Genomic DNA, 54,579 nt, shown 5'->3' with positions numbered 1-54,579 from the left:
GCGTGGTGTCCACCCGGCGCAGCGCCAGCGTCACCAGCTCGGTGCCGGAGGCGCGGATCGCCTGCTCCAGCACGTGCAGGTTGGCCGCGCCGCCGGTGCCGAGGACGAGCCGGGAGCCGAACGCGACCCCACCGATCTCCAGCGTGGACATCCGCTCACCCGCCCTGGGTGGCGCTGAGCACCTCGACGCGGTCGCCGTCGCGCAGCACGCTCGCCGGCCAGCCGCCGCGCGGCACCACCTCGCCGTTCACCGCGACCGCGAGCCCGCGCTCCCGGTCGGTGACGGTGCGGACCACCTCGGCGACGGTGACGCCCTCGGGCAGCGTCCGGCCGGTGCCGTTGACGATCAGTTCCACGTGCGCTCCTTCCCGAAGCGGTCCGGGGTGAATGGGGCGAGCGCGGGGTCCGGCTCGCCGGTGACGACCAGTTCGGTGACCAGGTCGGCGGTGACCGGGGTGAGCACGATGCCGTGCCGGTGGTGCCCGGTCGCGGCGAGCACGCCCGGCTGCCCGGGCAGCGGCCCGATGATCGGCGCGTTGTCAGGCGTACCGGGGCGCAGCCCCGCGACGGCCTCCACCAGCTCGTACTCGACCAGTTCCGGCACCAGCTCGGCGGCGGCGCGCAGCAGCGTCAGCACGCCACCGGCGGTGACCTCGGTGTCCGCGCGCTCCTCGACTGTCGCCCCGACGACGACCTCGCCGCTGTCCCGGGGCACCAGGTAGACCGACTCGCTGTCCGCGTACCCCCGGATCACGTGCCGGAAGCCCGGCGGACCGCCACCGGGCGCGCGCAGCCGCAGCACCTGGCCCTTCACCGGCCGGACCGGCAGGCCGGTCAGCGCCGCCGCGCCGCAGCCGGCCGCTACCACAGTGATCCGTGCGTCCACCTCGGACAACGCGCCGACCCGGGCCGGGCGCAGCTCCACGCCGGCGCGCTCCGCGGCCGTCCGCAACGCGGCGACCAGCCGCCGCGGGTCGACCTGGTGGTCGCCGGGGGCCACCGCGCCGCCGCGCACACGCGGCGCCAGCGCCGGCTCGCGGTCGCGCAGCTCCGAAGGACGCAGCGGCGTGATCGGCAGCCCCAACCCCTGTTGGTACGACCACAGCCGCCCCGCCTCGGCCAGGTCGTCGGCGGTGAGCCCGACGACGAGCGTGCCCTCGGTGCGGTGGCCGATGTCGACGCCGCTCGCCCCGGCCAGCTCGGCCGCGAAGCCGGGCCAGCGGGCGGCGGACTCGACGAGCAGCGCGGTCAGCTCGTGCTCACCGAAGTACGCCTCGGCGACCGGCGACAGCATCCCGGCGGCCACCGAGGAGGCACCCGACCCGGGCCGGTCGTCGTGCACCACCACGCGCAGTCCGCGTTGCGCGCACCGCCACGCGATCGCGAGTCCCACCGGGCCGGCGCCCACCACCGCCACGTCGGCCGGGCTCATCGCGTCAGCGCCCGCATCAGCTCGGCGGTGGCCTGCCCCGGGTCGGCGGCCAGGCTGAGCGCGCCGACCACCGCCACCCCGTACGCCCCGGCAGCCCGCAGCGCCGGGACGCCCGCGGCGGTCACCCCACCGATCGCGATCACCGGCACGCTCACCGCCTCGGCGACCGCGCGTACCCCGTCGGGGCCGATCGGGTCCGGCAGGCCCACCTTGGTGGTGGTGACGTGGCACGGGCCCACGCCCAGGTAGGTCGCGCCCGCGTCCACCACCGCGCGGGCGCGCACCGGCTCCCGGGCGGTCGCGCCGAGCACCGCGTCCGGGCCGAGCACCCGGCGCGCGGCGGCCACCGGCAGGTCGTCCGCGCCGACGTGGCCACCGGCGGCGTCCACCGCGAGCGCCACGTGCAGCCGATCGTTGACCAGGCAGCGCGCCCCGTACGGCCGGCACGCCTCGGTCACGCGGCACGCCAGCTCGTACGCCTCCCGGTCGGTGGCGTCGTCCTCCACGCGCACCTGTACGACGAGTTCGGCGCCCGCCACGGGCAGGGCGGCACGCAGCACGGCGAGCGGGTCACGCCCCGGCCGGGTGTCGGTGATGAGATGCAGTCGTCCCAGGGACAGCACGGCAACGCTCCTCCCTGCGCCGGCATTACCCGGATCAGGTTCGACGGTCGGGGGCTCCCAGCCCCCCTCTCAGCCCGGTCCGCACCGGGCTCCCGTGGGTCACTTGCGGCCTACCGTACGACGCCTCCCGCCCGTACGGAAGCCCGGGGGAGGTTTTTCCCAGGAACCGTTCACATGCCGTACCGGGGCAACGGGTGACCGTCTCGTCACGACACGCTGCCGGGATGTCCGTTCCCGCCCATGTCCCGCGCCGCCTGGCGATCCTGCCGTTCCGGGGCAGCCGAGCCGTCTCCGAAGGGCTGCTCACCTGGACGATGCTGCGCGGTCCGACGTGGATCCGGCTGCTCCCGGACGTGTACGTGCACCGGGACGGACACCGCGCCGACGAGCACCGGATGTGGTGCGAGGCGGTGGCGTTGCGCCTGCCGCCGGGTGCCGTGCTGGCGGGACGCAGCGCCGCCTGGTTGTTCGGCGCGGACGTGCTCACCCGCGACGCGCCGGTCACAGTCCTGCTGCCGACTGCCGCTCGGCTGCGACCGCACCCACGTTTGCGGGTGGTCCGGTCGCCGCTGCCGGAGCGGGACCGCACCCTCGCCGGCGGGCTGCCGGTCACCACGCCGCTGCGTACCGCGTTCGACCTGGGTCGACAGGGCTCGCTTGCCGAGGCGCTGGTCGCCGTCGACGCGCTGCTGCGTCGCCGGGTCGTGAAGCTGCCCGTCCTGCGGGCCTACGCCGCCGACCGGCCGGGCTGGCCGGGCGCTCCGCTGTTGCGCGAGGTGCTGGCGATGGCCGAGCCGTTGAGCGAGTCCCCCATGGAGACACGGCTACGGCTGCTCCTCCTCGACGCCGGCCTCGGCCCGCTCACCGCCCAGCACGAGGTGCGTGCCGGCGGGCGCTTCGTGGCCCGGGTGGACCTGGCCTGGCCGGCACTCCGCCTCGCGGTCGAGTACGACGGCGACCACCACCGGCAGCGGGCGCACTTCCGGCGGGACGTCGCACGCCTGAACGCGCTCCGCTCGGCCGGGTGGCTCGTGCTCCGGTTCACCGCCGACGACGTGCTACGCCGTCCCGACGCGACTGTCGCCCTGGTGCGCCAGGCCCTGGCAGAACGTCGTGCCACCGCAGCAGGCCACTGATCCGTGCCCGCCCGCCGGGTTGCCGGGTTGCCCGAACACCACGGGCGTCGGCCCGCTCGCAGACACCCATGGCGTTCCACTCATCGTCAGAATCAGCCGCTGGTGGAACGCCATGGGTGTCTCAAGGCCCTCTTGACACCCATGACGTTCCACTCGTCGTGAGCGCTGCCTCTGGGTGGAACGTGATGGGTGCCTGACGCGCGGGCAAGCCCCGACGAGCGAGCGCACGCCCGACGCGCGGGCGGACCGAACGCGCGGGCGGGCGTGTCGGTACCGGCAGGGGCGGTCAGAGGATGGCGTCCAGGGCATCCAGGTCCTCGTCGCTGGGCTGCCAGGTGCCGGCTTCGGCGTTGGCCTTCACCTGCTCGGGAGTGGTCGCGCCGGCGATCACCGAGGTGACCGCGGGACGGGCCGCCAGTCCACCGATGGCGACCTGGAGCATGCTGATCCCGCGCTCGGCCGCGTACGCCTCGATCGCCTCGATGACGTCCCAGCGGGCGGCGGCCAGCCGCTCGGCGTACCGGCCGCCTCCGGCCAGGCGGCTGCCCGCCGGGGGTGCCTCGCCCCGCTTGTACTTGCCGGTGAGCAGCCCGTTGGCGAGCGGGAAGAACGGCAGCATGCCCAGGCCGAACCGCTCGCAGGCCGGGATCACCTCGTCCTCCACCCCGCGCTCCACCAGCGAGTAGTGGTTCTGCGCGGAGATGAACCGGGTACGCCCCTGCGACGACGCGGTCCAGTCGGCGTCGGCGATCTGCCACCCGGCGAAGTTGGAGTTGCCCAGGTAGCGCACCTTGCCGGCGGTCACCAGGTCGTCCAGCGCGGCGAGCGTCTCGTCGATCGGGGTGCCCGGGTCGGGCTCGTGCATCTGGTACAGGTCGATGTGGTCGGTGCCGAGCCGGCGCAGCGACGCCTCGACGGCGCGGGCGATGTAGCGGCGGGCGCCCCGGGCGCCGTGGTCCGGCCCGTTCGCGCCGTTCATGTCCATGCCGAACTTGGTGGCCACCACCACGTCGTCGCGGCGGCCCTTGAGCGCCTGGCCGAGCAGTTCCTCGGAGGCGCCCTGCGGCTCACCGTAGATGTCGGCGGTGTCGAAGAAGTTGATCCCGGCGTCGAGCGCGGCGTCCACCACCGCACGGGTGCCGTCGAGGTCGAGTTTGCGGCCGAAGTTGTTGCAGCCGATACCGACCACTGACACCACGAGCCCGGAGTCGCCCAGCCGGCGATAGGTCATCTCACTCACGAGATCCACCCTATGCCCGCTCCCCGGGGGCCACCCGGGGAGCGGCTCAGCCCACGTCCCAGACCGGCTCCGGCGTCTCCACCACGTCGCCGTCGCCGCGGAACAGCACGAACCGGTCGAAGGTGCGGGTGAACCACCGGTCGTGGGTGACCGCGACCACTGTCCCCTCGAACGCGGTCAGCCCGGCCTCCAGCGCCTCGGCCGAGGCCAGGTCGAGGTTGTCGGTGGGCTCGTCGAGCAGCAGCAGCGTCGCTCCCGACAGCTCCAGCAGCAGCACCAGGAACCGGGCCTGCTGCCCGCCGGAGAGCGTGCCGAACCGCTGGTCGCCCTGGCCGGCCAGCTCGTACCGGGACAGCGCCGCCATGGCCGCGTGCCGGTCCATGCCGGCCCGGTGGTCGTCGCCGCGCCACAGCACCTCGACGAGCGTCTTGGCCATCAGTTCCGGCCGGTCGTGGGTCTGCGAGAAGTGCCCCGGCCGGACCCGGGCGCCGAGCCGGACCACGCCGCCGTGCGCGACGGGCGCGAGCGCGCCGGCGCCGTCGACGGGGGTGTTACCCGGCTCCGGGTCGGTGCCGCCCCGGGCCAGCAGCCGCAGGAAGTGCGACTTGCCGGTGCCGTTCGCGCCGAGCACCGCGACCCGATCGCCGTACCAGAGTTCCAGGTCGAACGGGTACGTCAGGCCGTCCAGCTCCAACTGCTCGGCGATCACCGCGCGCTTGCCGTCCGCCCGCCGGTCAGGCGCATCCGGATGTCCTGGTCCTTCGGGGGTACGGGCGGCGGCCCGGCCTCCTCGAACTTGCGCAACCGGGTCTGCGCGGCCTGGTAGCGGGAGGCCATCCCGTCGTTGTACGCGGCCTTCTGCTTGTACATCAGCATCAGCTCGCGCAGCTTCTGGTGCTCCTCGTCCCAGCGTTTGCGCAGCTCGTCGAGGCGGGCGTGCCGGGCCACCCGGGCGTCGTGCCAGCTCGCGAAGCCGCCCGGGTGCACCCAGGCGCTGCCGCCCTCCACCGCGACGACCCGGTCGGCGGTCTGCGCCAGCAGCTCCCGGTCGTGCGAGACGTAGAGCACCGACTTGCCCGACTCGCGCAGCCGCGCCTCCAGCCAGCGCTTGCCGGGTACGTCGAGGAAGTTGTCCGGTTCGTCGAGCAGCAGCACCTCGTCCGGGCCGCGCAGCAGCAACTCCAGCGCGAAGCGCTTCTGCTGGCCGCCCGACAGCGTCCGCACCGGCCGGTCGCGGGCGCTGTCCCAGGGCAGGTCCAGCACGATCGTGGCGACCGTGTCGAAGAGCACCTCGGCGTCGTACCCGCCGGTCTCGCCCCAGGCGGCGAGCGCTTCGGCGTACGCGAGCTGGGCCTTGGCGGCGGTGGAGCTGTACTTGCCGCGGACCTCGGCCGCCCGCATGGCCGCCTCGGTCTCGGTGAGCCGCCGCCCGGCGTCGCGCAGCGCCGGCGGTGCCAGCGACAGGGCCAGGTCGGCGAGCGTGGACTCGTCGCCGATCATGCCGATGAACTGCCGCATCACGCCCAGCCCACCGGAGCGGGCGACCGCACCGGTCTTCACCGGCAGGTCACCGGCGACCATCCGCAGCAGCGTGGTCTTGCCGGCGCCGTTCGGGCCGACGAGCGCCACCTTGGCGCCCTCACCGACCCGGAACGACACGTCGCCGAACAGCTCACGGCCGTCCGGGAGGATGTGCCCGACTCCTGCCACGTCCACGTATCCCACGCGGGCATCCTGCCCGAGCCGGGGCGGTGGACGACACCGGATTACCGGGTGACCCGCAGCACCCGGTAGCCCTTCTGGCTGGCGTGCCGCTCGACCGACCAGCCCTGCTCGACCAGCCAGCGGTGCAGCGAGTCGCCGCCGAGGTGCCGGGCCACGACGAGCCAGGCGACGCCGTCCGGCGCGAGCCGGGGCAGCCAGCGCAGCAGCAGGGCGTGCAGCTCCGCCTTGCCGATGTGGATCGGCGGGTTGGACCAGATCTGGGCGAAGGTGACGTCGTCCGGCAGCTCGTCGGGCGCGACGGCGCGTACCCGGTCGGCAGCGCCGATCCGGGCCGCGTTGGCGGTGGTGAGGGCGCGGGCGCGCTCGTTGACGTCCACCGCCCAGACGGTGGCCTTCGGCGCGACGGTGGCCAGCACGCAGGTGATCGGGCCGAAGCCGCAACCGATGTCGAGCAGCGCGCCGGTGACGCCGGCGGCCGGCAGTTCGGCCTTGCGCAGCAGCACTGCGGTGCCCGGGTCGAGCCGGTCGGCGGAGAAGACGCCGCCGGCCGAGGCGAGCGTGTAGTCGCGCCCGGCGACTGTGAACTCGACCTCGCGAGGGCGGGTCGGGGTCGAGGGCTCAGCGGTGAAGTAGTGGTCGCCGGTCACGCCCGCATTCTCGCACCGGGCCGGAGCTGTTCCGGCGACGGTGTCATGGGCGGGGTCGCACGCCACTCCGCCAGAATTTCGCGATATTACCCCTGAAAGGGACAATCACCCCTACTCTATGCCACATGGTGTACCGGTACGAGTCCGATGAGGACGCCTTCCTGGAGTACCCGAAGCCCGGGTCGGCCCCGAACGGGCCCGCAGCCGCGACGCCCCCGCCCGCGGGACCGTCACGCTCCCGCTTCCCCACGCCGTCGCTGCCCCGGCCTCCGCGCCCCACCGCGCAACCCGCGCTGCCGCCGCCCGCTGCGGCCGAGCAGCAGGCGCTGCCACCGGCCGGACCCGACGAGCAGGCGGTGGACGACGCCCGCGCCCCGGTTCCGGCGCCCCCGGCCCCGGCGCCGACACCGGGACGGCCCGCGCCACCACGGGAGCCCTCCCCGGTGCCGCAGCCCGCGCCACCCGTGCCGGCACCGGTACCGGCGGCGGCGAACCGGCCGACAGTGCCGATCCCGGCCAGCCCGACCGCCCGCGCCGCCGACGTCTCCGAGCTGCCCCGGACCCGGCGCGCCGAGCGCCGCGGCGGCGGCCGGTTCTGGCAGACGCTCGTCGGCGGCGCCGCCGTGCTGCTCCTGCTCTCGCTCACCGGGCTGGCCGTCGCGGCCCTGCTCGACGAACGCACCGCCACACCGCCGGCCGGCCAGCCGACCCCGCAGCCGACGGAGTCGAGCACCCCGTCCGGCGGCACCGACCTCGACTCCCGGGACACCGACCAGGCGGCGCTCACCGTCAAGGAGGTCTTCCCGGCCAAGGACCTGGTGATCACCGACGGGAAGCCGGCCTACCGGGTGCTCAAGACCCAGGCCAGCACGAAGTGCCAGGTCGCGGCCACCGGCGAGATCGCCGACCTGCTGACCCGGCTCGGCTGCAACCAGGTCGTGCGGGGCACGCTCCGCTCCCCCGACGGCGACCACCTGGTCACCGCCGGTCTGTTCAACCTCACCGACGTGGCCACCGCCCAGCGGGTACGCGACCGCATCCGGCCGCTGCTCGACGGGCGCCAGGGACGGTTCCGTGGCATGGCGGCGGGCGACGGCACCGAGTCGGTGGAGAAGGCCGCCGCCCGGGTCGCCTGGCAGGTACGCGGACACTACGTCGCTTTCTGCCTGGTCACCCGCGCCGACGGGGAACGCATCCCGAGCGACGACGCGACCGCCCGCGAGATCATGTACGACCTGGTCGAGCTGCACCTCAACCGGGCCGTACTGGACCGTCGTGCGGCCGCCGGAACAGCCGGGCAGCCCGACGCGGACTCGGCCGAGGACAGCGCCGGTCAGCGGGGCACGGACTGAGCCGGGCTCAGCCCCCGGCCACCGGAACCCGCAACCGGCGGGTCTCCTCGGCGCGGCGGGCGTACTCGGCCGGGTCCGCCGGGTAGCCCACCTCGACCAGGGCGAGACCGTGCGCGGGCGCCACTGTCACCTCGCTGGAGCGCTCACGCCGGGTCAGCAGGCCGGCCGGCCACTGGACCGGCCGCCGCCCGTCGCCCGCGACCAGCATCGCCCCGACCAGGCTGCGCACCATGTTCTGGCAGAACGCGTCGGCCTGCACGGTGGCGACCAGGATCCCGTCCGGGTCGCGCCGCCAGTCCAGCCGGGTCACCTCACGCAACGTGGTCGCGTTCTCCTTGCGCCGGCAGTACGCGGCGAAGTCGTGCTCACCCACCAGCCCGGCGGCGGAGGCGTTGAGCGCCGCCAGGTCCAGCGGCTTCGGCCAGGCCAGGGTGTCCCGGCGACGCAGCGGCTCGGCACCCCACGGGGCGTCGGTGACCCGGTACTCGTAGCGCCGGAACGTCGCCGAGAACCGGGCGTCGAAGTCGGCGGGCACCTCGGTCATCGCGCGTACCCGCGCATCCGGCGGCAGGAGCCGGGCCAGCCGACGCAGCAGCCGCCCCTCGTGCTCCCGCCACACCGCAGTCGGCAGGTCGAGGTGGCAGACCTGCCCGATGGCGTGCACCCCGGCGTCGGTACGCCCGGCCACTGTCAGGCCGGTCGCCGTGCCCGCGCCGAGCACCAGGTCCAGCGTCTGCATGAGCACGCCGGCCACTGTGCGCCGGGTCGGCTGGGGCGCCCAGCCGGAGAAGTCGGTGCCGTCGTACGAGACGTCCAGCCGCAGCCGGGTCCGCTCGTCCACCTCGTACCTCCTGTCGACGGCGACGGGCCCGGCACCCCCGAGGGGATACCGGGCCCGGTCGAGCCTGATCTCAGGCCTTGTCGTTCTCGGTGGCCTCGTCGCTGTCCTCACGGGCGGCGGCGGTGTCACCCGACGCGGAGACCGGCGCCTCGGCGTCCTGGTCACCGGCGCTGGAGCGCGGGGTCTCCTCGGCCGGGGCCAGGGCCTCGACCTTGTCCTGCTGGGCGGCCTTGCGGGCGGCGGTCTTCTTGTTCGCCTTCGGCTCGGCGACCTGAAGCTCCTCCACCAGCTCGATGATCGCCATCGGAGCGGCGTCACCCTTGCGCGGACCGGTCTTCACGATCCGGGTGTAGCCACCGTTGCGGTTGGCGTACCGGGGCGCGATCTGGTCGAACAGGGCGTAGACCACGTCCTTGTCCTTGACGACGCCCAGCACCCGGCGGCGCGAGGCGAGGTCGCCGCGCTTGGCCTTGGTGATGAGCTGCTCGGCCAGCGGACGCAGCCGCCGGGCCTTCGTCTCGGTGGTCTGGATCTTGCCGTGCTGGAACAGCGCGGTGGCCAGGTTGGCCAGCATCAGCCGCTCGTGCGCGGGGCTGCCGCCGAGGCGGGGGCCCTTGGTGGGCGTGGGCATGCTTGGTGCTCCTCAGGTGTGGCGGCAGCGCGGACTAGAGCTGCTCGGTCTCGCGGTAGTCGTCGGTGTCGTAGTCCGCCTCGCCGAAGGCGTCCACGACGTGCGCCGGGTCGAAGTTCGGAGCCGAGTCCTTCAGCCCCAGGCCCATCCCGGCGAGCTTCATCTTGACCTCGTCGATCGACTTCTGACCGAAGTTGCGGATGTCGAGGAGGTCGGCCTCGGTACGCCCGATGAGCTCACCAACGGAGTTGATGCCCTCGCGCTTGAGGCAGTTGTAGGAGCGGACGGTGAGGTCCAGCTCCTCGATCGGCAGGGCCAGGTCCGCCGCCAGCTGGGCGTCCTGCGGGGACGGCCCGATGTCGATGCCCTCGGCGGTCTCGTCCAGCTCACGGGCCAGCCCGAACAGCTCCACCAGCGTCGAGCCGGCCGAGGCCAGCGCGGTACGCGGGCCCATCGACGGCTTGGTCTCGACGTCGATGATCAGCCGGTCGAAGTCGGTCCGCTGCTCGACACGGGTCGCCTCGACCCGGTACGTCACCTTGAGCACCGGCGAGTAGATCGAGTCGACCGGGATCCGGCCGATCTCGGCGCCCGCCTGCTTGTTCTGCGCCGCCGTGACGTAGCCGCGACCCCGCTCGACGGTCAGCTCCATGTCGAGCCGGCCCTTGCCGTTGAGGGTGGCGAGCTTCAGGTCCGGGTTGTGCACCGAGACACCGGCCGGGGGCTGGATGTCACCGGCGGTCACGTCGCCCGGGCCCTGCTTGCGCAGGTACATGCTGACCGGCTCGTCGTGCTCGGAGCTGACGCACAGCTCCTTGATGTTCATGACGAGCTCGACCACGTCCTCCTTGACCCCGGGGATCGTGGTGAACTCGTGCAGCACACCGTCGATCTTGATCGAGGTGACCGCCGCACCCGGGATGGAGGACAGCAGCGTACGCCGCAGCGAGTTGCCCAGCGTGTAGCCGAAGCCGGGCTCCAGCGGCTCGATGGTGAACCGGGAGCGGGTCTCGTTGATCGACTCTTCGGAGAGAGACGGTCGCTGGCTGATGAGCATCTTTTCTCTTCTCTTCCGGGGCGCCCGCTATTTGACGCCCACGACACAACTGTTCCGGTGGCCCGCCCCGGAGGACGGGCCACCGCAACGAGCCCTTACTTGGAGTAGAGCTCGACGATCAGCTGCTCCTGGACCTGGGTGTCGATCACCTGGCGGGCCGGGAGCGAGTGCACGAGGATCTTCATCTGGCTCGGGATGGCCTCCAGCCACGCCGGAACCGACCGCGAACCGGCCTGAGCCTGCGCCACCAGGAACGGGGTGAGCTCCTTGCTCTTGCCCCGAACCTCGACGATGTCGTGCTCCTTGACGCGGTACGACGGGATGTCGACCTTCTTGCCGTTCACCGTGAAGTGGCCGTGCTTGACCAGCTGACGGGCCATGTCCCGGGAGCTGGCGTAGCCGGCCCGGTAGACCACGTTGTCCAGCCGCGACTCGAGGATCTGCAGCAGGACCTCGCCGGTCTTGGCCTCCTTGCTCACGGCCTCTTCGTAGTAGCCGCGGAACTGCTTCTCCAGCACGCCGTAGACACGACGGGCCTTCTGCTTCTCACGGAGCTGGAGCAGGTACTCCGTCTCCTTCGTGCGGCCGCGGCCGTGCTGCCCGGGCGGGAACGGCCGGGACTCGAACGGGCACTTCGGACCATCGCACTTGCTGCCCTTGAGGAACAGCTTCATCTTCTCCCGCCGGCAACGGCGGCAGTCAGCACCGGTGTAACGAGCCATCTCTCTCTAACCTCTCAGACCCGGCGACGCTTCGGCGGACGGCACCCGTTGTGCGGCTGCGGCGTGACGTCGGAGATCTGCCCGACCTCGAGGCCCACTGCCTGCAGCGAACGGATGGCGGTCTCCCGGCCGGAGCCGGGGCCCTTGACGAACACGTCGACCTTGCGCATGCCGTGCTCCATCGCGCGGCGCGCGGCGGCCTCGGCGGCGAGCTGCGCGGCGAACGGGGTCGACTTGCGGGAGCCCTTGAAGCCAACCTGGCCGGAGGAGGCCCAGGAGATGACCGCACCGGTCGGGTCCGTGATGGACACGATGGTGTTGTTGAAGGTGCTCTTGATGTGCGCCTGCCCGTGGGCGACGTTCTTGCGTTCCTTGCGCCGGACCTTCTTGACGGCGGCTCCGGCACGAGCCTTCGGTGGCATAAGTCTGTGCGCTCCTAGTTACTTCTTGCCGGGCTTCTTCTTGCCGGCCACGGTCCGCTTCGGGCCCTTCCGGGTCCGCGCGTTGGTCTTGGTGCGCTGACCACGCACGGGCAGACCGCGGCGGTGCCGGATACCGGCGTAGCAGCCGATCTCGACCTTGCGGCGGATGTCAGCGGCGACCTCGCGGCGCAGGTCGCCTTCAACCTTGTAGTTGCCCTCGATGTGGTTCCGGAGCTCGACGAGCTCCTCGTCCGTGAGGTCCCGAACGCGCTTGTCCGGCGAGATGCCGGTCGCGGCGAGCGTCTCCAGGGCGCGGGTACGACCGACCCCGAAGATGTAGGTGAGCGCGATCTCCATCCGCTTCTCGCGGGGGAGATCCACGCCGACTAGACGTGCCATGTGCGGGCGTACTCCTCGTGATGTTGTGGCGGAGGTGTGGACCCGTCCCATCCCGCTACCGGCCGTCCCTGTCCTTCCGGCGTCAAGAACGCCGGCGACCGGGATCGGTCGCTGCCCGAGCGGGCCCCGGCCTCCGACCGGGGGTCAACCACGAGGGGGTACGCGCTGCGCACCCGACCGCGGCTGGGACGAGCTGGTGATGTGTGGGGCGTCAGCCCTGGCGCTGCTTGTGGCGCGGGTCGGTGCAGATGACCATGACCCGGCCGTGCCGGCGGATCACCCGGCACTTGTTGCAGATCCTCTTGACGCTCGGCTTGACCTTCACGGTTGCCTTACTTCCCATCTGGCCCGGAGCCGCGGCGGTGCGCGATCCGGACGTCGAAGACGGACACGGGTCTCCCGGCCGCCGTCAGGCTTACTTGTAGCGGTAGACGATGCGCCCGCGGGTCAGGTCGTACGGCGAGAGCTCGACGACGACCCGGTCCTCCGGCAGGATGCGGATGTAGTGCTGCCGCATCTTGCCGCTGATGTGAGCGAGCACCTTGTGGCCGTTCGCGAGCTCCACCCGGAACATGGCGTTCGGCAGGGGCTCGATGACCCGACCCTCGATCTCGATTGCTCCGTCTTTTTTCGGCATGTCCTCCGCTGTCCTGACGTCGGTTGCTCCGGACGGCCCACAACGTCTTACACGGGTGAACTGACCAAGATCAGGAAACCCGCGCCAGCCGCGGCTCCGACTCCCACCGAAGCGCAGGGTGGGCATGGCGGAGTGGACGCTGTGCGCCGATCTAAAAGTGTACGCCGACCCGCACGCGCTCGCCAAACCGACCGGCGTGACAGTCACCCGGAGGGCTCGGATATGACGCAGGTCACGTCTCCGGCAGCTCCCGCTTCGCCCGCCGACGGGCCTCCCGCTCGACCTGCTTGCGCCGCCGGCGCTCGGCGTCCTTCTCCGGCGCCCCGTGGGCCAGCCCTTGGATCGTCTGGTAGAGCACCACGGCGCCCCACGGGCCGAGCACCCAGATCGGCCAGTAGTCGTCGAACTCGAACTCACCCTCACCGAGCTGGGAGACGAACCAGATCGCGCTGAGGATCAGGGCCACCTTCAGCCAGGGGCCCCAGACCCCCAGCAGCCAGGCGCCGCGCGCCCCGCTCACGGCCGCCGAACCCGGTACGGCCACCCCGCTCTCGCCGGGCGCACGGGGCGCCGGCAGGGGGCGACCGGCCGGTCCGGCGCCGGGCAGGTCGGTCAGCAGCTCGTCCAGCTCGCCGTAGGTCTTCGACCCGTACGCCCGGCGCAGCCGGTCGTCGTACTCGTGCAGGTCGAGCCGGCCCTCGTTCAACGCCGCCCGGAGTCGCTCGGCGGTGGTCTCCCGGTCCGCGTCGGCCGCCCGCATGCGGTTGCGCTCCTCCATGGGAGCAAGCATGTCACCCGATCGCCAGCGCGGCACGGCGTGCGCCGGTCATCCGGCGCGGCCGGGGCCTTCGATCAGGCCGGGGAGTCGACAGACGTCTGCCGCGCGGTCACCAGGTCGCCCAGGCGGGCCCGCCCGCCGTCCTCGGCGGTCAGCACCCACACGCCGTCGTCAAGCAGCGCCATCGAGTGCTCGACGTGCACCGCCATCGACCCGTCCCGGGTCACCACGGTCCAGCCGTCGGCCAGCTCGACTGTACGCGGCGAGCCCATCGTGATCATCGGCTCGATCGCGAGCGCCAGACCCGGCACCAGGCGCGGCCCCTTGCCGGGACGCCCGTGGTTGAGCACGTGCGGGTCCTGGTGCATCTCCGTGCCGATCCCGTGGCCGCCGTAGCCGTCGACGATGCCGTACCGGCCGCCCCGGCGGACCGCGTTCTCGACCGCGTGGGAGATGTCGGTGAGCCGGCCCTTGCCGGAGGCCGCCCCGCGCGCCGCGGCGGCGATCCCGGCCCACATGGCGTCCTCGGCCACCGCCGTCATCTTCAGCAGGGCCGGGTCGACCTCGCCGACCGGCACCGTGACCGCCGCGTCGCCGTGCCAGCCGTCCAGCACCGCGCCGCAGTCGATCGAGATCAGGTCACCCTCGCGCAGCACCTGCTCGGGTGACGGGATGGCGTGCACCACCTGCTGGTTGACCGACGAGCAGATCGACGCCGGGAAGCCGTGGTAGCCCTTGAACGACGGCACGGCGCCCGCCTCGCGGATGGTCGACTCGGCGATCGCGTCCAGGTCGGCCGTCGACACGCCCGGCGCCACCGCCTCCCGCATCCGGCGCAGGGCACGGGCGACGACCAGACCGGCGGCCCGCATCAGCTCGATCTGCTCGGGGGTCTTCAGCTGGATGTCCAGCTGGGGACGACGCATGGTGGTGTTTACCTTTCTTCGCGCGTACGCGGAGCAGCGGGGCACGTCGCACGTACCCCGCTGTTCGCACTCTATCCGCCGGGTGGCGGAGGGACCTCAGCCGCCGTACGAGCGCAGCGCGTCGATGGCGCGGACGGTGACGTCCTCCACCGGGCCGGTCGCGTCGATGCCGACGAGCTTGCCCTGGGCGCCGTAGTAGTCCACGAGCGGCGCGGTCTTCTCGGCGTACTCCCGCAGCCGGGCGGCGATGGTCTCCGGCTTGTCGTCGTCACGCTGGAACAGCTCGGCGCCGCAGCGGTCGCAGACGCCCTCCCGGCTCGGCGAGTCGAACTCGACGTGCCAGATCTTGCCGCAGCCGCGGCAGGTGCGCCGGCCGGACAGCCGCCGGATCACCTCGTCGTCGTCGACGACCAGCTCCAGCACCAGGTCCAGCGCGGTGCCGAGGTCGGCGAGGAGCTTGTCCAGCGCGGCGGCCTGCGGCGTGGTCCGCGGGAAACCGTCGAGCAGGAAGCCCTCGCTCGCGTCCGGCTCGGCGAGCCGGTCCCGCACCATGTTGATGGTGACCTCGTCCGGGACCAGCTTGCCGGCGTCCATGTACCGCTTGGCCTCGACGCCCAACGGCGTCCCCTGGGAGACGTTCGCCCGGAAGATGTCACCGGTCGAGATCTTCGGCACCGAGAGGTGCGCGGCGACGAACTCCGCCTGTGTGCCCTTGCCCGCGCCCGGCGGGCCAACCAGAACGAGTCGCATCTACCGCAGGAACCCTTCGTAGTTCCGCTGCATGAGTTGGCTCTCGATCTGCTTCACGGTCTCCAGACCGACGCCGACCATGATGAGCACAGCGGTGCCGCCGAACGGAAAGTTCTGGAACTGCTGGTTGTCGAGCCAGATGAAGAAGAAGTTCGGCAGGATCGCGACGATGCCCAGGTAGAGCGCGCCCGGCAGGGTGATCCGGCTGAGGATGAAGTCGAGGTACTCGGCGGTCGGCTTGCCGGGGCGGATGCCCGGCACGAAGCCGCCGTACTTCTTCATGTTGTCCGCGACCTCGGTCGGGTTGAACGTGATCGACACGTAGAAGTACGTGAAGAAGATGATCAGCAGGAAGTAGATCGCGATGTGCTCCGGCGCGCTCGCCTTCACGATGTGGTTCTGGATCCACGCCTGGGCCTTGCCCGGGTCGTTCTGATCGAAGAACTGGAGCGCGAGCTGCGGCAGGTAGAGCAGCGACGAGGCGAAGATGACCGGGATGACGCCCGCCTGGTTCACCTTCAGCGGGATGTAGGTCGACGTGCCGCCGTACATCCGCCGGCCGATCATGCGCTTGGCGTACTGCACCGGGATGCGGCGCTGCGCCTGCTCGATGAACGTGACCGCGGTGATGACCACCAGCACCAGGGCGATGACGAGGAGGAACATCCCCCAGCCCTTGGTGGTCTTGATCTTCCAGCCCTCGCTGGGAAGGCGGGCCGCGATCGAGGTGAAGATCAGCACCGACATGCCGTTGCCGACGCCCCGGTCGGTGATCAGCTCACCGAGCCACATCACCACGCCGGTGCCGGCGGTCATGGTCATGACCAGGATGCCCAGGGTCAGCCAGTTCGGGATGCCGGTGCCCTCGGGCACGATCGGGAACTGGTCGCACTGGTTGTTGAACAGCTGCCCGGAGCGGGCCAGCGCCACGAACGCCGAGGCCTGCAGAACGCCCAGGCCCAGCGTCAGGTAGCGGGTGTACTGCGTGATCTTGGCCTGCCCGGCCTGGCCCTCCTTGCGGAGCTGCTCCAGGCGCGGGATCACCACCGTCAGCAGCTGAAGGATGATCGACGCGGTGATGTAGGGCATGATGCCCAGCGCGAAGACCGAGAGCTGGAGCAGCGCCCCACCGGAGAAGAGATCCAGCAGGTTGAGCACACCCGTGCTGCCACCCTGGATCGTGTCGAGGCACTTCTGCACGTTGCCGTACGAGACGCCCGGGCTGGGCAGCGTGGCGCCCAGCCGGTAGACCGCGATGATGCCTACTGTGAACAGCAGCTTCTTGCGCAGGTCAGGCGTACGGAACGCACTGAGAAAGGCGGACAGCAACTTCTTCCTCCTGCGCGACGCGGGCCGCCGGTGACGAATCCCTGGCGGGGCGGGGTGGTGCCGGACGGAGTGCCCGGAATCCATGGCTGGGAACGGACTCTAACAGCCCGGTCCCCGTCCGGGCAGATGTGCCCGGCTACATAAACCGAATCCGATGTTACCCGGCGCACACGTGGCCGGTAGACCATGGCGCCCGCCCAGTTGCGAACAACTGAGCGGGCGCCATGAACATCGCCTTACAGCTCCGTGACCGAGCCACCGGCGGCGGTGATCTTCTCCTTGGCCGACGCGCTGAACGCGTGCGCCGAGACCTGGAGAGACACGCCACCGAGGTCGCCGGTGCCGAGCACCTTGACCGGGTGACCCTTGCGGACCGCGCCGGCCTCGACCAGCTCGACCGGGCCGATCTGGCCGCCGTTCGGGAACAGCTCGGCCAGCCGGTCCAGGTTGACCACCTGGAACACGACCTTGAACTTGTTCTTGAAGCCCTTCATCTTCGGCAGGCGCATGTGGATGGGCATCTGCCCACCCTCGAACGCCGGCGAGATGTTCTTCCGGGCCTTCGAACCCTTGGTACCGCGACCGGCGGTCTTGCCCTTCGAGCCCTCACCGCGACCCACCCGGGTCTTGTCGGTCTTGGCACCCGGCGCCGGACGCAGGTGGTGCACCTTGATCGTCATTACTCGACCTCCTCGACCTTCACGAGGTGGCTGACCGTGAAGATCATGCCGCGAATCTCCGGCCGGTCCTCCTTGACCACCACGTCGTTGATCCGCTTGAGACCGAGCGAACGCAGCGAGTCACGCTGGTTCTTCTTGGTCCCGATCTCGGACCGGAGCTGGGTGACCTTCAGGCGTGCCATCAGGAAGCCACCCCCGCCCGCGACGCCAGCATGGCGGCCGGCGCGACGTCCTCGACCGGCAGACCACGACGGGCCGCGACCTGCTCCGGGGACTCGAGCCCCTTCAGGGCCGCCACCGTGGCGTGCACGATGTTGATCGGGTTGGACGAGCCGAGGCTCTTGGAGAGCACGTCGTGGATGCCCGCGCACTCCAGCACGGCACGCACCGGACCACCGGCGATGACACCCGTACCGGCGGAGGCCGGCTTGAGCAGCACCACACCGGCCGCGTCCTCGCCCTGCACCGGGTGCGGGATCGAGGCACCGATGCGCGGCACCTTGAAGAAGTGCTTCTTGGCCTCCTCGACACCCTTGGCGATCGCCGCGGGCACCTCCTTGGCCTTTCCGTAGCCCACACCGACGGTGCCGTCGCCGTCGCCCACGATCACCAGGGCGGTGAAGCTGAAGCGACGACCACCCTTCACGACCTTGGCGACGCGGTTGATCGCGACGACCCGCTCGAGGTGCGGGGTCTTCTCGACGGGCGCGTTTCCGCGGCCGCCCTCACGGCGGTTGTCGCGGCGACCACCCTCGTTGCCACCGGACCCGCCGCCACGGCGCTGTTGACCTGGCATCAGCAGCCTTCCTTCTCTCTCGTGACGGGGTTTCTAGAACTCGAGCCCGGCTTCGCGGGCGGCGTCGGCAAGCGCGGCGACACGCCCCGCGTACCGGTTGCCACCGCGGTCGAAGACGACCTTCGAGACGCCGGCGGCCTTGGCACGCTCGGCGAGCAGGGCGCCGACCTTGCCGGCCAGGGCGCGCTTGTCGCCCTCGGCGCCGCGCAGCGAGGCGTCCATGGTCGAGGCCGACGCCAGGGTGTGGCCCTTGGTGTCGTCGACGATCTGGGCCACCACGTGCCGCAGGGAGCGGGTGACGACCAGGCGGGGACGCTCGGCGGTGCCGCTGATGTTCTTGCGGACCCGGAAGTGCCGACGCGCACGCCCGACGGCACGCTTGGCGGCGACGCCGCGGCGGCGCTTGAGCAGCGTGGCGCTCACTTCTTACCTGCCTTTCCAGCCTTGCGGCGGATGACCTCGCCCTGGTACTTCACGCCCTTGCCCTTGTAGGGCTCCGGCGGGCGGATCTTCCGGATGTTGGCGGCGATCTCACCGACCTGCTGCTTGTCGATGCCGGCCACGTGGAACAGCGTCGGCTTCTCGACCGTGAAGGTGATGCCCTCCGGCGCCTGCACCAGGACCGGGTGCGAGAACCCGAGCGCGAACTCCAGGTCCTTGCCCTTGGCGGTCACGCGGTAACCGGTGCCGGCGATCTCCAGGCTCTTGCGGTAGCCCTCGGTCACCCCGACGATCATGTTGGCCACGAGCGTACGGCTCAGGCCGTGCAGCTCCTTGGCCTTGCGCTCGTCGTTGGGCCGGTTGACGTGCAGCTCGCCGCCCTCGCCCCGCTCCGCCGTGATCGGCTCGGCCAGCACGTGGCTCAGCTCGCCCTTGGGGCCCTTGACCTTGACGGTCTGGCCGTCGATCGTGATGTCGACGCCGGAAGGTACCGGGATCGACTTACGTCCAATACGCGACATTTCTACCTGTCTCCCGTTACCAGACGAAGGCGAGGACTTCCCCGCCAACGCTCCGCTTGCGGGCCTGCCGGTCGGTGAGCAGCCCCTGGGACGTCGAAATGATCGCCACGCCCAGCCCGCCGAGCACCCGGGGGAGCCCGTCCGACTTGGCGTACACCCGGAGACCGGGCTTGGACACGCGCTTGATGCCGGCCAGGCTCCGCTCGCGGTTCTGGCCGTACTTCAGCTCGACGACCAGTCGCTTGCCGACGGCGCCCTCTTCGGGCTCCTCGACCGCCCAGGTGGCGATGTAGCCCTCGGCCTTGAGGACCTCGGCGATGTTCGCCTTGATCTTCGAGTAGGGCATCGTCACCCGGTCGTGGTACGCCTGGTTGGCGTTACGCAGACGCGTGAGCATGTCTGCGATCGGGTCGGTCATCGTCATGAAAACTCGTCAACCTTTCTCGCCGGGGTTCCCCGGGCCAGGCCCGGGGCCTACGGCGAAGAGACAGTTCAGCTGACGCGCCGGAGCGCGCCGGGCTATTACCAGGAAGCCTTGGACACGCCGGGCAGCTCACCGCGGTGGGCCATCTCCCGGATGCACACCCGGCAGAGACCGAACTTGCGGTAGACCGCCTTCGGACGCCCGCACCGCTGGCAGCGGGTGTACGCGCGAACCGAGAACTTCGGCTTCGCGGCCGCCTTGATGATCAGCGCCTTCTTGGCCATCTCAGTTCTCCTTGAACGGGAAGCCCAGGAGCTTGAGCAGCGCCCGGCCCTCGTCGTCGGTCGTGGCGGTCGTGACCACCGTGATGTCCATGCCCCGCTGGCGATCGATCTTGTCCTGGTCGATCTCGTGGAACACCGACTGCTCGGTCAGGCCGAACGTGTAGTTGCCGTGCCCGTCGAGCTTGCGCCCGTCCAGGCCGCGGAAGTCACGGATACGCGGCAGCGCGATCGAGAGCAGCCGGTCCAGGAACTCCCACATCCGGTCGCCGCGCAGGGTGACCTTCGCGCCGATCGGCATGCCCTCGCGGAGCTTGAACTGCGCGATGGACTTGGTGGCCCGCCGGACCTGCGGCTTCTGGCCGGTGATGGTGGCCAGGTCGCGGACAGCCCCGTCGATCAGCTTGGCGTCGCGAGCGGCCTCGCCGACACCCATGTTGACGACGATCTTGACCAGCCGCGGCACCTGCATCGGGTTGGCGAACTCGAACTGCTTCTGCAGGTCGGCCACCACCTCGTTGCGGTACCGCTCCTTGAGGCGCGGCAGGGTCTTGGTTTCGGTAGCCGTGGTCATCAGAGGTCCTTACCGGTGCTACGCGCGATGCGGACCTTCTGGCCGTTGTCGTCGATCCGGTAGCCGACGCGGGTCGGCTTGCCGTCGGAGTCCAGGACCATCACGTTCGAGACGTGGATCGGGGCCTCCTGGGTGACGATGCCACCGGTCTTGGCGCCACGCTGGGTGGTGCTGATACGGGTGTGCTTCTTGACCCGGTTCACGCCCTCGACCAGGACCTTGTCCTGCCGCGGGTAGGCCGCGATGACCTTGCCCTTGGCACCCTTGTCCTTGCCGGCGATGACGACGACCGTGTCGCCCTTCTTGACCTTCACGGTCACAACACCTCCGGCGCGAGAGAGATGATCTTCATGAACCGCTTGTCCCGCAGCTCCCGGCCCACCGGGCCGAAGATGCGGGTACCGCGCGGGTCCCCACCGTCCTTGATGATGACGGCGGCGTTCTCGTCGAAGCGGATGTACGACCCGTCCGGCCGCCGCTTCTCCTTGGCGGTCCGAACGACGACGGCCTTGACGACGTCGCCCTTCTTCACACCGGCACCGGGGATCGCGTCCTTGACGGTGGCCACGATGACGTCGCCGATGCTCGCGTAGCGCCGACCGGAGCCGCCGAGCACCCGGATGCACAGGATCTCCCGGGCACCCGTGTTGTCGGCGACGCGCAGTCGCGACTCCTGCTGAATCACGTCTATCTCCTATGTCTGCCGGTTCTCCGGCCGCTCGGGGCGGCCGGAGCCTGGCGGAACCTGCGCCCGACCGAGACCGGCCGAGCTCGAGCCTTCGCTACTTGGCCTTCTCGAGGATCTCCACGATCCGCCAGCGCTTGGTGGCGGACAGCGGCCGGGTCTCCATGATCAGGACCCGGTCTCCGATGCCGGCCGCGTTCTGCTCGTCGTGGACCTTCAGCTTGCGCGTACGGCGCAGGATCTTGCCGTACAGCGCGTGCTTGACCCGGTCCTCGACCTCGACCACGACGGTCTTGTCCATCTTGTCGCTGACCACGAGGCCCTCGCGAACCTTGCGGCGGGCCCGCGCGGGGGCGGTGGTGTTCTCACTCATGATGCAGTCACCTCAGTCGGCGCGGCCGAGAGACCCAGCTCACGCTCACGCATGATCGTGTAGATCCGGGCGATCTCCCGACGGATGACCTGCAGCCGCCGGTTGTTGTCCAGCTGCCCGGTTGCGCCCTGCACGCGGAGGTTGAACAGCTCCGCCTTCGCCTCGCGCAGCTTCGTGACCAGCTCCTCGTCGGAGAGCTCACGCAGCTCGGAGGCCTTGACGACCGCTGCCATCAGGATTCACCCACTTCGCGCGTAACAATGCGGCACTTCATCGGGAGCTTGTGGATCGCGCGACGCATCGCCTCTCGCGCGATCTGCTCGTTGGGGAAGGACATCTCGAAGAGAACCCGCCCCGGCTTCACGTTGGCGACCCACCACTCGGGCGAACCCTTGCCGGAACCCATCCGGGTCTCGGCCGGCTTCTTGGTGAGGGCCTGGTCCGGGAAGATCGTGATCCAGACCTTGCCGCCACGCTTGATGTGACGGGTCATCGCGATACGCGCCGACTCGATCTGGCGGTTGGTCACGTACGCCGGCTCGAGAGCCTGGATCCCGAACTCGCCGAACACCACCCGGTTACCACCCTTGGACGCGCCACTGCGGTCCGGGTGGTGCGGCTTGCGGAAGCCCTTCGGGGGCTTGCGCGGCATCAGCATCTGTCAGCCCTCCTGCTGCGTTTCTGCCGGCTGGGTAGCCGCCGGAGCCGAAGCTGCCGCGGCGACCGCAGCGCTGTCGACCGGCTCACCGGCCGGCGTCTCCGCCTGCTGCGCGATGGTGGTCGCGGCAGCCCGGCCGGCCTCGGTGCCACCGGCGGTCGTACCGGACGAGCCCGAGCGGCCACGGCGCGGCCGGTCCGGCCGGTCGCCACGGTCGCGGCGCGGGCCGCGCGACGGGGCGGCCTCGGCCGGGGCCTCGCGGCCCGGGACGGCGTCGCCCTTGTAGATCCAGACCTTCACGCCGATCCGGCCGAAGGTGGTACGGGCCTCGAAGAAGCCGTACTCGATGTTGGCCCGCAGCGTGTGCAGCGGAACCCGGCCCTCGCGGTAGAACTCGGTCCGGCTCATCTCGGCGCCGCCGAGACGGCCCGAGACCTGAACCCGGATGCCCTTGCAGGCGGGGTTCTTCATCGCGGACTGCATCGCCTTGCGCATGGCCCGGCGGAAGCTGACCCGGCTGGACAGCTGCTCGGCGACGCCCTGGGCGACCAGCTGCGCGTCCGACTCGGGGTTCTTCACCTCGATGATGTTCAGCTGGACCTGCTTGCCGGTGAGCTTCTCCAGCTCGCCGCGGATCCGGTCGGCCTCCGCACCCTTACGGCCGATGACGATGCCCGGCCGGGCGGTGTGGATGTCGACGCGGACCCGGTCCCGGGTGCGCTCGATGTCGACCTTGGAGATGCCGGCGCGCTCGAGGCCCTTGGACATCATCCGGCGGATCTTGACATCCTCGCCGATGTAGTCCTTGTAGAGCTTGTCCGCGAACCAGCGGGACTTCCAGTCGGTCGAGATGCCGAGCCGGAACCCGGTCGGGTGAACCTTCTGACCCATTACTCGGCACCCTCCGTCGTGCTCTGCTCCTCAGCGGCCGGCTTGGCCGGAGCGGCCTTCTTCGCCGACTTCTTCGGCGTGGCCGCCGCAACCGCCTCGACCGCCACGGTGATGTGGCAGGTGCGCTTGCGGATCCGGTACGCCCGGCCCTGCGCCCGCGGCCGGAACCGCTTCATGGTCGGGCCCTCGTCGACGAACGCCTCACTGACGAGCAGCGCGTCGGGGTCCAGCCGCTCGTTGTTCTCCGCGTTGGCGATCGCGCTCGCGAGCACCTTGTACACCTGCTCGCTCGCAGCCTGCGGCGCGAACTGCAGCACCGTGAGCGCCTCCTTCGCGGGCAGGCCGCGGACGAGGTTGACCACCCGGCGCGCCTTCATCGGCGAGATGCGCACGTGCCGCGCAACCGCCCGCGCGCCCGGAAGCACCGGAGCGTCGCCCTTTCCTGGCATCGCTGTAACCCCTTGTTCCTCTATCCGTATGCCCGCGGCGTCAGCGCCGGCGGCTCTTCCGGTCGTCCTTCTCGTGACCCTTGAACGTGCGGGTCAGCGCGAACTCGCCGAGCTTGTGCCCGACCATGGCCTCGGTCACGAAGACCGGGACGTGCTTGCGTCCGTCGTGCACGGCGATCGTGTGACCCAGCATCTCCGGGATGATCGTCGAGCGCCGCGACCAGGTCTTGATGACGTTCTTCGAGCCCTTGTCGTTCTGCGTCTCCACCTTCTTGAGCAGGTGGTCGTCGACGAACGGGCCCTTCTTCAGGCTGCGAGGCATGTCTTATCTCCCTCAGCCGCGCTTACGCGTGGCGTAGCGGCGGCGGACGATCAGCCGGTCGCTCGGCTGGCCCTTACGACGGGTGCGGCCCTCGGGCTTACCCTGCGGGTTGACCGGGTGGCGACCACCGGAGGTCTTACCCTCACCACCACCGTGCGGGTGGTCGACCGGGTTCATCGCGACACCACGGACGGTCGGGCGCTTGCCCTTCCACCGCATACGGCCGGCCTTACCCCAGTTGATGTTCGACTGGTCGGCGTTGCCGATCTCGCCGATGCTGGCGCGGCAGCGCACGTCCACGCGCCGGATCTCACCGGACGGCATACGCAGGGTCGCGTACGCGCCCTCACGGCCGAGCAGCTGGATGCCGACGCCGGCCGAGCGGGCCAGCTTGGCGCCGCCGCCCGGACGCAGCTCCACGTTGTGGATGGTGGTACCGACCGGGATGTTGCGCAGCGGCAGGTTGTTGCCCGGCTTGATGTCGGCGCCCGGACCGGACTCGACGCGGTCGCCCTGCTTCAGGTCCTTCGGCGCGAGGATGTAACGCTTCTCGCCGTCGGCGTAGTGCAGCAGCGCGATACGCGCGGTGCGGTTCGGGTCGTACTCGATGTGGGCGACCTTCGCCGGCACGCCGTCCTTGTCGACCCGCTTGAAGTCGATCAGACGGTACTGGCGCTTGTGGCCGCCACCGTGGTGCCGCGTGGTGATCCGGCCGTGGGCGTTGCGTCCGCCCTTCTTCGGCAGCGGAGCCAGCAGCGACTTCTCGGGCGTCGACCGGGTGATCTCGGCGAAGTCGGCAACGCTCGAGCCACGCCGGCCCGGCGTCGTCGGCTTGTACTTACGGATAGCCATTGTCTACACCCCTCAGCTGACCGGGCCGCCGAAGGCCTCGATACGGTCACCGTCAGCCAGCTTCACCATCGCGCGCTTGGTGTCCTTGCGCTTGCCGAACCCGGTACGGGTCCGCTTGCGCTTGCCCTCGCGGTTGAGCGTGTTGACCGTCAGGACGCGGACGTTGAAGATCTGCTGGATAGCGATCTTGATCTCGGTCTTGTTGGCGTCCGGGTGCACCAGGAAGGTGTACCAGTTGCGGTTCAGCTCGCTGTAGCTCTTCTCCGAGACGACCGGCGCGACGATGACGTCACGCGGATCGGCGATCGTGCTCACTTGCCATCCTCCTCGGTGGTCTCGGCCGGCACGCCCAGGAACTCGTCCAGGGCCTCCTTGGTGAAGACCACGTCGTCGGCCACCAGCACGTCGTAGGTGTTGAGCTGGCCGGCCTCGATCAGGTGCACCCGGCCGTCCTGCGTGTTGCGCAGGTTCCGCAGCGACACCCAGTTCAGCTCGTCGGTGCTGCTCAGCACGACCAGGACCCGGCGGGCCTGGGTCAGCTTGGTCAGCGTGGCCAGGGCCGCCTTGGTGGACGGCTTCTCACCCGAGACGAACGCCTCGACGACGTGCACCTGGCCGGCGCGGGCCCGGTCCGAGAGGGCGCCACGCAGGGCGGCGGCCTTCATCTTCTTCGGGGTGCGCTGGCTGTAGTCGCGCGGCACCGGGCCGTGGACCACGCCACCGCCGGCGAACTGCGGCGCGCGGGTCGAGCCCTGGCGGGCACGACCGGTGCCCTTCTGCTTGTACGGCTTCTTGCCTCCACCGGAGACCTCGCCGCGGGTCTTCGTCTTGTGCGTACCCTGACGGGCCGCCGCAAGCTGGGCCACCACGACCTGGTGCATCAGGGCGATGTTGGCCTGTGCGTCGAAGATGTCGGCCGGCAGCTCGACGGAGCCGCTCTTGGCGCCTTCGACGTTGATGACGTCAACGGTGGTCACTTGGCCGCACCGCCCTTCTTCACCTTCGCCTTGGCCGCAGTGCGGACCAGGACCAGCGCGCCCTTCGGGCCGGGGATGGCGCCGCGGACGAGCAGGAGGTTGTTCTCGGTGTCGACCGCCTGGACGGTCAGGTTCTGGACGGTGTAGCGCACGCCACCCATCCGGCCCGCCATCCGGGTGCCCTTGAAGACGCGACCCGGGGTCGCGCAGGCGCCGATCGAGCCGGGCGAGCGGTGCTTGCGCTCGACACCGTGGCTGGCGCGCAGGCCGTGGAAGCCGTGCCGCTTCATCGGGCCGGCGTAGCCCTTGCCCTTGGTCTTTCCGGTCACGTCGATCACGACGCCGGCCGGGAACTGCTCGACCGTGACCTCGTGGCCCGGCGCGTAGTCCGCGGCGTCGGAGGTGCGCAGCTCGACGATGTGCCGGCGCGGCGCGACGTCCGCCTTGGCGTAGTGCCCGGCGACCGGCTTCTTGACCTTGCGCGGGTCGATGACCCCGTACGCCAGCTGGACCGCGGAGTAGCCGTCCTTGTCGGCGCTACGAACCTGGCTCACGACGCACGGGCCGGCCTGAACCACGGTCACGGGCACAACCTTGTTGTTGTCCCAGACCTGGGTCATGCCGAGCTTGGCGCCCAGGATCCCCTTGACTTGCCTGTCCATTTGTCCGGTCCCTACAGCTTGATCTCGATGTCGACGCCAGCCGGCAGGTCGAGGCGCATGAGCGAGTCGACCGTCTTCGGGGTCGGGTCGATGATGTCGATCAGACGCTTGTGCGTACGCATCTCGAAGTGCTCGCGCGAGTCCTTGTACTTGTGCGGCGAGCGGATGACGCAGAAACGGTTGATCTCCGTGGGCAGCGGCACCGGGCCAGCGACCTGCGCCCCGGTACGCGTCACCGTCTCGACGATCTTCCGAGCCGAGGAGTCGACGACCTCGTGGTCATAGGCCTTGAGCCGGATGCGGATCTTCTGTCCCGCCATGGTGGCTTCTGTTCCTTCTCTCGATGCCGCTGTGTTGCGGGCGCCTGTACCGGCTGGCACAGGCCCACTTCCGCCGACCCCCGCGGTCGGGCGTGTCGCGCCCGTGGGCCAGGCTCCGCCCCGGGACTCCGGAGCGATCCTCTGACCACGCGGTGGGTCATGGCGCCGGTCGCGGGAACCGCGACCTGGACGCCGCGCGAGGGTGGTTGACCGCCCGATGGCAGCCAACCACCCTACGCGAGACAGTCTGACTCCCGGAGGTCCAGCGTTAACCGGACGCAGGTGACCGACCGTCGTTACGCAACCTGACTAGTATGCCGCACGACCGGCGGCGACGCTAATCGGGGTTACCCAGCTCACTTGATGATCTTGGTGACGCGACCCGCGCCGACCGTACGACCACCCTCGCGGATCGCGAACTTCAGGTTGTCCTCCATGGCGATGGGCTGGATCAGCTTCACCGACATCGAGGTGTTGTCGCCCGGCATGACCATCTCGGTGCCCTCGGGCAGCGTGACGACGCCGGTGACGTCCGTGGTCCGGAAGTAGAACTGCGGGCGGTAGTTCTGGAAGAACGGGGTGTGCCGGCCGCCCTCCTCCTTGGAGAGGATGTAGACCGTCGCCTCGAACTCCGTGTGCGGGGTCGTGGTGCCCGGCTTGATGACCACCATGCCGCGCTCGACGTCCTCGCGCTTGGTGCCACGCAGCAGCAGGCCGACGTTCTCGCCTGCGCGGGCGTCGTCCAGGGTCTTCCGGAACATCTCGATCGCGGTGACCTTGGTCTTGAAGCCCTTCTCGCGGATGCCGACGACCTCGACGTCCTCGTTCGGGAGCAGCACGCCACGCTCGACACGACCGGTGACGACGGTGCCACGACCGGTGATCGTGAACACGTCCTCGACGGGCATGAGGAACGGCTTCTCGGTCTCGCGCTCGGGCTGCGGGATCGCGGTGTCGACCGCGCTCATCAGCTCGAGCAGCTTCTCGGTCCACACCGGGTCGCCCTCGAGCGCCTTCAGCGCGGAGACCTGGACGACCGGCAGGTCGTCACCCGGGTACTCCTGCGAGGAGAGCAGCTCGCGCACCTCGAGCTCGACGAGCTCCAGGAGCTCCTCGTCGTCGACCATGTCGCTCTTGTTGAGCGCCACGACGATGTACGGCACACCGACCTGACGGGCCAGCAGCACGTGCTCGCGGGTCTGCGGCATCGGGCCGTCGGTCGCCGCCACCACCAGGATCGCGCCGTCCATCTGCGCGGCACCGGTGATCATGTTCTTGATGTAGTCGGCGTGACCGGGGCAGTCGACGTGCGCGTAGTGACGCGCCTCGGTCTGGTACTCGACGTGCGCGATGGAGATCGTGATGCCGCGGGCCTTCTCCTCCGGCGCCTTGTCGATCTCGTCGAACGGCGTGTACGGGTTCAGGTCCGGGTACTGGTCGTGCAGGACCTTGGTGATGGCCGCCGTCAGCGTCGTCTTACCGTGGTCGATGTGACCAATGGTGCCGATGTTGACGTGCGGCTTAGTCCGCTCGAACTTCGCCTTCGCCACTGGGTCCTCCTGTGGACTTTCTTGGTTCGTTCGCCCCGGCGCGCGGTTCGGCGCTTAGGACTCTGTCGACAGCCTTTCCGGCCGGAAGGCCGGAGAGCTTTTGTGGGTTCTGCGGCGATGAAGCCTACAGGCCCGGTCTCACGCAACCCGATCGAGGTGGCCGCGGGCGGGAGAACCCTCCCGCGACCGCCCTCGCGTCATCGGATCAGCCGAGGGTGAGCGTCACTCACCCGTCGCCTTGGCGATGATCTCCTTGGCCACCGAGTTCGGAACCTCGGCGTAGGAGTCGAACTGCATGCTGTAGCTAGCCCGGCCCTGGGTCTTCGACCGCAGGTCGCCGACGTAGCCGAACATCTCCGACAGCGGCACCAGAGCCCGGACGACGCGAGCGCCACTGCGCTCCTCCATCGCCTGGATGATGCCACGCCGGGAGTTGAGGTCGCCGATGACGTCACCCATGTTCTCCTCAGGAGTGGTGACCTCAACGGCCATCATCGGCTCGAGGAGTGCGGGGTCGGCCTTGCGGGCCGCCTCCTTCATCGCCATCGAGCCGGCGATCTTGAATGCCATCTCCGACGAGTCGACCTCGTGGTACTGGCCGTCCACCAGGGTGAGCTTGACGCCCACCAGGGGGAAGCCGGCGAGGATGCCGTACTGCATGGCGTCCTGCGCGCCCGCGTCCACCGAGGGGATGAACTCCCGGGGGATGCGGCCACCGGTCACGGCGTTGGCGAACTCGTAGGTCGGCGCGTCGTTGCCCAGCGGCAGCGGCTCCACGCTGATGATCACGCGGGCGTACTGGCCGGAACCACCGGTCTGCTTCTTGTGGGTGTACTCGATCTTCTCCACCTTGCGGCGGATGGTCTCGCGGTACGCCACCTGCGGCTTGCCGATGTTCGCCTCGACGTTGAACTCGCGGCGCATCCGGTCGACCAGGATGTCCAGGTGCAGCTCGCCCATGCCGGAGATGACCGTCTGACCGGTCTGGTCGTCCAGCTTGACGCGGAAGGTCGGGTCCTCCTCGGCCAGCCGCTGGATGGCGGTGCTGAGCTTCTCCTGGTCGGCCTTGGTCTTCGGCTCGATGGCCACCTCGATGACCGGCTCCGGGAAGGTCATCGACTCCAGGATGACCGGGTTCGCCGGGTCGCACAGGGTGTCACCGGTGGTGGTCTGCTTCAGACCCTGCACCGCGATGATGTCGCCGGCCTGGGCGGAGCTGCGCTCCTCCCGCTTGTTGGCGTGCATCTGGTAGATCTTGCCGATCCGCTCCTTGCGGTCCTTGGTGGAGTTGATCACCTGGGAACCGGACTCGAGCGTGCCGGAGTAGATCCGGACGTAGGTGAGCTTGCCGAGGTGCTTGTCGGTCTGGATCTTGAAGGCCAGACCGGAGAACGGCTCGGAGACCGCGGGCTTCCGCTGCAGCGGAGTCTCGCCGTCGGTGGCCGTACCCTCGATCGCCGGGATGTCCAGCGGCGAGGGCAGGTACGCGACGACCGCGTCCAGCATCGGCTGGATGCCCTTGTTCTTGAAGGCGGTACCGGTGAGGACCGGGTTGGCCTTGCCGGCGATGGTGGACCGGCGGATGGCGGCCTTGATCTCGTCGACCGAGATCTCCTCGCCCTCGAGGTACTTCTCCATCACCGAGTCGTCGACGTCGGCGAGGGTCTCCATCAGCTTCTCGCGCCACTCCGCGGCGGAGTCGGCGAGGTCGGCCGGGATCTCCTCGACCGCGTAGTCCTCACCCTTCTGGGTCTCGCCGCGCCAGGTGAGCGCGCGCATCTCGACCAGGTCGACCACGCCGATGAAGTCGGACTCGGCGCCGATCGGGATCTGGAGCACCAGCGGGGTGGCGTTGAGCCGGTCGATCATCATCTGCACGCAGCGGAAGAAGTCGGCGCCGGTCCGGTCGAGCTTGTTGACGAAGCACATCCGGGGGACGTTGTACTTGTCCGCCTGCCGCCAGACGTTCTCCGTCTGGGGCTCCACGCCGGCCACGCCGTCGTAGACCGCGACCGCACCGTCCAGCACCCGCAGCGACCGCTCGACCTCGACCGTGAAGTCGACGTGGCCGGGCGTGTCGATGATCTGGATCGTGTGGCCCTTCCACTCGCACTTGGTGGCGGCGGAAGTGATGGTGATACCGCGCTCCTGCTCCTGCTCCATCCAGTCCATGACGGCGGCGCCCTCGTGGACCTCACCGATCTTGTACGTGATGCCGGTGTAGAACAGGATTCGCTCGGTGGTAGTGGTCTTACCGGCATCGATGTGGGCCATGATGCCGATGTTGCGTACGTTGGCGAGCGCGTCTGCGGCGGCCACTTCAATCCCTACTTATCGTCGTCTCGACACAACTGGTGGCGGTTCCGGCGCCGGGCGGGCGCCGGAACCTCAGGTGTTACCAGCGGTAGTGCGCGAAGGCCTTGTTGGACTCGGCCATCTTGTGCGTGTCCTCACGCCGCTTGACGGCGGCGCCCAGGCCGTTGCTCGCGTCCAGCAGCTCGTTCATCAGCCGCTCGACCATGGTCTTCTCGCGCCGGGCCCGGGAGTAGGTCACCAGCCAGCGCAGACCGAGGGTGGTCGCGCGGGACGGCCGGACCTCGACCGGAACCTGGTAGGTGGCGCCACCGACACGGCGGCTGCGCACCTCGAGGGTCGGCTTGACGTTGTCCATCGCGCGCTTGAGCGTGACGACCGGGTCGGTGCCGGACTTCTCGCGGCAGCCCTCCAGGGCGGCGTACACGATGCGCTCGGCGAGCTGACGCTTACCGCGCATCAGGATCTTGTTCACCAGCTGGGTGACCAGGGGCGAGTTGTACACCGGGTCAGCGACCAGCGGCTTCCGCGGAGCGGGTCCCTTACGCGGCATGTCAGCTCTTCTCCTTCTTCGCGCCGTAGCGGCTGCGAGCCTGCTTGCGGTTGCGGACACCCTGGGTGTCCAGCGAACCGCGCACGATCTTGTACCGCACGCCGGGCAGGTCCTTCACACGGCCGCCACGCACGAGCACGATCGAGTGCTCCTGCAGGTTGTGGCCGACGCCCGGGATGTAGGCGGTCACCTCGATCTGGCTGCTGAGCTTGACACGAGCGACCTTGCGCAGCGCCGAGTTCGGCTTCTTCGGGGTGGTGGTGTACACACGGGTGCACACGCCGCGCCGCTGGGGAGACCCCTTGAGCGCCGGGGTCTTCGTCTTGGTCGTCTTGGCCTGACGGCCCTTTCGGACCAACTGCTGAATGGTGGGCACCGGGTTTCTCCGCTCCCTTCGGCCGCTGCGAGGCGACCGCGCCGTCTGCTCCAGCCGTCCGGATGGGCGGCTCTCTTACATTCCAACCGGGGCCGCCTGACGGAGCCCCAGCACCCGCGGTCGGGCGTGTCGCCCAAATCACGGTCCGGTGCCGGCCGCTGACGCGTCGTACCGGATGTTCTGGTCTTGGTGGTGCGACCGCGAGATCACCGGCTGACCGGTTCCAGCGCACGCACGCATTGCCCGGGCGAGCCCGGGCACAAGGGGAAAGAGTACCTACCACAGCCGCGCCGGTCAAAACGGATGGGTCGGGAAGGACCGCTCCGCGGTCCGCCGCCCGGTCTCCGGGTCGCCGATGCGCCAACGATGGGCACCTACAGTGACAAGTGTACCGGCCCGTCCGCCGAACGACCCGGCGGCCCCGACACCGCCCGGCCTTCGGGCACCCGGACATACCGCTCAACCCAGGTCACCGGCCACAGGCGTCGCGGCGAGGGCCTCACGTGATCTGCACCACCAGGGCCAGGGCGAGCCCGATCAGGCCGAACAGCACCCCCACCGCGCCGCAGGAGATCCCCGCGACGGCCAGGCGGGCGCCGGTGAACCGGACCGAGGGCGGCGGCGCCGGCCGCCGGATCTGCCGCCGGGCGAGCAGCCCGGCCACCACCGCGCCGACGCCGATCAGCCCGCCGAGCACGGTGAACGCGCCCGCCGCCCAGGCACCGCCGACGTTCCGGCCGGCGAGACCGACGCACAACACCAGCAGGGACACCCCGATCGCGGCGATGCCGGCGACGAGCGACCCGATGGCCAGACCCGAGGTGACCGGCGGCACGTCGAGGTGGACCACACCGAACGGCGTACCCGGCACCGCGTCGACCCGCTTCGGCGGCCGCGGCGCCTCGGCCGGCGGCGGCGGGAACGCCGGACCGCCGTGCGGACCCCAGCCGCCGTGGCCGGGCGCGCTCGCCGACGCCGGCCACCCGCCGCCGTGCGCCGGCCGGTTCCCCGGGTACGCCCCGTACGGCACCGGCTGGTGCGCCGGCGCGGACGCGGGACCCGGCGGGTACGGCCCGCCGCGGGTCGGGTCGCCTCCCGGCGGAGCCGGTTCCGTCACGGGATCCTCCTGTCCACACGCGCCCGCCGCGCGACGGACACCGGCCAGGCTACCGTCGCCGATCACCGTCGGGTGGGCGGGCGCGGGCCCGCTCCCCCACCGGGTCAGTCGAAGTTCGGCGCGAAGTCGTGGCCGAACGAGGCGTCGGCGGCCCGGACCACACCGATCACCACCGCCGCGACCACGGCGGCGGCGGTCAGCACCAGTCCGGTCCGCGCCATCTGCTCGCCGCGCCGCAGCCAGTCCGCGCCGGTGAGATAACCACCCGAGGCGTACGCCTCCCGGCGCGCCTGCCGGGCCAGCATGAGCGCGACAGTGGCCGGCACCGCGCCGCCGAGGAACAGACCGGTGAGCGCGCCGATCAGCCCGAGCGCGAAGACGGCGCGGGCCTTGGTGGAGCGGACCGGCTCCGGATCGTGCGGATGGCGGTACGCCTGCGGCGCGACGGGCGCCTGCCCGGGCACGGTCGTCATGCCCTCCATCATGCCCCGGCCCGGCCGTCCATCCGGACGGAAGGCAGCCCGGTCCCGGCACTCCGGACGCGACGAGGCCCCCGGCGGATGCCGGGGGCCTCGTCGTCTTCTACTGCTTAGCGGTACGACCCGAAGTCGAAGTCGTCCAGCGGAACCGCCTGGCCGCTGGCCGGCCCGAAGCCGTAGTCGGTCTCCGGGTATCCGGTCATCGAGTAGACCTTGGCCTTCGCCTCCTCGGTCGGCTCGACCCGGACGTTGCGGTACTTGCTGATGCCCGTACCGGCCGGGATGAGCTTACCGATGATCACGTTCTCCTTGAGGCCGATCAGCGAGTCGCTGCGGGCGTGGATCGCCGCGTCCGTCAGCACCCGGGTGGTCTCCTGGAAGGAGGCCGCCGACAGCCAGGAGTCAGTGGCAAGCGATGCCTTGGTGATACCCATCAGCACCGGGCGACCGGCGGCGGGCTCGCCACCCTCGCCGACGAGCCGGCGGTTCTCCGACTCGAACAGCGCCCGGTCGACCAGCACACCCGGCAGGAACTCGGTCGAGCCGGAGTCGATGACCGTCACCCGCTTGAGCATCTGGCGGATGATGATCTCGATGTGCTTGTCGTGGATGAGCACACCCTGCGAGCGGTAGACCTCCTGGACCTCCTGGGTCAGGTGGACCTGGACCGCGCGCGGGCCGAGGATGCGCAGCAGTTCGTGCGGGTCGATGGTGCCCTCGGTGAGCTTCTCGCCGACCTCGACGTGGTCGCCGTCGTGCGCCCGCAGCCGGACCCGCTTCGAGATCTTGTCGTAGACGATCTCGTCGCTGCCGTCGTCCGGGATGACCACGATCTTGCGGGACCGCTCGCCGTCCTCGATGCGGATGCGACCCGGGGTGTCGGCGATGGGCGCCTTACCCTTCGGCACCCGGGCCTCGAAGATCTCCTGGACACGGGGCAGACCCTGGGTGATGTCCTCACCCGCGACACCACCGGTGTGGAAGGTACGCATCGTCAGCTGCGTACCCGGCTCACCGATCGACTGGGCGGCGATGATGCCGACCGCCTCGCCGACGTCCACGGTCTTGCCGGTCGGCAGCGAGCGGCCGTAGCACGCACCGCAGACGCCCAGCTTCGACTCGCAGGTGAGCACGCTGCGCACCCGCACCGTCTCCGTCCCGGCGGCGACGATCGCGTCGACCAGGATGGAGTTGATGTCCTGGCCGCGGTGGGCCACCACGGTGCCGTCCGGCCCCTTGATGTCGTCGGCCAGCGTCCGGGCGTGCACGCTGGTCTCGGCGTGCTCGTGCACGACGAGCTTGCCGTCGACCCGCTCACCGATCTGCATCGGGATGGCACGGTCGGTGCCGCAGTCCTCCTCGCGGATGATGACGTCCTGCGAGACGTCCACCAGACGCCGGGTCAGGTAACCCGAGTCGGCGGTACGCAGGGCGGTGTCCGCGAGACCCTTACGGGCGCCGTGCGTGGAGATGAAGTACTCCAGCACGGACAGACCCTCCCGGTACGAGGCCTTGATCGGCCGCGGGATGATCTCGCCCTTCGGGTTGGCCACCAGACCACGGATCGCCGCGATCTGCCGGAGCTGGAGCAGGTTACCGCGGGCACCCGAGTTGATCATCTTCCACAGCGGGTTCTCCTGCGGCAGCGCGGTGTCCATCTCCTTGGCGACCTCGTTGGTCGCCTTGGTCCAGATCTCGATGAGCTCGCCGCGGCGCTCCTCGGCGGTCATCAGACCACGCTGGTACTGCTTGTCGATCCGGTCGGCTTCCTTCTCGTACCGCTCCAGGATCTCCCGCTTGCGCGGCGGAGCGATGACGTCCTCCATGCCGATGGTGACGCCGGACCAGGTGGCCCAGTGGAAGCCGGCCTCCTTGAGCCCGTCCAGGGTGGCCGCCAGGGCCACCTTCGGGAACCGCTCGGCGAGGTCGTTGACGATCGCGGAGAGCTGGCCCTTGCGGATCTCGTAGTTCACGAAGCGGTAGCCCGGGGGCAGCGTCTCGTTGAACAGGACCCGGCCCAGGGTGGTCTCCACCGTCACCGGCTCGCCCTCGGTCCAGCCCTCGGCGGGGGTCCAGGGCTCGGCGCCGGCGCCGTTGTCCACACCGACGACGTCGCGCAGCCGGATCCGGACCGGCGCCTGCAGGTGCAGCTCGCCGTTGTCGTACGCCATCCGCGCCTCGGCGTCCGAGCTGAACGCCCGGCCCTCGCCCTTGCCTCCCGGAGTGAGGTGGGTGAGGTGGTAGAGACCGATGACCATGTCCTGGGTCGGCATGGTGACCGGCTTGCCGTCGGCCGGCTTGAGGATGTTGTTCGACGACAGCATCAGGATCCGCGCCTCGGCCTGGGCCTCGGCGGACAGCGGCACGTGGACCGCCATCTGGTCACCGTCGAAGTCGGCGTTGAACGCGGTGCAGACCAGCGGGTGGATCTGGATGGCCTTGCCCTCGACCAGCTGCGGCTCGAAGGCCTGGATGCCCAGACGGTGCAGGGTCGGCGCGCGGTTCAGCAGAACCGGGTGCTCGCCGATGACCTCTTCCAGCACGTCCCACACGACCGGCCGCTGCCGCTCGACCATCCGCTTGGCGGACTTGATGTTCTGCGCGTGGTTGAGGTCGACCAGCCGCTTCATCACGAACGGCTTGAACAGCTCCAGCGCCATCTGCTTGGGCAGGCCGCACTGGTGCAGCTTGAGCTTCGGGCCGACCACGATGACCGAACGGCCGGAGTAGTCGACGCGCTTGCCCAGCAGGTTCTGGCGGAACCGGCCCTGCTTGCCCTTGAGCATGTCGGACAGCGACTTGAGCGGCCGGTTACCCGGGCCGGTGACCGGACGACCGCGACGGCCGTTGTCGAACAGCGCGTCGACGGCCTCCTGGAGCATCCGCTTCTCGTTGTTGACGATGATCTCGGGTGCGCCGAGGTCGATCAGCCGCTTGAGGCGGTTGTTCCGGTTGATCACACGCCGGTACAGGTCGTTCAGGTCGGAGGTCGCGAAGCGGCCACCGTCGAGCTGCACCATCGGGCGCAGGTCCGGCGGGATGACCGGGACGCAGTCCAGCACCATGCCGAGCGGCGAGTTCCGGGTGTTCTGGAACGCCGCGACGACCTTGAGCCGCTTGAGCGCACGGATCTTCCGCTGGCCCTTGCCGGAGCGGATGGTCTCGCGCAGGCTCTCCGCCTCGGCCCCCAGGTCCATGTTTTGGACCAGGGCCTTGATCGCCTCGGCGCCCATGCTGCCGGTGAAGTACTCACCGAAGCGGTCGCGCAGCTCGCGGTAGAGCAGCTCGTCGGTGACCAGCTGCTTCGGCTCCAGCTTGCGGAAGGTGTCGAGAACCTCGTCGAGGCGGTCGATCTCGCGCTGGGCCCGGTCGCGGATCTGGCGCATCTCGCGCTCTCCGCCCTCCTTGACCTTGCGCCGGACGTCCGCCTTCGCGCCCTCGGCCTCCAGCTCGGCCAGGTCGGCCTCCAGCTTGGCGGCCCGCTTCTCGATCTCCGAGTCGCGGCTGTTCTCGGCCTGCCGCTTCTCGGCCAGAATCTCGTTCTCGATGGTCGAGAGGTCGCGGTGACGCGCTTCGGCGTCCACGCTCGTCACGACGTACGAGGCGAAGTAGATGATCTTTTCGAGGTCCTTCGGGGCGAGGTCCAGCAGGTAGCCCAGCCGGCTCGGCACGCCCTTGAAGTACCAGATGTGGGTCACCGGAGCGGCAAGCTCGATGTGACCCATCCGCTCCCGGCGAACCTTGGAGCGGGTCACCTCGACGCCGCAGCGCTCGCAGATGATGCCCTTGAAGCGGACCCGCTTGTACTTACCGCAGTAGCACTCCCAGTCCCGCTGCGGACCGAAGATCTTCTCGCAGAAGAGCCCGTCCTTCTCCGGCTTGAGGGTGCGGTAGTTGATGGTCTCGGGCTTCTTGACCTCGCCGTGGGACCACTGACGGATGTCGTCAGCAGTGGCGAGGCCGATGCGCAGCTCGTCGAAGAAGTTGACGTCGAGCACTATGTCCCCTATGTCGTCGTCTGTACTGCTAGCTAACGAGTGGGATCCGGGGCAGGGTGACCCTGCCCCGGATCACCACCTCAGACCTCTTCGACCGAGCTCGGCTCGCGCCGGGACAGGTCGATGCCCAGCTCCTCCGCCGCCCGGAACACCTCGTCGTCGGTCTCGCGCATCTCCAGGGCCACACCGTCGCTGGAGAGCACCTCGACGTTGAGGCACAGCGACTGCAGCTCCTTGAGCAGCACCTTGAACGACTCCGGGATGCCCGGCTCGGGGATGTTCTCGCCCTTGACGATCGCCTCGTAGACCTTGACCCGGCCCAGGACGTCGTCGGACTTGATGGTCAGCAGCTCCTGCAGGGCGTAGGCGGCGCCGTACGCCTGCATGGCCCAGCACTCCATCTCACCGAAGCGCTGGCCACCGAACTGTGCCTTACCACCCAGCGGCTGCTGGGTGATCATCGAGTACGGACCGGTCGAACGGGCGTGGATCTTGTCGTCGACCAGGTGGTTGAGCTTCAGGATGTAGACGTAGCCGACCGCGATCGGGTCCGGCAGCGGCTCACCGGAGCGACCGTCGAACAGTTGCGCCTTACCCGTGCGCCCGATCAGCTGCTTGCCGTCCCGGTTGGGCAGGGTCGACGCGAGCAGACCGGAGATCTCCTCCTCGCGGGCACCGTCGAAGACCGGGGTGGCCACGTTGGTGTCCGGCTCGGACTCGTGCGCCTCGATCGAGCGGAGCTGACGCTTCCACTCCTCGTCGTCGCCGTCCACGCTCCAGCCGGTCTTGGCCACCCACCCGAGGTGGGTCTCCAGGACCTGGCCGATGTTCATCCGGGACGGCACACCGAGCGGGTTCAGCACGATGTCGACCGGGGTGCCGTCCTCCAGGAACGGCATGTCCTCGATCGGCAGGATCTTGGAGATGACGCCCTTGTTGCCGTGGCGGCCCGCGAGCTTGTCACCGTCCTGGATCTTGCGCTTCTGGGCCACGTAGACCCGCACCAGCTCGTTGACGCCCGGGGGCAGCTCGTCGCCGTCCTCGCGGGAGAAGGTACGCACACCGATGACCGTGCCGGTCTCGCCGTGCGGCACCTTCAGCGAGGTGTCCCGGACCTCGCGCGCCTTCTCGCCGAAGATCGCGCGGAGCAGCCGCTCCTCGGGGGTCAGCTCGGTCTCGCCCTTCGGCGTGACCTTGCCGACCAGGATGTCGCCGGGGACGACCTCGGCGCCGATCCGGATGATGCCGCGCTCGTCGAGGTCGGCGAGCATCTCCTCGCTGACGTTCGGGATGTCGCGGGTGATCTCCTCCGGGCCCAGCTTGGTGTCCCGGGCGTCGACCTCGTGCTCCTCGATGTGGATCGAGGTGAGCACGTCCTGCTGCACGAGGCGCTGCGACAGGATGATCGCGTCCTCGTAGTTGTGGCCCTCCCAGCACATGAACGCCACCAGCAGGTTGCGTCCGAGCGCCATCTCGCCCTCGTCGGTGCACGGACCGTCGGCGATGACCTGGCCGGCCTCGACGCGGTCACCCTCGAAGACGACCGGCTTCTGGTTGACGCAGGAGCCGGCGTTGGAGCGGCGGAACTTGTGCAGCAGGTACGTCCGGCGGTGGCCGTCGTCCTGGTGGACCGTGATGTAGTCCGCGCAGAGGTCCTCGACCACACCGCCGACCTCGGCCACGACCACGTCGCCGGCGTCCACGGCCGCGCGGTACTCCATGCCCGTACCGACCAGCGGGGCCTCGGCCTTGACCAGCGGCACCGCCTGACGCTGCATGTTCGCGCCCATGAGCGCGCGGTTCGCGTCGTCGTGCTCCAGGAACGGGATCATCGCGGTGGCGACCGAGGTCATCTGCCGCGGCGACACGTCCATGTAGTCCACGGCGCCCGGCGCGACGTCCTCGGTCTCGCCGCCCTTACGGCGGACCAGGACGCGGTCCTCGGCGAAGGTGCCGTCCGACTTCAGCGGGGCGTTGGCCTGCGCCTTGACGAACCGGTCCTCCTCGTCCGCGGTCAGGTAGTCGATCTGGTCGGTGACCCGGCCGTCGATGACCTTCCGGTACGGCGTCTCGATGAAGCCGAACGGGTTGACCCGGGCGAACGTGGACAGCGCGCCGATCAGGCCGATGTTCGGGCCTTCCGGCGTCTCGATCGGGCACATCCGGCCGTAGTGGGACGGGTGCACGTCCCGGACCTCGAAGCCGGCCCGCTCGCGGGACAGACCGCCCGGGCCGAGCGCGCTCAGCCGGCGCCGGTGGGTCAGGCCCGCCAGCGGGTTGGTCTGGTCCATGAACTGGGACAGCTGCGACGTGCCGAAGAACTCCTTGATCGCCGCCACCACCGGGCGGATGTTGATCAGGGTCTGCGGCGTGATCGCCTCGACGTCCTGGGTGGTCATCCGCTCGCGGACGACCCGCTCCATCCGGGAGAGACCCACCCGGACCTGGTTCTGGATCAGCTCGCCCACGGTACGCAGGCGACGGTTGCCGAAGTGGTCGATGTCGTCGGCCTCGTAGCCCTCCTCACCGGCGTGCAGCCGGCAGAGGTACTCCACGGTGGCGACGATGTCGTCCTCGGTCAGCGTGCCGGTGGTGATCGGTACGTCAACCTCGAGCTTCTTGTTGAACTTGTAACGCCCGACCTTGGCGACGTCGTACCGCTTCGGGTTGAAGAAGAGGTTGTCGAGCAGGGTCTGGGCGTTCTCACGGGTCGGCGGCTCGCCAGGGCGGAGCTTCCGGTAGATGTCGAGCAGGGCCTCGTCCTGCCCGGCGATGTGGTCCTTCTCGAGCGTGGTCATCATCAGCTCGGACCAGCCGAACTTCTCGCGGATGCGCTCCGCGGACCACCCGATGGCCTTGAGCAGGACGGTGACGGCCTGCCGGCGCTTGCGGTCGATGCGAACGCCGACCGTGTCGCGCTTGTCGATGTCGAACTCCAGCCAGGCACCCCGGCTCGGGATGACCTTGACGCTGGAGAGGTCGCGGTCGGAGGTCTTGTCCGGCTGCTTGTCGAAGTAGACGCCCGGCGAGCGGACGAGCTGGCTGACCACGACGCGCTCGGTGCCGTTGATGATGAAGGTGCCCTTCGGCGTCATCATCGGGAAGTCACCCATGAACACCGTCTGGCTCTTGATCTCGCCAGTGGTGTTGTTGGTGAACTCCGCGGTCACGAACAGCGGCGCGCAGTAGGTCAGGTCCTTCTCCTTGCACTCCTCGATCGAGGCCTTGACCTCGTCGAAGCGCGGAGCCGAGAAGGAGAGCGACATGGTGCCGGAGAAGTCCTCAATGGGACTGATCTCGTCGAGGATCTCCGCGAGACCCGAGCGTGCGTGCGGGTCGTCCGCCGACCGGCCCTGCCAAGCCTCGTTGCCGACGAGCCAGTCGAAGGACTCGTTCTGGATGGCGAGGAGGTTGGGGACCTCGAGGTGTTCGGTGATCCGACCGAAAGAAACTCGGCGGGGCGCGAATGCGCTCGACGTACGACTGGTCTTCGCAGGGCGGGAAGCTGCCAAGATGCGTCCTTCCGAGGACCGGTGCTGCAGAACGGCTGGTACGCGTGCACTCCAATGACCCCACCAGAAATATCCACAATCGGACATTTCCGAGCAGGGGTCAAGTCGGAAGGCAGCGCAAACTAGCAGTGTAGCCGAGAGGCTAACCGCTGTCCAGCCCACCCCGCAGGTCGTCGCGGAACAAGCCCTGGGACCTCGGAAAACCGGGTCGACCGGGCCGCTCGGAACGCGACGCTCCTGCCGGTCCGCTCGGGCGCCGTGGCGACGGTGCTGCCGTTGCCCTTACCCGAGAGTCGGCCGTTGCAAGCGCGGAAGGTCTTGCTGATGTTCAGCGTGCCTGGCAGGCCCGTGCCGCGTCAAGGGCCGGTTACCGCTCGGGGTGTCTTTCCCACCGACGGGCTACCGACAGACGTCGCTGACCGGCCGATGAGAGGACGCTGTACGCCCTGCTCACGCCGTTCGCCGACGGGTGGCACCAACGCGGCGGGCGGCGACCCGGTCCCCCGGATCACCGCCCGCCGCGACGCGGTGTGCCCCGGCTCACGTGAGCCGGACGCGCGTCAGGTCAACCGCAAGGTCACTTGAGGGTGACCTTGGCGCCCTCGCCCTCGAGCTTGGCCTTGGCCTTCTCGGCGGTCTCCTTGTTGGCCTTCTCCAGGATGGCCTTCGGAGCGGCCTCGACCAGGTCCTTGGCCTCCTTGAGGCCCAGGCCGGTCAGCTCGCGCACGACCTTGATGACCTGGATCTTCTTGCCACCGTCGGCGTCGAGGATGACGTCGAACTCGTCCTTCTCCGGCTCGGCCTCGGCGGCCGGGGCACCCGGACCGGCAGCGCCGGCGACGGCGACCGGAGCGGCCGCGGTGACCTCGAAGGTCTCCTCGAACTGCTTCACGAACTCGGAGAGCTCGATCAGCGTCATCTCCTTGAACGCGTCGAGCAGCTCGTCAGTGCTGAGCTTCGCCATGTCTGGCGTCCTTTCTCAAGTGAAAACTAAGAACGTGGGTGCGCCGGGTGGCCTCAGGCCGCCTCGGCGCCCTCCTTCTCGCGCTTGTCCTGCAGGGCGGCCGCCAGACGCGCGGTCTTGGCGAGCGGAGCCTGGAACAGGGCCGCGGCCTTGCTCAGGTTGCCCTTCATGGCGCCGGCCAGCTTGGCCAGCAGCACCTCGCGGGACTCCAGGTCGGCGAGCTTCGTGACCTCGGCCGCGGAAATGGCCTTGCCCTCGAAGACACCGCCCTTGATGACGAGCTTCGGGTTGGCCTTCGCGAAGTCGCGAAGCCCCTTCGCCGCCTCGACGACGTCGCCCGAAACGAAAGTCAGCGCGGTAGGACCGGAGAACAGCTCGTCGAGGCCGGAGATGCCCGCATCGGCCGCGGCACGCTTGGCCAGCGTGTTCTTCGCGACCGTGTAGCTGGTCTCCTTGCCGAGCGAGCGCCGCAGCTGGGTGAGCTGCGAAACCGTGAGCCCGCGGTACTCGGTCAGCACGGTCGCTCCCGCGGTGCGGAAGCTCTCGGTCAGCTCGGCGACGGCCGTGGCCTTGTCGGCCCGGATCGGCTTGTCCGCCATGTCCCTCCTCTCTCGTTGCTCGGAGCTGGTACGCCGGCGGCGAGCCGAGGCTCGACGACGGCGGCGGAGGCATCACGACAACGAAAAAGCCCCGGCGCAGGGCGCACGGGGCGAGGGCCGGGGACACGGGCACAGTCGGCGGACCGTGCGTGACACCGAGTTTCGCTTACCGCCCTGCGCGGGTCGCCCGTCGTCGCGGAACCTTCGACCGTGCCGGAGCACGGTGACCAGCGGTCTCTGGGTGGAACTACCGCACCAGGTTACGCGACGTGCGCCGCAGCACCAAATCGCCGGTTGTGCCCCCGGTCACCAGGGCTCACGCCCGGGTGCGCCGCGCCCAGGCGTAGCCGGTCAGCGCCACCGCCGCCCACGCCACCGCCCAGCCGGTGAGCAGCAGACCGGCCCCGGCCGCGACCGGCCCGGTGACCGCCCGCGCCGTCGCCATGACCGGCGGGACCACCCACGGCGCGACCGAGCCGGAGAGCCCGAGCACCACGATCCCGACCGCGCCGGTGACCAGAACGGCCACCCCGTAGCCGGCACTGCGGGTCACGGCCCGGCTCGCCAGCGCGCCCAGCGCCACCGCCGCGGGCAGGGCGAGCAGGTGGGCCCAGAGCCCGAGCGCCACCCCGACCAGCACCGGCCGCTCCCCCGGCCCCACGGTCGCGGTGACCCCGCCGAGCGGCCACGGCAGCACCAGCGCGACGACCACCACGGCGAGCCCGGCCACCAGCGCCGCGAGCAACCCGGCCGCCCGTTCCCGGGCCGGCCCGACCACCACCCGGGCCAACCGGCGCTGAACGTCGGGTTCCACGTCCAGCAGGATCTTGGTCTGCCAGGCCAGCACCGGGAACAGCACCACGGCGGAGACGCCGTAGGCCTCCGCCGGCCGGGCCCGGCCGCCGCCGTAGAGGACGCCGAGGACGAGCAGGCCGGCCAGCAGCGGCGCCAGCGCCCGTCCGGTACGCAGGAAGCCGGTCAGCCGCAGGCGGGCCAGCGCGATCACCGGGCCGCCTCCGACGCCGGGGGCGTGGCGGGCGGCGGGACGGCGTGTTCGCGTACCCGAAGGATCTGGTGGCCGTCGGCGCGCAGGCGGGCGACGGCGGCGGCCAGCCCGGCGGCCGGCACCGCCAGCTCGACCACGGCGACGGCCGCGCCGCCGGACGTCGCCTCCTCGGTCACCGTGCCGTCGGTGACCGACAGGTGCCGGGCGCCCGGGAGCCGGACCGTCTCGCCCCGGTGGTCGCTGACCAGCACCGTGCCACCGCCGGCCAGCACCTCGCCGATGATCTCGGGGACGGACTCGCGGGCGGTGGCGTCCAGCCCCTCCCACGGCTCGTCGAGCACCAGCAGGCCGGGCGGGCGCAGCAGCGCCTGGGCCAGGCCGACCTTCTGCGCGGTGCCCTTGGACAAGCGCGGCAGGCGGACGTCGTGGAAGCGGGTCAGGCCCAGCCGCTCCACCCAGTGGCGCACCGCCCGTTCGGCGGCGGGCCCGGACAGGCCGGCGACGCGGCCCATGGCGGACAGGTAGGCCCCGACGGTGAACGGCTGGTCGGCGGGGAAGCGCTCCGGCACCCAGCCGACGACCGGCGGCCGGTCGGCCACCCGGCCCCGGCTCGGGCGCAGCACGCCGGCGGCGAGCTGGAGCAGAGTGGACTTGCCGGCGCCGTTGCGGCCGAGCACGACCGCGACCTCGGCGGGACCGATCGCGACGTCGACCTGCCGCAGCACCCACGGGCCCTGCCTGTGGTAGCGGAGCCAGACGCCGTCGAGCCGCATGCGCCCGAGAGTGCCACACCGGACGGACGAACGGGGCCCCGCCACCACGTGGTGGCGGGGCCCCGTTCGGGAGTACGCGTGCTCAGCCCTCGGCCGAGCCCTCCTGGAAGTTCTTCACGACCTTCGGGTCGACCGGAACGCCCGGGCCCATGGTGGTGGTGAGGGTGACCTTCCTGAGGTACGTGCCCTTGGCCGCGGACGGCTTGGCCCGCAGCACCTCGTCCAGCACCGCGGCGTAGTTGTCCACCAGCTGGGTCTCCGAGAAGGAGGCCTTGCCGATGATCAGGTGCAGGTTCGAGTGCTTGTCCACCCGGAAGGTGATCTTCCCGCCCTTGATGTCCGAGACGGCCTTGGTGACGTCCATGGTCACGGTGCCGGTCTTCGGGTTCGGCATGAGACCGCGCGGGCCCAGGATCCGCGCGATCCGGCCGATCTTGGCCATCTGGTCGGGCGTGGCGATCGCCGCGTCGAAGTCCAGCCAACCGCCCTGGATGCGGGCGACCAGCTCGTCGGTGCCCACCTCGTCCGCACCCGCGGCGACGGCCTCCTCGGCCTTCGCGCCGGCGGCGAAGACGATCACGCGGGCGGTCTTACCGGTGCCGTGCGGCAGGTTGACCGTGCCGCGGACCATCTGGTCCGCCTTGCGGGGGTCGACGCCGAGGCGCATCGCGACCTCGACCGTGGCGTCGAACTTGGTGTTGGTGGTGTCCTTGGCCAGCTTGACGGCCTCGACCGGGGTGTAGAGCTTCGACCGGTCGATGACGTCCGCGGCCTTGCGGTAGCTCTTGCTGCGCTGCATTTCTGGTGACTCCTGTGGTCTCTGGCGGGCGCGCGTCACTCGCGGCCCTCCCACGAACAGATCGGGTGGAGCGGGTACCGAGGTCAGTCGGCGACGGTCAGGCCCATCGACCGGGCGGTGCCGGCGATGATCTTCTCGGCCTGGTCGATGTCGTTGGCGTTGAGGTCCGCCATCTTCTTCTCGGCGATCTCACGCAGCTGGGCGCGGGTGACCGAGCCGACCTTCTCCTTGTGCGGGACGCCCGAGCCCTTCTGCACGCCGGCGGCCTTGATCAGCAGCCGGGCGGCGGGCGGGGTCTTCAGCACGAAGGTGAACGTGCGGTCCTCGTAGACGCTGATCTCGGCGGGGACGATGTCGCCCCGCTGGGACTCGGTCTGCGCGTTGTAGGACTTGCAGAACTCCATGATGTTCACGCCGTGCTGGCCGAGCGCGGGGCCGACCGGCGGCGCCGGAGTGGCCTGGCCCGCCGGCAGCTGAAGCGTGAACGTCTTGACGAGCTTCTTCTTCGGAGGCATGTCTCTTCCTGGGGCTTGGAACTGGGATTCTCGCCGGTCCGCGGGCGCGCACGGTCAGCACGGTGCGGACAGCCGACGTTCTAGGGTAGCGCAGCCGTCGGCCACCCTCCGCGCCGAGGTCGGCGGGTGGCGAAACGGCGCACCGGCGGCCACCCCCGGAGGGGCGGGCCGCCGGTGCCGACGTACGTCAGATCTTGGCGACCTGGTTGAAGTTCAGCTCGACCGGCGTCTCCCGGCCGAAGATCGACACCAGCACCTTGAGCTTCTGCTGATCGGCATTGATCTCGCTGATCGTCGCCGGCAGCGACGCGAACGCGCCGTCGGTGACGGTGACCGAGTCGCCGACCTCGAAGTCGAGGACCCGGACCTCGGGCTTGGCCTTCTTCTGCTCGGTCTCGACCGCCGGGGCCAGCCACTTGAGCACCTCGTCGAGGCTCAGCGGCGCCGGCCGGTCGGCCCGGTCGGTCGCGCCGACGAAGCCGGTGACCCCCGGGGTGTTCCGGACGCAGGAGTAGGACTCGGCGGTCAGCTCCATCCGGACCAGGATGTAACCCGGGAAGACCTTCGCCTGCACCTGCGACCGCTTGCCGTTCTTGACCTCGACCTCTTCCCGGGTCGGCACCTCGACCTGGTAGATGAAGTCCTCCATGTCGAGGGAGGTGATCCGGGTCTCGAGGTTGGTCTTGACCTTGTTCTCGTAGCCGGCGTACGAGTGCACCACGTACCAGTCGCCGGGCGCGTAGCGCAGCTTCTGGCGCAGCTCGGCGACCGGGTCGAAGTCCTCGTCCGGGGCCGGCTCGGTGGTCGGGAACTCCGGCTCGCTGGCGGCCTCGACCGACTCGTTGTTGGCCGCCGTCGCCACCGCGGACTGCTCGTCCGGGGTTCCGGCGGTCTCGTCGTACTCAGGCACGCTCGCTCACTTCCGTCAGTATCGCTGTCCGCAGGTCAGCTGGACTCGCCGAAGACCCACAGCACCGCCTTGGCGAAGCCGTAGTCCAGGCCGGCCACGATCGCCAGCATCACCGCCACGAAGGTGACCACCACGGCCGTGTAGGTCAGCAGCTCCTTGCGGGTCGGCCAGATGACCTTACGCAGCTCGGCCACGACCTCGCGGAAGAACCGCGCGATGCGGGCGAACAGCCCGATCCGCTCGGTGTCCTTGCGGGTCTTCCGGCCCTCGGCCGGCTCGGCCTGCGCCCGCTTGCGGGTCGCGGTGCCACCCCGGGCGACCGGTTCGTCCGCGTCGGTGGCGTCGTCGTCGGCCACGTCGTCGACGGTCGCGTCGTCGTTCAGACGCTCGTCGCCGTCGTCCTCGCCGCGGCGCTTGCTCTCGGCCACTTCGCCCTCCGTGCGGGATATGGGGTCGCACGCCGGACGGCGTACGCGGCGTGTTGGTCACGCCGGCCGGACCAACCGTCCCGCGACGGGCCGCGGCCGGCGGACCGGCCGGGAGGGCCCGAACGCCTCGGAACCACCCCACCGGTGCCACCACCACGGGCCGGACGCCACCGGTGAGGGCGGCGCGACCCACGGAACGGTCAGGCCTGAGGCGCAGGGGTGACAGGACTTGAACCTGCAGCCTGCGGTTTTGGAGACCGCTGCTCTGCCAATTGAGCTACACCCCTGTGCGACAACTCACCTCCGCCCGGACATGCTGTGCCGAGCGGGGGTCACTTGCCCCACGGCGGACCAGTGTACGGGTAGTCGTGCGACTTTCCCAACCGGTCTGCCCCTCGCGCGTCGGGCGGGCCCTCAGCGCGTCGCGCGGATAAGTGCCCGGGCCTGCGACAGCACCTTCTCACCCTGGCAGGTGGCGGTGATGTCCAGCCTGGTCAGGCCCTCTTCGGTGACCTCCTTGACCACCGCGGACACCTCGATCTCGGTGCCCTCGTCGGTGTCCGGGACGACCACCGGGCGGGTGAACCGGACGCCGAAGTCGACCACCGCGTCCGGCGCGCCGGCCCAGCCGGCCACCGCCCGGCCGACCAGGGCCATGGTGAACATGCCGTGGGCGATGACGCCCGGCAGCCCGACGCCGGTGGCGGTGCGGTCGCTCCAGTGGATCGGGTTGAAGTCGCCCGAGGCGCCCGCGTAGCGGACCAGGTCCGCGCGGGTCACCCGGTACGTCTGGGTGGGCAGTTCCATGTCCTCAGGCCTCCCCGCGTACGACGATCTTGGACCAGACGGCGACCACCGGCTCACCGTCCACGGTGCTCACATCCGTGCGGGTGGTCAGAAAACCGTGGCCGCCCCGGCTGGTGACCTCCTCGATGGTGCTCACGCACACCAGCTCGTCCCCGGCCACCACCGGCCGGGTGTACGCGAACCGCTGGTCGCCGTGCACCACGCGGCTGTAGTCGACGCCGAGCGCCGGATCCTCGACGATCTGCCGGCTCGCCGCCATCGTGACGACCACCGGGAACGTCGGCGGCGCCACCACGTCGGAGTGGCCGAGCGACCGGGCCGCCTCCGGATCGTGGTGGACCGGGTCGGTCGCGCCGACGGCGGCGGCGAACTCGCGGATCTTTTCTCGGCCCACCTGATAGGGGGCGGTCGGCGGGTACGTCCGGCCGACGAAGGACGGGTCCAGGGACATGCCGCCGAACCTACACGGAAAACACGAACGCCGATCCGCCCGGTCGGGCGACCCGGAGGCCACCCGTCAGGGCGAATCGGCGTTCGAGAAAGCTGGGGCGGGCCGGCTGCGCCGGTCGCGGTCAGCGGGTCTCGCGGTGGACGGTGTGCTTGCCGTCCCGGGGGCAGAACTTCTTCAGCTCGATGCGGTCCGGGTCGTTACGGCGGTTCTTGCGCGTGATGTAGTTGCGCTCCTTGCACTCCACACACGCCAGAGTGATCTTCGGCCGAACATCGGTCGCCTTCGCCACGGCGGAGTGCCTTCCTCGCTCACGGAACAACTACAGCGCGTCAGCCTACGCGCTGACGACGCGGACATGCAAAGTGGGCGCCTGTGGCGCCCGTCCCACCGACCACCGGGTTTGCCCGGAGGACGAGAGTAGCGGTGGCCGGACTTGAACCGGCGACACAGCGATTATGAGCCGCTTGCTCTGCCATCTGAGCTACACCGCCGTGGCGGGTCCAGCCGGACCCTCTGAGCCCCCTTACGGAATCGAACCGTAGACCTTCTCCTTACCATGGAGACGCTCTGCCGACTGAGCTAAGGGGGCCTGCTCGATCACCCCGGGGGGTGTCGCGCAGGGGAAACAGTACACGACCGCGTCGCGCAGGTGAAATCGGATCCCCCAGGTGCGTGTCCGCCCTGATCAGGGCACGACTCGCAGGCGCGGCAGCTCCCCCGCGACGACCGTCTCCGGGTCGACCTGGGCGCCGAACCAGGCCTCCAGCCGCTCGTACGGCAGAGGGCGGCTGAACAGGAAGCCCTGGCCGATCTCACAGCCGATGTCCTGGAGCAGCTCCAACGTCAGCTCGCTCTCCACACCCTCGGCCACCACGGTCAGGCCGAACTGCTGGGAGAGCATCACCACCGCGTTCACGATCGCCAGGTCGCCCGGATCGGTCGCCATGCCCTGTACGAACGACCGATCCACCTTCACCTCGTGCACCGGCAGCCGGCGCAGTTGCGCCAGCGACGAGTTACCGGTGCCGAAGTCGTCCACCGAAAGGCGGACACCGAGGTCACGCAGGCTGCGCAGGGTGGGGATGGGACGTTCGGTGCCGTCCAGGACACCCGCCTCGGTGACCTCCAGCGTCAGCCGCTGCGGCGGTACGCCGTACTCGGCCAGCAGATCGCGTACCAGCGCCGGGAAGTGCTGGTCGGTGAGCGTACGCGCGGCGAGGTTGACCGCGACGGACAGCGGCTGTTCGCCGTGGCTCCAGTCGCGGCTGCGCCGCAGGCTCTCCCGGAGCACGAACTCGGTGAGCCGGCCGAGCTGGCCGGTGTGCTCGGCCACCGCCACGAAGTCGTCCGGGGCGACACTGCCGTGCGCCGGATGCTCCCACCGGGCCAGGCACTCCACGCCCACCAGACGGCGGTCCCGCAGCGTGACCTTGGGCTGGAAGTAGACCTCCAGTTCGCCCTCGTCCAGCGCCCGTTGCAGGTCGCCGGCGAGACCGAGCCGGCGCAACGACCGGGACTCCAGCGCCGGGCTGTAGAGCTGCACGCTGCCCGGTACCGACTTGGCCGCGGTGGCCGCCAGGTCGACGCGTTGCAGCAGCGCCACCGCATCGCTGCCGTGGTCCGGGTGGACGGCCACCCCGACGACCGTGTCCACGTCCAGGGTGAGCGCGTCGAAGACCATCTCGTCGCGGATCTGCTCCCGCAGCTGGGCCGCCAACTCCAGGGCCGCCTCGGTGCTCTCCAGCCGGAGCGTCACCAGGAACTCGTCACCACCGGCCCGGCCGACGAGCGCGGAAGAAGGCGCGCAGGAGCGCAGCCGCTCGGCCACCTCCATGAGCACCTTGTCTCCTGCGGCGTGGCCCAGCGACTCGTTCACCTGGCGGAGCCGGTCCACGTCGAAGAGCAGCAGCGCCACCACCTCACCCGGCGCTCGGATCTTGACTGCCTCCGCCACCGACGAGGTGAGGCGCCGCCGGTTGGGCAGCCCGGTGAGCGCGTCGTGGTCGGCGTCGTGCCGCAGCCGGTCGACCAGGCGGGAGTTCTCCAGCGCCACCGCGGCGTGCGCGGCGACCGTCTCGAAGACGGGAATGTCGCCGGGGGCGAAGTGGCCGATGTCGCTGAGCCGGTTGGTCACCTCGAGCGTGCCGATCACGGCCTGGCCGGAACGCAGCGGCACCACGATGGCGTCCTTGACCCGCTCCTCCCCCGCGGCCTGCCGCAACGCCGGATCTCCGCCGAGCCAGCGGCCGATCGAGAGGGTACGACCCTTCCGGTGCACCTGCTGACGCAGGCTCGCCGGGGTGGGCGCCAGGTCCAGCAGGCCGGGCGTGTCCACCCGGGCGGTGAGCAACACCTCGGGATGCCGCCCCTGGGCGGGCAGCCAGAGCGTCGCGTACTCGGCCTGCATCAGCGCGCGCACCCGGTCGAGCAGGATGTCGGCGAGCGACCGCTCGGTGCCGGAGGCGAGAAGGCGGGTGAGCTCGTACATCCCGGCCAGCGTCCGGTGCTGCCGGAAGAACTGGGAGTAGGAGCGGTAGACCAGGACCAGGCCGCTGAAGAGGGCGGCGAGCAGCAGGGCCGACCACCACGTCGTCTTCAGGGCGATCAGGACGAGCAGGCCGATCGCCACGTTGATGCCGGCGGTGAGCAGCGCCGTCGGCATGCTGCGCAGCGCGTCCCGCCCGGCCTGCCAGCCCTGGAGCAGCACGTGCACCCCGACCACGCTCACGAGGCTGACCAGCGTGACCACACAGACGGCGAGGAACAGCGAGCCCCAGGTGCCCGGCCCGACATTTTTCAGCGGCGGCAGTGCCAGGAGTACGAGGCTCGCCAGCGACGTGGCGGCGGCGGCCTTGGCGACGTTGAACCAGAGCTTCGCCGCGCCGAAGCGATGCGAGGCACTCCAGATCAGCACCGAGAGCGTGTAGATCAGGACGACACTCAACGGGGGCAGGAAGTAGAGCGCCACGATCAGTGGCACCTCGGTGAGCGTCACGCCCACCGACTGGCGCCGGACGTAGACGTTCAGCACCGCGAAGCTGATCCCCGCCATGACGACGAAGAACACGAAGGCGAGCGGCCACTTGCCGAACGGGTGGTCCGCCACCAGGGCGATGCACGTGCTGAAGACCACCGCCAGCAGCGCCAGAGGGGCGGTGACGAGCCAGGCACGTTCCGTTGACCTACGAGGTCGGCCCTGGCTTGCCATGCCCCTCCTACCGGAGACGTCGTCCGCCGGCTAGCGGACGACTCGATGATTCAGCGCGGGGTGTCCATCGTCCAGACGATGTCGGCGAGTTGCACCGCACCGGTACCGGGAAGGATGCCGAAGGCACCTGCGACGGCGGCGAGCACGAGGAGCGAGCCAAGCAGCCGGCCCAGCGTTCGACCAGACATGATTGCTCCTGTCGGGAGATTGCCACAGGGATGGTGAAGGTTTCCCGATCGTGCCACAAGCCTGAGGGGCAGAAAAGCGGAGAGGACCCGCCCAGCCCGAGTAGCTGTCAGGTTCCGCCGTTCGGCCCGGCCACCCACGACACGCAGCCAGGTCATGGGGGTGAAGGGACGTCAGCCGCTTCGTCCATTGCGGATTCCCACCTTCACCCACGAAGGGGATCAAGTCATACGAAACCCCACACCACCAACCCTGAGTCGCCCGGGCCGGCTCAACCTGGCCGATCCTCCGACGGGTCGCCACCGGACCCACGGGCATTGACCACCATACCTGCCTGTGTCATGAACGCCAGAGGGTGATTCCCTCATTCACGCCGGAACCGCTCAGCGGCTCACCGGGTGGCCTCTGCCTTCGGCGCACGTCTACCTGAGCATGTCCGCCTCGCCGGTGCCCGGGTCGACCGCCACGCTGAGCTTGAAATGTCCCCGGGCTCGGGCCTCGACACGGAGGACGAAGTCGACGACAAGCAAGCGCTCGGTTCCGCGGAGTCCTCGTACCTGCGCTTCGTACGGCTCGGAGATCTGCCAGTCGTCGAGCCGGAACCCGCCTCGGGGCTTGCCGGCGCGCATCCGTCTGGTGAACTCGGCGGTCGCCAGCACCCGAACCTCATCCTGATCCACGACCCAGTATCGATCTACCGGCCCGTCCGCCGGTGGACGCGGCCCGGCGGAGCGGCGGCGTGACTACTGGCCGAAGGTGTACCGCAGATTCGCATTGATCAGCTCGTTCAGCCGCTTACGCAGGTGCCCGAGCAGCGAGGGATCGGGTAGCGGCTCAGCGAGCAGCAGCGTCCACCGGAGCAGGGTGCCTTGATGCCCGTCGGACGCGAGATCGAAGCGCACCTGCGCGTCGGGCCGCTTCGGCCACAGCGATGACCAGACGACCAGGGTCGGGCGGTCGCGGCGCAGGATCTGCGGCCGCTGTTCGTCGTCGAGCAACCGCAGCCACGGGCGGGCCGGATCGCGGTCGGGCTCGGTCAGCGCCTCGAAGACGACGTCAGGGGGAGGCGCCTGACCGCGCATGCGGCTGCCCGCTTCGAACATGGCTCAGCTCAACGGCGCATCTCGGCAGGGCCGACGCGCACCGCACGGCCTGAGCGAGAATGGCCCCGGAGCGCTTTTCGCAGCTCACGGGGCCGTTCTTGCACCTGGTGGCGGGTAGAGGATTCGAACCTCTGAAGCTTTCGCGACGGATTTACAGTCCGCTCCCATTGGCCGCTCGGGCAACCCGCCAGGGCACACCACCGCGTCGCAACGCGGCAGCGGAAGCAAGGATAGCGGTTGTCCCCGGCACTGCCGCAACCGGGTACCGTCAGGAGGTCCCACGCTGGTCAGCGGGGGACGGACCAGGACAGACCGCCGGACAGCAGGAGCATGAGCATGGCATCGAACCCGTCGTTCGACATCGTGAGCAAGGTCGACCGGCAGGAGGTCGACAACGCCGTCCGCCAGTCGGAGAAGGAGCTCGCGACGCGGTTCGACTTCCGCGGCACCGGCGCGGAGATCTCCTGGTCGGGCGAGGAGGCGGTCAGCCTCCAGGCGGAGACCGAGGAGCGGGTCCGAGCCGCGCTGGACGTCTTCAAGGAGAAGCTGGTCAAGCGGAACATCTCGCTGAAGTCGCTCGACGCCGGCGAGCCCCGGCAGTCGGGCAAGACCTTCAAGATCGACGCCAAGGTGGTGCAGGGCATCGACTCCGACAAGGCCAAGGCCATCAGCAAGAAGATCCGCGACGAGGGCCCGAAGGGCGTGCAGGCGCAGATCCAGGGCGACCAGCTCCGAGTCACCGGTAAGAAGAAGGACGACCTCCAGGCCGTCATCGCCCTGCTCAAGGGTGAGGACTTCGGGCTGGCGCTCCAGTTCACCAACTACCGGTAGCCACGACGATCGAGTTGCGTGGCAGGTGACCGGCGCGGTCACCTGCCACGGTGCGGGATCAGGCATCCTCCAAGGGCCGGAACGCGCGGCCTGCGTCTCGGCCGCGAACAGCTGCGGCTCCTTCTGCCGTCAGGCAACTTCCTTGGGGTACGGGCCGGGCGTGCGGTCGGGTGGGAGCCATGACGCTCGCGATGCTCCGCCCCTACCGCCCGGTGCTCGGCCAACCGGTGCTGCGCAGGCTCCTCCCCGGGCTCGCGACCTCCGCTCTCGGTGACGGGCTCGCCCTTGTCGCGGTGACCTGGCTGGCCCTGCAACTCGCACCCGACGGGCAGCGCGGCACCTGGACCGCGTTCGCGGTGGCGGCGTACACGCTGCCGGGTGCGGCCGGCACGGTGCTGCTCGGCCGGTGGCTGGGTGGGCGGAGCGGGGCGCAGCTCGCCGGCTGGGACGCGACAGTGCGGGCCGCCGCCCTGGGCGCGATTCCGGTCGCCCACCTCGCCGGGGTGCTGGACGTCGGCCTGTACGTCGCCCTGCTCGCGGTGTCCTCGCTGCTGCACCCGTGGGGGTCGGCCGGCCGGTTCACGCTCGTGGCCGAGCTGCTGCCGCAGCGACATCACCTGGCCGCGAACGCGCTGCTCGGGGTCTTCGGCCAGGCCGCGACGATCGTCGGCCCGCCGCTGGCCGGCCTGCTCATCGCCTGGGTGGGCGCGGTGTGGGTGATCGCCGTCGACGCCGCCAGCTTCGCCGTGCTGGCCGTCAGCTACCGCCTCGTCGTCCCGGCCGCCCGCCGTGAAGCCGCCGCCCGCCGTGGAAGCGCCGCCCGCCGCGAAGGTGCCCGCCGTGAAGGCGCCGTCCGCCACCAGCCCGGAGACCAGCACGAGGACGGAGACCGCCACGGGAACCCGACGACCGGACCGTCGCGTACGTCGGGATTCCGGATCATCGCGCGGGACCGGTCGCTGCTCGGCCTGCTTTCGCTGTCCTTCGCGTTCTTCTTCCTCTTCGGACCGTTCTACGTGGCCATGCCGGTGCACGTCACCGACGACCTGCGCGCCTCCGCCGGGACGCTCGCGGCCTACTACACCGCGTTCGGCGTCGGCTCCCTGCTCGGCGGGCTGCTCACCGGCCACCTGCGTGGATGGCCGCTGCGGACCACGCTCGCCGGCATCGTCGCGCTGTTCGGCGCCGCGCTGCTCCCGCTCGGCCTGGGCGCGCCGGTCGTCCTGTCGCTGCCCGCGTTCGCGCTCGCCGGCCTGGTCTGGGCGCCCTACCAGCCGACCGCGACTGCGTTGTTCCAGCGCCGCGCCGGCACCGTGGACCTCCCCCGCGTGCTGGCGGCCAACGGGGCGGTCACCGTGCTGGCGGTGCCGCTGGGCACGATGCTCGGCGGTCCGGCGACGGCACTGCTCGGGGCACGCCACACGCTCCTGGCCTGCGCGGTGACGATCCTCGCGCTGGGTCTGGTCGCCGCAACGGCCGCCGCACGCCCCGGCCCCGGGGCGCAGAACACAGAGCGGACCGGGCCGGCGGGCCCGCCCGGACCGCAGG

At 70.2% G+C, this 54,579-nt stretch carries 66 protein-coding genes, 4 tRNA genes, 1 pseudogene and 1 riboswitch (1 of these 72 only partly in view); of the genes and pseudogenes, 4 read left to right on the top strand and 67 right to left on the bottom strand.

Annotated elements, in window-relative coordinates:
• The 4 genes from F8279_RS04565 to thiE all read right to left on the bottom strand — a co-directional run.
• Positions 1-151: the 5' portion of a thiazole synthase gene (locus F8279_RS04565; RefSeq protein WP_151499169.1), read on the bottom strand. It extends 623 nt beyond the left edge of the window; 151 of the gene's 774 nt are visible here — the first part of the coding sequence; its start codon is at positions 149-151; its stop codon lies beyond the left edge, outside the window.
• A gap of 4 nt (positions 152-155) precedes the next feature.
• Positions 156-356, bottom strand: coding sequence for a sulfur carrier protein ThiS (thiS, locus tag F8279_RS04560; protein WP_030501591.1), 201 nt, complete (start codon positions 354-356; stop codon positions 156-158).
• Entirely contained in the window at positions 347-1,432 is a 1,086-nt protein-coding gene (gene thiO, locus F8279_RS04555; protein ID WP_151499168.1) for a glycine oxidase ThiO, read from the bottom strand. Before thiO ends, thiS begins: the two co-directional genes overlap by 10 nt.
• Positions 1,429-2,055: a thiamine phosphate synthase gene (gene thiE, locus F8279_RS04550; RefSeq protein ID WP_091426747.1), complete on the bottom strand. Its 627-nt coding sequence runs from the start codon at positions 2,053-2,055 to the stop codon at positions 1,429-1,431. The genes thiO and thiE overlap by 4 nt, the downstream gene beginning before the upstream one ends.
• Positions 2,050-2,161: riboswitch (TPP riboswitch) on the bottom strand. It overlaps the preceding gene by 6 nt.
• A gap of 118 nt (positions 2,162-2,279) precedes the next feature.
• On the opposite strand from thiE, the gene F8279_RS04545 reads away from it, so the two are divergent.
• Entirely contained in the window at positions 2,280-3,191 is a 912-nt protein-coding gene (locus F8279_RS04545; RefSeq protein WP_151499167.1) for a DUF559 domain-containing protein, read from the top strand.
• Between the two features lie 286 nt (positions 3,192-3,477).
• Here F8279_RS04545 and F8279_RS04540 read toward each other — a convergent pair whose 3' ends face one another.
• The 3 genes and pseudogenes from F8279_RS04540 to F8279_RS04530 all read right to left on the bottom strand — a co-directional run bounded on the left by F8279_RS04540 (position 3,478) and on the right by F8279_RS04530 (position 6,803).
• Positions 3,478-4,440, bottom strand: coding sequence for an aldo/keto reductase (locus F8279_RS04540; RefSeq protein ID WP_192580626.1), 963 nt, complete (start codon positions 4,438-4,440; stop codon positions 3,478-3,480).
• Between the two features lie 37 nt (positions 4,441-4,477).
• A pseudogene (locus tag F8279_RS04535) lies at positions 4,478-6,156 on the bottom strand (ABC-F family ATP-binding cassette domain-containing protein).
• Positions 6,157-6,197: 41 nt separating this feature from the next.
• The gene (locus F8279_RS04530) at positions 6,198-6,803 is read right to left on the bottom strand and encodes a class I SAM-dependent methyltransferase (protein WP_151499166.1); all 606 of its coding nucleotides are present in this window, start codon (positions 6,801-6,803) and stop codon (positions 6,198-6,200) included.
• 125 nt (positions 6,804-6,928) lie between these two features.
• Between F8279_RS04530 and F8279_RS04525 the strand changes: the two genes are divergently transcribed.
• On the top strand, positions 6,929-8,155 hold the full coding sequence (locus tag F8279_RS04525) for a hypothetical protein (protein WP_225853132.1): 1,227 nt from the start codon (positions 6,929-6,931) through the stop codon (positions 8,153-8,155).
• Between the two features lie 7 nt (positions 8,156-8,162).
• On the opposite strand, the gene truA is transcribed toward F8279_RS04525, so the two are convergent.
• The 60 genes from truA to F8279_RS04230 all read right to left on the bottom strand — a co-directional run bounded on the left by truA (position 8,163) and on the right by F8279_RS04230 (position 52,389).
• On the bottom strand, positions 8,163-8,996 hold the full coding sequence (gene truA / locus F8279_RS04520) for a tRNA pseudouridine(38-40) synthase TruA (protein WP_151499165.1): 834 nt from the start codon (positions 8,994-8,996) through the stop codon (positions 8,163-8,165).
• Positions 8,997-9,066: 70 nt separating this feature from the next.
• On the bottom strand, positions 9,067-9,627 hold the full coding sequence (gene rplQ / locus F8279_RS04515; protein WP_013288611.1) for a 50S ribosomal protein L17: 561 nt from the start codon (positions 9,625-9,627) through the stop codon (positions 9,067-9,069).
• A 34-nt stretch (positions 9,628-9,661) separates the two neighbouring features.
• Positions 9,662-10,684: a DNA-directed RNA polymerase subunit alpha gene (locus F8279_RS04510; protein ID WP_007073009.1), complete on the bottom strand. Its 1,023-nt coding sequence runs from the start codon at positions 10,682-10,684 to the stop codon at positions 9,662-9,664.
• A gap of 95 nt (positions 10,685-10,779) precedes the next feature.
• On the bottom strand, positions 10,780-11,406 hold the full coding sequence (rpsD, locus tag F8279_RS04505; RefSeq protein WP_091426370.1) for a 30S ribosomal protein S4: 627 nt from the start codon (positions 11,404-11,406) through the stop codon (positions 10,780-10,782).
• Positions 11,407-11,420: 14 nt separating this feature from the next.
• A complete protein-coding gene (gene rpsK, locus F8279_RS04500) occupies positions 11,421-11,828 on the bottom strand; it encodes a 30S ribosomal protein S11 (protein ID WP_013288613.1) in 408 nt (135 codons plus the stop codon).
• 18 nt (positions 11,829-11,846) lie between these two features.
• Positions 11,847-12,227 carry a 30S ribosomal protein S13 gene (gene rpsM / locus F8279_RS04495; protein WP_013288614.1) on the bottom strand — a complete coding sequence of 127 codons (381 nt, stop codon included), beginning with the start codon at positions 12,225-12,227 and terminating at the stop codon, positions 11,847-11,849.
• 211 nt (positions 12,228-12,438) lie between these two features.
• Positions 12,439-12,552 carry a 50S ribosomal protein L36 gene (gene rpmJ / locus F8279_RS04490; protein ID WP_012184307.1) on the bottom strand — a complete coding sequence of 38 codons (114 nt, stop codon included), beginning with the start codon at positions 12,550-12,552 and terminating at the stop codon, positions 12,439-12,441.
• Positions 12,553-12,642: 90 nt separating this feature from the next.
• Positions 12,643-12,864 (bottom strand): translation initiation factor IF-1, encoded by a 222-nt coding sequence (infA, locus tag F8279_RS04485; protein ID WP_007073013.1) that lies wholly within the window; start codon positions 12,862-12,864, stop codon positions 12,643-12,645.
• A gap of 232 nt (positions 12,865-13,096) precedes the next feature.
• Complete coding sequence (locus F8279_RS04480; protein WP_151499183.1) at positions 13,097-13,624, bottom strand: DUF1707 domain-containing protein; 528 nt, start codon at positions 13,622-13,624, stop codon at positions 13,097-13,099.
• Between the two features lie 92 nt (positions 13,625-13,716).
• A complete protein-coding gene (gene map / locus F8279_RS04475; protein ID WP_091426373.1) occupies positions 13,717-14,568 on the bottom strand; it encodes a type I methionyl aminopeptidase in 852 nt (283 codons plus the stop codon).
• A gap of 96 nt (positions 14,569-14,664) precedes the next feature.
• A complete protein-coding gene (locus tag F8279_RS04470) occupies positions 14,665-15,318 on the bottom strand; it encodes an adenylate kinase (protein ID WP_013288618.1) in 654 nt (217 codons plus the stop codon).
• Positions 15,319-16,647 (bottom strand): preprotein translocase subunit SecY, encoded by a 1,329-nt coding sequence (gene secY / locus F8279_RS04465; RefSeq protein WP_091426376.1) that lies wholly within the window; start codon positions 16,645-16,647, stop codon positions 15,319-15,321.
• 236 nt (positions 16,648-16,883) lie between these two features.
• On the bottom strand, positions 16,884-17,327 hold the full coding sequence (rplO, locus tag F8279_RS04460; RefSeq protein WP_091426377.1) for a 50S ribosomal protein L15: 444 nt from the start codon (positions 17,325-17,327) through the stop codon (positions 16,884-16,886).
• Positions 17,327-17,509 (bottom strand): 50S ribosomal protein L30, encoded by a 183-nt coding sequence (rpmD, locus tag F8279_RS04455; protein ID WP_091426379.1) that lies wholly within the window; start codon positions 17,507-17,509, stop codon positions 17,327-17,329. Before rpmD ends, rplO begins: the two co-directional genes overlap by 1 nt.
• Positions 17,509-18,123 carry a 30S ribosomal protein S5 gene (gene rpsE, locus F8279_RS04450; RefSeq protein ID WP_088987583.1) on the bottom strand — a complete coding sequence of 205 codons (615 nt, stop codon included), beginning with the start codon at positions 18,121-18,123 and terminating at the stop codon, positions 17,509-17,511. The genes rpmD and rpsE overlap by 1 nt, the downstream gene beginning before the upstream one ends.
• 33 nt (positions 18,124-18,156) lie before the next feature.
• Positions 18,157-18,546 (bottom strand): 50S ribosomal protein L18, encoded by a 390-nt coding sequence (rplR, locus tag F8279_RS04445; protein ID WP_091426382.1) that lies wholly within the window; start codon positions 18,544-18,546, stop codon positions 18,157-18,159.
• Positions 18,543-19,085 carry a 50S ribosomal protein L6 gene (rplF, locus tag F8279_RS04440; RefSeq protein WP_091426385.1) on the bottom strand — a complete coding sequence of 181 codons (543 nt, stop codon included), beginning with the start codon at positions 19,083-19,085 and terminating at the stop codon, positions 18,543-18,545. Before rplF ends, rplR begins: the two co-directional genes overlap by 4 nt.
• A gap of 16 nt (positions 19,086-19,101) precedes the next feature.
• A complete protein-coding gene (gene rpsH / locus F8279_RS04435) occupies positions 19,102-19,509 on the bottom strand; it encodes a 30S ribosomal protein S8 (RefSeq protein ID WP_091426388.1) in 408 nt (135 codons plus the stop codon).
• Positions 19,510-19,607: 98 nt separating this feature from the next.
• The gene (locus F8279_RS04430) at positions 19,608-19,793 is read right to left on the bottom strand and encodes a type Z 30S ribosomal protein S14 (protein ID WP_007465272.1); all 186 of its coding nucleotides are present in this window, start codon (positions 19,791-19,793) and stop codon (positions 19,608-19,610) included.
• A gap of 1 nt (position 19,794) precedes the next feature.
• Positions 19,795-20,364 carry a 50S ribosomal protein L5 gene (gene rplE, locus F8279_RS04425; protein ID WP_091426389.1) on the bottom strand — a complete coding sequence of 190 codons (570 nt, stop codon included), beginning with the start codon at positions 20,362-20,364 and terminating at the stop codon, positions 19,795-19,797.
• Complete coding sequence (rplX, locus tag F8279_RS04420; RefSeq protein ID WP_013288626.1) at positions 20,364-20,684, bottom strand: 50S ribosomal protein L24; 321 nt, start codon at positions 20,682-20,684, stop codon at positions 20,364-20,366. The genes rplE and rplX overlap by 1 nt, the downstream gene beginning before the upstream one ends.
• Complete coding sequence (gene rplN, locus F8279_RS04415) at positions 20,681-21,049, bottom strand: 50S ribosomal protein L14 (protein WP_007073026.1); 369 nt, start codon at positions 21,047-21,049, stop codon at positions 20,681-20,683. The genes rplX and rplN overlap by 4 nt, the downstream gene beginning before the upstream one ends.
• A 97-nt stretch (positions 21,050-21,146) precedes the next feature.
• Positions 21,147-21,422 (bottom strand): 30S ribosomal protein S17, encoded by a 276-nt coding sequence (gene rpsQ, locus F8279_RS04410; RefSeq protein WP_091426392.1) that lies wholly within the window; start codon positions 21,420-21,422, stop codon positions 21,147-21,149.
• Positions 21,419-21,655, bottom strand: a complete 237-nt coding sequence (rpmC, locus tag F8279_RS04405) for a 50S ribosomal protein L29 (protein ID WP_091426394.1) — start codon at positions 21,653-21,655, stop codon at positions 21,419-21,421. The genes rpsQ and rpmC overlap by 4 nt, the downstream gene beginning before the upstream one ends.
• A complete protein-coding gene (gene rplP / locus F8279_RS04400) occupies positions 21,655-22,080 on the bottom strand; it encodes a 50S ribosomal protein L16 (protein WP_007465292.1) in 426 nt (141 codons plus the stop codon). Before rplP ends, rpmC begins: the two co-directional genes overlap by 1 nt.
• Positions 22,081-22,083: 3 nt before the next feature.
• On the bottom strand, positions 22,084-22,971 hold the full coding sequence (gene rpsC / locus F8279_RS04395; protein ID WP_091426398.1) for a 30S ribosomal protein S3: 888 nt from the start codon (positions 22,969-22,971) through the stop codon (positions 22,084-22,086).
• Complete coding sequence (rplV, locus tag F8279_RS04390) at positions 22,971-23,420, bottom strand: 50S ribosomal protein L22 (RefSeq protein WP_013288630.1); 450 nt, start codon at positions 23,418-23,420, stop codon at positions 22,971-22,973. The genes rpsC and rplV overlap by 1 nt, the downstream gene beginning before the upstream one ends.
• Positions 23,421-23,460: 40 nt before the next feature.
• Positions 23,461-23,742 carry a 30S ribosomal protein S19 gene (gene rpsS / locus F8279_RS04385; protein WP_007073032.1) on the bottom strand — a complete coding sequence of 94 codons (282 nt, stop codon included), beginning with the start codon at positions 23,740-23,742 and terminating at the stop codon, positions 23,461-23,463.
• Positions 23,743-23,754: 12 nt separating this feature from the next.
• Positions 23,755-24,594: a 50S ribosomal protein L2 gene (gene rplB / locus F8279_RS04380; protein WP_091426400.1), complete on the bottom strand. Its 840-nt coding sequence runs from the start codon at positions 24,592-24,594 to the stop codon at positions 23,755-23,757.
• 12 nt (positions 24,595-24,606) lie between these two features.
• The gene (rplW, locus tag F8279_RS04375; RefSeq protein WP_013288632.1) at positions 24,607-24,909 is read right to left on the bottom strand and encodes a 50S ribosomal protein L23; all 303 of its coding nucleotides are present in this window, start codon (positions 24,907-24,909) and stop codon (positions 24,607-24,609) included.
• On the bottom strand, positions 24,906-25,571 hold the full coding sequence (gene rplD / locus F8279_RS04370) for a 50S ribosomal protein L4 (protein WP_073828946.1): 666 nt from the start codon (positions 25,569-25,571) through the stop codon (positions 24,906-24,908). Before rplD ends, rplW begins: the two co-directional genes overlap by 4 nt.
• Complete coding sequence (gene rplC / locus F8279_RS04365) at positions 25,568-26,233, bottom strand: 50S ribosomal protein L3 (protein ID WP_091426403.1); 666 nt, start codon at positions 26,231-26,233, stop codon at positions 25,568-25,570. The genes rplD and rplC overlap by 4 nt, the downstream gene beginning before the upstream one ends.
• An 11-nt stretch (positions 26,234-26,244) precedes the next feature.
• A complete protein-coding gene (gene rpsJ, locus F8279_RS04360) occupies positions 26,245-26,553 on the bottom strand; it encodes a 30S ribosomal protein S10 (protein ID WP_007073037.1) in 309 nt (102 codons plus the stop codon).
• 356 nt (positions 26,554-26,909) lie between these two features.
• Positions 26,910-28,103, bottom strand: a complete 1,194-nt coding sequence (tuf, locus tag F8279_RS04355) for an elongation factor Tu (protein ID WP_091426406.1) — start codon at positions 28,101-28,103, stop codon at positions 26,910-26,912.
• A gap of 222 nt (positions 28,104-28,325) precedes the next feature.
• A complete protein-coding gene (fusA, locus tag F8279_RS04350) occupies positions 28,326-30,422 on the bottom strand; it encodes an elongation factor G (RefSeq protein ID WP_091426409.1) in 2,097 nt (698 codons plus the stop codon).
• Positions 30,423-30,498: 76 nt separating this feature from the next.
• Entirely contained in the window at positions 30,499-30,969 is a 471-nt protein-coding gene (gene rpsG / locus F8279_RS04345; protein WP_073828950.1) for a 30S ribosomal protein S7, read from the bottom strand.
• A gap of 1 nt (position 30,970) precedes the next feature.
• Positions 30,971-31,345: a 30S ribosomal protein S12 gene (gene rpsL / locus F8279_RS04340; protein ID WP_007465318.1), complete on the bottom strand. Its 375-nt coding sequence runs from the start codon at positions 31,343-31,345 to the stop codon at positions 30,971-30,973.
• Between the two features lie 499 nt (positions 31,346-31,844).
• Positions 31,845-32,216 (bottom strand): hypothetical protein, encoded by a 372-nt coding sequence (locus F8279_RS30190; RefSeq protein ID WP_175438866.1) that lies wholly within the window; start codon positions 32,214-32,216, stop codon positions 31,845-31,847.
• A gap of 350 nt (positions 32,217-32,566) precedes the next feature.
• Positions 32,567-32,935 carry a hypothetical protein gene (locus F8279_RS04330; protein WP_192580625.1) on the bottom strand — a complete coding sequence of 123 codons (369 nt, stop codon included), beginning with the start codon at positions 32,933-32,935 and terminating at the stop codon, positions 32,567-32,569.
• Positions 32,936-33,051: 116 nt separating this feature from the next.
• Positions 33,052-36,939 (bottom strand): DNA-directed RNA polymerase subunit beta', encoded by a 3,888-nt coding sequence (locus F8279_RS04325; RefSeq protein WP_091426414.1) that lies wholly within the window; start codon positions 36,937-36,939, stop codon positions 33,052-33,054.
• A gap of 80 nt (positions 36,940-37,019) precedes the next feature.
• The gene (locus F8279_RS04320) at positions 37,020-40,451 is read right to left on the bottom strand and encodes a DNA-directed RNA polymerase subunit beta (protein ID WP_091426417.1); all 3,432 of its coding nucleotides are present in this window, start codon (positions 40,449-40,451) and stop codon (positions 37,020-37,022) included.
• Positions 40,452-41,028: 577 nt separating this feature from the next.
• The gene (rplL, locus tag F8279_RS04315) at positions 41,029-41,415 is read right to left on the bottom strand and encodes a 50S ribosomal protein L7/L12 (RefSeq protein ID WP_091426420.1); all 387 of its coding nucleotides are present in this window, start codon (positions 41,413-41,415) and stop codon (positions 41,029-41,031) included.
• Positions 41,416-41,468: 53 nt separating this feature from the next.
• Positions 41,469-42,014 (bottom strand): 50S ribosomal protein L10, encoded by a 546-nt coding sequence (rplJ, locus tag F8279_RS04310; RefSeq protein ID WP_091426421.1) that lies wholly within the window; start codon positions 42,012-42,014, stop codon positions 41,469-41,471.
• A gap of 316 nt (positions 42,015-42,330) precedes the next feature.
• A complete protein-coding gene (locus F8279_RS04305; RefSeq protein ID WP_151499163.1) occupies positions 42,331-43,020 on the bottom strand; it encodes a hypothetical protein in 690 nt (229 codons plus the stop codon).
• Complete coding sequence (locus F8279_RS04300; RefSeq protein ID WP_151499162.1) at positions 43,017-43,793, bottom strand: ATP-binding cassette domain-containing protein; 777 nt, start codon at positions 43,791-43,793, stop codon at positions 43,017-43,019. Before F8279_RS04300 ends, F8279_RS04305 begins: the two co-directional genes overlap by 4 nt.
• Positions 43,794-43,875: 82 nt before the next feature.
• Positions 43,876-44,592 carry a 50S ribosomal protein L1 gene (rplA, locus tag F8279_RS04295; RefSeq protein ID WP_091426427.1) on the bottom strand — a complete coding sequence of 239 codons (717 nt, stop codon included), beginning with the start codon at positions 44,590-44,592 and terminating at the stop codon, positions 43,876-43,878.
• An 83-nt stretch (positions 44,593-44,675) separates the two neighbouring features.
• Positions 44,676-45,107 carry a 50S ribosomal protein L11 gene (gene rplK, locus F8279_RS04290; RefSeq protein WP_013288647.1) on the bottom strand — a complete coding sequence of 144 codons (432 nt, stop codon included), beginning with the start codon at positions 45,105-45,107 and terminating at the stop codon, positions 44,676-44,678.
• Between the two features lie 187 nt (positions 45,108-45,294).
• Positions 45,295-46,017 carry a transcription termination/antitermination protein NusG gene (nusG, locus tag F8279_RS04285; RefSeq protein WP_091426429.1) on the bottom strand — a complete coding sequence of 241 codons (723 nt, stop codon included), beginning with the start codon at positions 46,015-46,017 and terminating at the stop codon, positions 45,295-45,297.
• Positions 46,018-46,052: 35 nt separating this feature from the next.
• Positions 46,053-46,445, bottom strand: a complete 393-nt coding sequence (secE, locus tag F8279_RS04280; RefSeq protein WP_013288649.1) for a preprotein translocase subunit SecE — start codon at positions 46,443-46,445, stop codon at positions 46,053-46,055.
• Positions 46,446-46,659: 214 nt separating this feature from the next.
• Positions 46,660-46,732, bottom strand: a tRNA-Trp gene (locus tag F8279_RS04275).
• Between the two features lie 127 nt (positions 46,733-46,859).
• Positions 46,860-47,252 (bottom strand): MaoC family dehydratase, encoded by a 393-nt coding sequence (locus F8279_RS04270; RefSeq protein WP_091426432.1) that lies wholly within the window; start codon positions 47,250-47,252, stop codon positions 46,860-46,862.
• A gap of 4 nt (positions 47,253-47,256) precedes the next feature.
• Positions 47,257-47,703, bottom strand: a complete 447-nt coding sequence (locus F8279_RS04265) for a MaoC family dehydratase N-terminal domain-containing protein (RefSeq protein ID WP_091426434.1) — start codon at positions 47,701-47,703, stop codon at positions 47,257-47,259.
• 121 nt (positions 47,704-47,824) lie between these two features.
• Complete coding sequence (rpmG, locus tag F8279_RS04260; protein WP_013288652.1) at positions 47,825-47,992, bottom strand: 50S ribosomal protein L33; 168 nt, start codon at positions 47,990-47,992, stop codon at positions 47,825-47,827.
• Positions 47,993-48,121: 129 nt separating this feature from the next.
• Positions 48,122-48,194: transfer RNA gene (locus F8279_RS04255), tRNA-Met, on the bottom strand.
• Between the two features lie 25 nt (positions 48,195-48,219).
• Positions 48,220-48,292, bottom strand: a tRNA-Thr gene (locus F8279_RS04250).
• Positions 48,293-48,388: 96 nt separating this feature from the next.
• On the bottom strand, positions 48,389-50,911 hold the full coding sequence (locus F8279_RS04245) for a bifunctional diguanylate cyclase/phosphodiesterase (protein ID WP_091426436.1): 2,523 nt from the start codon (positions 50,909-50,911) through the stop codon (positions 48,389-48,391).
• 50 nt (positions 50,912-50,961) lie between these two features.
• On the bottom strand, positions 50,962-51,099 hold the full coding sequence (locus F8279_RS30185) for a hypothetical protein (RefSeq protein WP_175438858.1): 138 nt from the start codon (positions 51,097-51,099) through the stop codon (positions 50,962-50,964).
• A gap of 420 nt (positions 51,100-51,519) precedes the next feature.
• Entirely contained in the window at positions 51,520-51,777 is a 258-nt protein-coding gene (locus F8279_RS04240; protein WP_225853129.1) for a hypothetical protein, read from the bottom strand.
• 63 nt (positions 51,778-51,840) lie between these two features.
• A complete protein-coding gene (locus F8279_RS04235; RefSeq protein WP_151499160.1) occupies positions 51,841-52,200 on the bottom strand; it encodes a hypothetical protein in 360 nt (119 codons plus the stop codon).
• Positions 52,201-52,305: 105 nt separating this feature from the next.
• Positions 52,306-52,389 (bottom strand) — tRNA-Tyr (locus F8279_RS04230).
• A 147-nt stretch (positions 52,390-52,536) separates the two neighbouring features.
• Between F8279_RS04230 and F8279_RS04225 the strand changes: the two genes are divergently transcribed.
• Both F8279_RS04225 and F8279_RS04220 read left to right on the top strand, forming a co-directional pair.
• Positions 52,537-53,031 carry a YajQ family cyclic di-GMP-binding protein gene (locus F8279_RS04225; protein ID WP_151499159.1) on the top strand — a complete coding sequence of 165 codons (495 nt, stop codon included), beginning with the start codon at positions 52,537-52,539 and terminating at the stop codon, positions 53,029-53,031.
• A gap of 179 nt (positions 53,032-53,210) precedes the next feature.
• Positions 53,211-54,579, top strand: a 1,369-nt coding sequence (locus F8279_RS04220; RefSeq protein ID WP_151499158.1) for an MFS transporter, incomplete at its 3' end; no start/stop codon positions are given.

Source organism: Micromonospora sp. AMSO1212t, assembly GCF_008868145.1.
In the GTDB taxonomy this organism is placed as follows: Bacteria; Actinomycetota; Actinomycetes; order Mycobacteriales; family Micromonosporaceae; genus Micromonospora; species Micromonospora tulbaghiae.
The sequence above is the reverse complement of the archived record's forward strand: the minus strand, read 5'-3'. Positions and strand labels throughout refer to the sequence as shown.

Excerpts from the sequence above, each read along its gene's own strand:
- rplQ (WP_013288611.1), bottom strand. The coding sequence starts at position 9,627 with ATGCCCACGCCCACCAAGGGCCCCCGCCTCGGCGGCAGCCCCGCGCAC.
- F8279_RS04245 (WP_091426436.1), bottom strand. The coding sequence starts at position 50,911 with ATGGCAAGCCAGGGCCGACCTCGTAGGTCAACGGAACGTGCCTGGCTC.
- F8279_RS04235 (WP_151499160.1), bottom strand. The coding sequence starts at position 52,200 with ATGTTCGAAGCGGGCAGCCGCATGCGCGGTCAGGCGCCTCCCCCTGAC.
- F8279_RS04480 (WP_151499183.1), bottom strand. The coding sequence starts at position 13,624 with ATGCGGGCGGCCGACGCGGACCGGGAGACCACCGCCGAGCGACTCCGG.
- rpsM (WP_013288614.1), bottom strand. The coding sequence starts at position 12,227 with ATGGCACGTCTAGTCGGCGTGGATCTCCCCCGCGAGAAGCGGATGGAG.
- F8279_RS04525 (WP_225853132.1), top strand. The coding sequence starts at position 6,929 with ATGGTGTACCGGTACGAGTCCGATGAGGACGCCTTCCTGGAGTACCCG.
- rpsC (WP_091426398.1), bottom strand. The coding sequence starts at position 22,971 with ATGGGTCAGAAGGTTCACCCGACCGGGTTCCGGCTCGGCATCTCGACC.
- F8279_RS30185 (WP_175438858.1), bottom strand. The coding sequence starts at position 51,099 with ATGTCTGGTCGAACGCTGGGCCGGCTGCTTGGCTCGCTCCTCGTGCTC.
- rplE (WP_091426389.1), bottom strand. The coding sequence starts at position 20,364 with ATGACCACGGCTACCGAAACCAAGACCCTGCCGCGCCTCAAGGAGCGG.
- rpmC (WP_091426394.1), bottom strand. The coding sequence starts at position 21,655 with ATGGCAGCGGTCGTCAAGGCCTCCGAGCTGCGTGAGCTCTCCGACGAG.
- rpsQ (WP_091426392.1), bottom strand. The coding sequence starts at position 21,422 with ATGAGTGAGAACACCACCGCCCCCGCGCGGGCCCGCCGCAAGGTTCGC.
- rpsS (WP_007073032.1), bottom strand. The coding sequence starts at position 23,742 with ATGCCTCGCAGCCTGAAGAAGGGCCCGTTCGTCGACGACCACCTGCTC.
- rplP (WP_007465292.1), bottom strand. The coding sequence starts at position 22,080 with ATGCTGATGCCGCGCAAGCCCCCGAAGGGCTTCCGCAAGCCGCACCAC.
- rplV (WP_013288630.1), bottom strand. The coding sequence starts at position 23,420 with ATGCCAGGAAAGGGCGACGCTCCGGTGCTTCCGGGCGCGCGGGCGGTT.
- rpsK (WP_013288613.1), bottom strand. The coding sequence starts at position 11,828 with ATGCCACCGAAGGCTCGTGCCGGAGCCGCCGTCAAGAAGGTCCGGCGC.
- rpsE (WP_088987583.1), bottom strand. The coding sequence starts at position 18,123 with ATGCCAGGTCAACAGCGCCGTGGCGGCGGGTCCGGTGGCAACGAGGGT.
- F8279_RS04430 (WP_007465272.1), bottom strand. The coding sequence starts at position 19,793 with ATGGCCAAGAAGGCGCTGATCATCAAGGCGGCCGCGAAGCCGAAGTTC.
- rplC (WP_091426403.1), bottom strand. The coding sequence starts at position 26,233 with ATGGACAGGCAAGTCAAGGGGATCCTGGGCGCCAAGCTCGGCATGACC.
- rplO (WP_091426377.1), bottom strand. The coding sequence starts at position 17,327 with ATGACGATCAAGGTGCACCACCTGCGTCCGGCGCCGGGTGCCAAGACC.
- F8279_RS04545 (WP_151499167.1), top strand. The coding sequence starts at position 2,280 with ATGTCCGTTCCCGCCCATGTCCCGCGCCGCCTGGCGATCCTGCCGTTC.
- rpsH (WP_091426388.1), bottom strand. The coding sequence starts at position 19,509 with ATGACGATGACCGACCCGATCGCAGACATGCTCACGCGTCTGCGTAAC.
- F8279_RS04265 (WP_091426434.1), bottom strand. The coding sequence starts at position 47,703 with ATGTCCCTGGACCCGTCCTTCGTCGGCCGGACGTACCCGCCGACCGCC.
- F8279_RS04225 (WP_151499159.1), top strand. The coding sequence starts at position 52,537 with ATGGCATCGAACCCGTCGTTCGACATCGTGAGCAAGGTCGACCGGCAG.
- rplJ (WP_091426421.1), bottom strand. The coding sequence starts at position 42,014 with ATGGCGGACAAGCCGATCCGGGCCGACAAGGCCACGGCCGTCGCCGAG.
- F8279_RS04470 (WP_013288618.1), bottom strand. The coding sequence starts at position 15,318 with ATGCGACTCGTTCTGGTTGGCCCGCCGGGCGCGGGCAAGGGCACACAG.
- rplL (WP_091426420.1), bottom strand. The coding sequence starts at position 41,415 with ATGGCGAAGCTCAGCACTGACGAGCTGCTCGACGCGTTCAAGGAGATG.
- rplB (WP_091426400.1), bottom strand. The coding sequence starts at position 24,594 with ATGGCTATCCGTAAGTACAAGCCGACGACGCCGGGCCGGCGTGGCTCG.
- rplA (WP_091426427.1), bottom strand. The coding sequence starts at position 44,592 with ATGCAGCGCAGCAAGAGCTACCGCAAGGCCGCGGACGTCATCGACCGG.
- thiO (WP_151499168.1), bottom strand. The coding sequence starts at position 1,432 with ATGAGCCCGGCCGACGTGGCGGTGGTGGGCGCCGGCCCGGTGGGACTC.
- rpsD (WP_091426370.1), bottom strand. The coding sequence starts at position 11,406 with ATGGCTCGTTACACCGGTGCTGACTGCCGCCGTTGCCGGCGGGAGAAG.
- rpsG (WP_073828950.1), bottom strand. The coding sequence starts at position 30,969 with ATGCCGCGTAAGGGACCCGCTCCGCGGAAGCCGCTGGTCGCTGACCCG.
- F8279_RS04300 (WP_151499162.1), bottom strand. The coding sequence starts at position 43,793 with ATGCGGCTCGACGGCGTCTGGCTCCGCTACCACAGGCAGGGCCCGTGG.
- rplF (WP_091426385.1), bottom strand. The coding sequence starts at position 19,085 with ATGTCGCGTATTGGACGTAAGTCGATCCCGGTACCTTCCGGCGTCGAC.
- map (WP_091426373.1), bottom strand. The coding sequence starts at position 14,568 with ATGCGTCGTCCCCAGCTGGACATCCAGCTGAAGACCCCCGAGCAGATC.
- F8279_RS04270 (WP_091426432.1), bottom strand. The coding sequence starts at position 47,252 with ATGGAACTGCCCACCCAGACGTACCGGGTGACCCGCGCGGACCTGGTC.
- infA (WP_007073013.1), bottom strand. The coding sequence starts at position 12,864 with ATGCCGAAAAAAGACGGAGCAATCGAGATCGAGGGTCGGGTCATCGAG.
- rpsJ (WP_007073037.1), bottom strand. The coding sequence starts at position 26,553 with ATGGCGGGACAGAAGATCCGCATCCGGCTCAAGGCCTATGACCACGAG.
- F8279_RS04510 (WP_007073009.1), bottom strand. The coding sequence starts at position 10,684 with ATGCTCATCAGCCAGCGACCGTCTCTCTCCGAAGAGTCGATCAACGAG.
- rpmD (WP_091426379.1), bottom strand. The coding sequence starts at position 17,509 with ATGGCACGCCTGAAGGTCACCCAGCTCCGGTCCGAGATCGGGACCAAG.
- rplK (WP_013288647.1), bottom strand. The coding sequence starts at position 45,107 with ATGCCTCCGAAGAAGAAGCTCGTCAAGACGTTCACGCTTCAGCTGCCG.
- F8279_RS04330 (WP_192580625.1), bottom strand. The coding sequence starts at position 32,935 with ATGACGACCGTGCCCGGGCAGGCGCCCGTCGCGCCGCAGGCGTACCGC.